Raw genomic sequence first — 56,097 nt, 5'->3', positions numbered from 1 at the left:
CGAAGGTTTTGGAACACTTAAAGGCGTGTCTGATGAAGATGGTAAAGTTGTATTTAAAAATGCAGATGGAAAAGTTGTAAACTTAGGAATAGGTTATTATAAGATAACTGAAACGAATGCTCCATTGGGTTATAAAGAAGAAAAAACACCATGGTTAGTTGAAGTTTATGAAGAAAAAGGTCAATTAAAAGCTAGATACAAAGGACCAGATGAAACGCCTACAACCTATGTAAATTCAGATAAATCAAAGGATACAACTAGCACAAATCTTGCAACAAAAGATGGAATAAAATATAAGTCTAGAATAACTTATATAAATAAAGAAGCTAAATCATTTATCCAAAGAATTTATATAGACACAACAGCTATTAGGGACACACTAAATGTTCAGATAATACCACAGATAAAGAGAGAAGAAAAAGATACTCCAAATAAATCTCCAGAAACACTAAAAGAAGGAGTTAAGACAGCTTACAGGTCAACTTATAAGCTTGCTAAAGGCACAGCAGATGAACATGAACTTGATGAAATATTGAGATACCATGATTTGTCTAAACCTGATGTATCCACAGTGAACACTGCAAGATGGAGACCATTTAATTGGGGCTTCGACGAAGACCAATTGAATTTACCTCCTGGAGTTTACTTTATAGACATAGAAGGTTTCTATGATAACAAAATAACTAAAGATGATATTGGAAAGATAGAATTAAACTTTGAATTCTATAGAGGCGAAAGAAAATTCCAACAAGCAAAAGGATGGAATAATGCAGGAGAAATTATCTGGGAAGATGTCAAAAATGGAACTTACCAACAAGGTAATTTAAACTTAGGTTACACTGCCTTTAATCAAAGTTCGACAGGACAGCTAGGAAGAACTGGTGGACGAATTTATCCGTCACTAGACCAAGGTAAATACACTACGATTAAGACAAGTGTAGATATCAAACCTCTTTACTCAGCCGGTAAGATTACAGAAATCGACCAAGGCGGATTGACAGTAATAAATGATGAAGAAACATACAATGTTACTTTCTCAAAGCATGGGCGAGATGATCCTAATGAACCGATAGGCGGAGAAGCAGTTACTAAGAGAAGACTTGAAGGAGCAATCTTCAAACTTCAAAAAAGAGTTGGTAATGATTATGAAGATGTAAAAGGCTCATATATAGGTTCTGCTTTCAATGGTTACTTCGGATTTAGAGGTCTAAAGCCTGGTCGTTATAGACTAATGGAAGTAAAACCACCTGAAGGATATAAACCGATAAAAGAACCAGTCCTATTCTTCACAATAGAAACAGTTAGTTTAATATCAGGTCAAATAGTCCATCCTATTACTGGAGAGCGTATCAGTATAGATAAAGTTGATTTCCTATTCCCTCAAGAAGGAGACCCTGGATACCAATCACCTGGATATAAGTTTGGGGAGTTAAAAACTCGTGATGTGAATGGTAAAGAAATTTTATTAAAAGATGCTAGGAACGCAAATTTGGATACAACAAAAATAATTAATCCAAAGGGCGGAGAAGTTCTTTTAAATAAAATGAAAATTCAATTCCCTAAGACTAAAGTAACAAAGCCAGGGGAACCAGAACCAGAAGAAAAGACTATCTTTAATATAACTGAAATTCAAATTACTCCTACATCTAATGGATATATTTCACTAGAGTATGACAAGGGAAATGGAATTTACCAATATGTACCAGAAAAATCAAGCTCTGAAAAAGATGGGAAATTAATCGACTATGTAACATCTGCCACAGCTAAAAACATGGGTAAAATCATAAATGAAAAACCAGGTAAAGGTAGTTTAACATTAAACAAAGTTGATGAAACTGGAACTAACATCACAAGAACAGGACTTGAACCGGGAGCAAGATTCAAATTAACAAACACATCAAGTGGCTCTATTACATTTGGAACAGTTGGAGAAGATGGAACTCTAAAATTCGAAGGACTTAATCTTGGAACTTATAAGCTTCAAGAAGAAACACCTCCAAATGGTCATATAAACACAGGTCAAGTTTGGCATTTCACAGTAGGTGGTAAGGATTTAGACCCTTATCAAGGAGAAATCAAACCTACAGGAAGTGATTTATCAGATAAGATAACCCTAGAATCATCAGAAATGCACATTGAAAGACCAGATCCTGACGATAAGACAGGAAAAACAGAAAAGGACAGTGTTGTAAGACCACATTCAGGACATAGCTTAGTATTTAAAAATAAATTTAAGCTAGGTAAAGATATAAAGATAAATCCAGGGGATTATTTTGTACTAAAACTATCAGATAGTCTAAGTGTAAATGGAATATTTCCAACTGGATTAGATAATCTTGATATTTTTGCAGATGGCGTAGGTACAATAGCAAAAGCAAATTATGACAAAGAAAAGGGAACTATAACCTATACCTTCACAGAATATGCAAATGCCTATAACTTAGTTAATTTTTCAAATGAAATTTCAACCTTTATAGACTTATATAAAGTTAGAAATTCAACTAGAAATGTGGATGTAGGATTTGGAATTAATAATGATACAACTAAACATACAACAGTCGATGTAGTATATGATTTAGGTAAAGCAGAAGCTGGGACGGCTGGTCAGAATATGTTAAATCTAGCGTCGAAGATAGTTTACTACAATCCAGAAACTGGAGAATTTGTTCACTATTTCTATGTTAATAGGAAACGACAACCAGCAAGTAAATTTAATTTCGTGTACTCTTCAGATCAAAACTTAGAAAATGTAAAAGTTGATTACTTTTTATTAAAAGATAATTCACAAGTTAATTTACCTGATGATATGCCAGAATCTTTTGGAGTAAATGAAGAGAGTGTGAATTATAATAAACCTGTAACAATTAGAGCATATTCACAATTAAGAAATTGGGAACAAATAAGCACACGTCATTATGAGGGAATAGCTACTTCCGACTCTTATATATACAAAGTTACAGGAAGAGTTTCAGATCAAAATAAATCTAAGTATATAGGACAAGGAAGACTTCAAGCGACACAGGATTATTATGTTAATAGATATGATTCAGTATATGGATTTGAAAATCAAGCAGTCGCAAAAGCAGAACTTACAATCCAAGCAGTGAACCCATCTAATAAAATTACTTTTAAGAAAGTAGATCCAAAGGGAAATCCACTTGAAGGTGCATCATTTACCCTTAATCTTAAAGATGAGAATGGAAACTTCAACGATTATCAAGGTGGAGTTCAAAGGTCAGGAAAAGATGGTTCCTTTGAATTTGGAAAACTAAAGTCTGGCGAATACCAATTAATAGAAGTAACTGCACCAGAAGGATACCATAAACAAACAGGCTCACTTCTTAATTTTAGAGTAAGTGAATCAGGTAAAATATTCAAAAAAGTAACCATAACAAAAGAAGACGGCAAAGAAGAAATAGTAGAAGTTGAAGTAACAGGAAATATACCAATAGTTATAGAAAACACAAAAGAGCAAGAAATTGAGTTTAAGAAAATAGACGCAACTACAAAAGAAGCTCTTGCAGGAGCGGAATTTGAAGTCTGGTACAAGAAAAATGCAGGCGATGAATACTCAAAAGAACTTGTAAAAATGTACCAAGATAATAATGGCAACAAATTAGTCTTAAATAAAGATGAAAAAGCTCCAAGTGGTTATACAGAAGTTACAAAATTCACATCTGGAGCAGATGGAATTGTAAAATTCAAGTTCTATGACCAAGGCTACTATGCAATAAAAGAAATTAAAGCACCTAAGGGATATATTAAACAAAGAGATTTCCTAAAAGAATTTAGAGTATTAAATGGCAAGGCTCAAACATTAGAAAAATCGTCAAAACAAGGCTCAGTACAAACAGACAATAATATAATCTCAAGTCAAACAATAGAGATCAATGAAAAAGACAAAACTTTCAAACAAAGAATTATCTTAAATCCAAATCAAAATGAATGGCGTTTTGATGGAGGAGATACTCAGCTTAGATTATATGAAAATCAATGGACTGTAAATACAGAGGGCAAAAAGATTAGATATGCTGTTCTTGACGAAAATAAGTCTATAAGTGACTTGAAAGAAGGAGACTTTAAAGACTTTAATCCAAGAAACAGTTCCGCTAACCCACTTATGTACGCAGTTGCAAGAATGTATGGAGAAAGTAATTATACAAAACCATCATCAACTAATAGTGAAATCTATACAAATAAATCTCTTGTTGTAGAATTCACAGGAAATATAGGAAACAGTGCAACAAGTCCTATAAGTATAAAAATGGACGTGAATTCAGACCAATGGAAATACAGTGAATTAACTTATTCACTTGACTATGATAAGATTGGCAAAGAAGATAAGATTTATGTAGATTATCAAAGTACAGATCCAATCCAAGTAGAAAACCACAAAGCGGAATATCCTTGGACTGGTGGTATGGGTACTTTAGTATTTACTGTCACTGGTTTGGTTCTCATGACTGCTGCAGTTTATGTGTACAGCAGAAAGAGGAGGGCTTCTTATGATGAATAGTTATAAGGTCAAAAGAGCTCCTCAAATGCTGATTAGTCACAAGGACAAAAGTAATCCTAAAACTCTGAGTAGTTATAGAGACAAAAAAAATTCTCTTATGACAAATGCTTATAAAGACAAGATAAGTTCTCTTATAACAAAAGCTTACAGGGACAAGGTAAATTTTCTTATCTTAAATGATTTTAAAATCTATGAGGGCAAGGCTCTTATGATAAATTGCCAAAAGGCAAGTGAGAGAAGGTGTTGCTCTTATGATTAATTCCATTAAAGACAAGAAGAGGCACCCTCCTTAGTTGGAGCAAAATTTAATGAATGAGAGAGTGGTTGATGGCAAAGCCAATAGACCAGCCGCTCTCGGCTTCATAATTTCACAAAATATTAGTATGATTTATGTAATTTATAGGTAATTCTAATTTATATTTGATAAAATATTTTTAGAGATACTTAGAAAAATTAAAAAGCCATTTATGGCGAGAGTCGAAAGACTAAAGTTCATGGTAATAATTTGCATAGGCAAATAATTATAAAAAATTTATAAAAGAAGGAGTTATATTATGAACAAGAAAAAAATTCTATCACTAATTATGGCATTAGTGATGCTAGTTGGAGTATTCTCTCCACTAACAGCGTTCGCTGATCAAACAGTTCCAACAACTAATCTTAACATTCACAAGATTGAGTTAAAAGATTTTGACGGAGTAACAGCTAAAGACCACAAAGGTCAAGAATTATCACTTGATGACCTTAAGGGCGCAAACTATTTCCAAGGTAAAGACCCAAAATGGTTAAATGGAGTTAAATTTACTTATTACAAAGTAACTACTGAACAATTAGCTAAGATTGAAGAAACTAATCCTCAAACAAAGGAACAAGTACAAGCTATAATTGATCAAAATGCTCAATTATTTAATGGAGTTCAAGGAGTAGAAACAGAAGCTACAAGTGGTAATGGTTTAGTTACAATTCCAAACTTAGCTGAAGGAACTTATTACTTTGTAGAATCTGAAACACCAGCAAACCATACTGGTGCCTTAGCAGTACCTTTTAAAATCACATTGCCAATTTATAATGAAAAAGATGGAAGCGTAATGAAAGATGTACACATTTATCCAAAGAACAAATTGACAAATAAAACTACAACTAAGGATATAGACACAGAAGCAAATAAAGCAAATAAGCAAACAGAAACTCACAATGTAACAGTTAAAGATGATAATGGAAATAGAATTCTTACATTAGATAAGGGTGCAAAAGTTCCTTATGTTGTAACTACTCCAATTCCAGCTGGTTCAAAAGAAATTATACTAGCTTGGACAGATAGAATGAGCCCAGGTTTAACTTATAACAATGATTTAGTTGTAAGTGCAACTTATGGCGACCCAGGAACTGATTTAGCTTTAGAAGCAGGAGATTATAATATTACAAATTCAGATAATGGTTTTGTATTAAAATTCACTGATGCAGGTATCAAGAAAGTATTAGAAAAAACTCTTAATAAAGGCGACGGCGTAAAACTTATTGATGGAACAATATACAACAAACAAGCTGATGAAGCTGCTCAAAAAGTTGTAATAACACTAAAATATTCAGCAACTCTTAACGGACTTACTGGTCCAGTAGACCCAGAAACAAATACAGTTTCTTTCTTCTATGGAAATAAACCAGGATACACTCCACAACCAGGAGATAAAAACCCAATTCCAGAAACAAATAAAACTGAAATCCCTGTAAACAAATCCTTCGTTGCTGGAGATGGCGCTACAGCAAAAGATTGGCCAACAGATATGAAAGTTACTGTTAAGTTACAAAAATGGAACCCAGCAACAAATAAATGGGAAGATGAAGCAGGCAAAACTTTAACTTTAACTGCTGATCAAACTTCTGGTAAATTTGAAGGTCTTGATAAAACAGCAAAATATAGAGTAGTGGAAGATGAAATCAGTGGTTGGGTAGCTAATTATTCTCACAATGATAATGGCGATGTTGTAATCAAGAATAAGGAAAATCCTAACCCTAATCCAATTACACCTCCAGAAGTAACTGTAACATCTGGCGGTATCAGATTTGTAAAAACTGATGACAATAATGCAAATCCACTTCGTCTAATGGGTGGTAAGTTTATAATTTCTAACCAAGAAGGTAAATATTTATACTACAAAACAGTTGCACAAGCAGAACAAGATCTAGCTGTTCTTAAAAAAGCAGAAGGAGAATTAAAAGCTCTTGTAGATGAATATAATGCCATGACAGCAGAACAACAAAATGGAACTGACGGAACAGCTAAGAAAACAGCAATTGATGAAAAAGCAACTGAAATCGCAGGACTAAAGAAAGCAGCGTCTATTCAATATACTTGGGGAGATGGATTTGGAACAAAAGATAATTTAAAAGAAAATCTAGTAGTTTTAACTCCAAATAGCCAAGGTTATATGGAAATAACAGGACTTGATTTTGGAGTTTATGACTTAGTCGAAATTGAAGCACCAAAAGGATATGCTATTCCAGCTGATGGTCAAAGATTTACGTTTACTGTTGATAAGGATTCTTATAGCAACTTAAATCTAGGTGCAGAAGGTATGATTGATTCATCAGCAACTGATACAACTAAAGCTCAAAGATTAGTCAACAAGAAAGTAACTATTCCACAAACTGGTGGTATTGGTACTGTTCTATTCACTGTTGTCGGTGTTGCTTTAATGGGTGGCGCTGTAATGGCAATGAAGAAAAATAGAGAAGAAGCTTAATTATTAGTAATTTAAATTTAATTTGACAATTTGTTAAGTTTAAGGAGATTATTATTAGTTAAATCTAATTATTAAATTGGAAGAGGCTTTGTCCTCTTCCCTACATATTATGATAGTGAGGTAGAGATGAAGAAGAAAATATACAGTTTAATAATTTTATTTGCGATGGTAACTATGGTCTTCCTACCTCTTACTGTCTTAGGGGCATCATCTGTTACCATCGACATAAAGACAAGGGAAAGTTTAAGTAAAGGCGATTTGGAAGGCAGAACTCTTGGTATATGGAAGATAAATGATAAGTTTATTGACACTTCTATGGACAAGACTAGACTTGTTGCCATCCTAGATAGGTTGAGTGAGGCTGACTTAGATAGGCAGCTTGAAAATAAGGCTGATAAATGGATTGTCAGTCCTAAAGAGTCTGATGATTACAAGGTTACCCTTAGTCTTGAGCCTGGCACTTATTATATAAGGGAGCTTGGAAACAGCAAGGAAAGGTTTATTGAGTCTGCTGTTTTTAGTCCTGGAGAGACTAATATTATTAAGTTAAAATGGGGACTAAAGATTACTCCAACACCTCCGCCACCACCTCCAGGGGATACACCACCTCCTCCAGAAGAAACGCCACCACCTCCAGAAACTGTTGTCCTTATCAAGACTGATGGCGAGGGCAATTATCTTTCTGGTGCCAAGTTTACTCTTCACTACGCCAATGGGAATCCTGTTTTGACAAAAAATGGAGCCTTTGACGATAAGGGTTCGGCTGAAGTTTTTGTCACTGATGAAAATGGCAGGATTACTATTAAGAATGTGAAGGCTGGTGCCTACTTCTTCAAGGAAGTTGAAGCTCCGGCTGGCTATGATATAGTGAAAAGTGAAAGTGATTTTGTTATCTTTGAAGGTAAGGGTGCTAATGTAAGTGTCATCAACAAGAAGAAGTTAGGCTCTTATAATTTCTTTAAGACTGATGAGTCTAAGAAGCTTGGTCTTAGTGGTGCTGAGTTTGTTATAACTCGCAACAAGAATGGTATGGACGAAAGGGTTAAGCGTGATGGAAAGGACCTTGTTCTATCTTCTGGCACTGATGGAAAGTTTTCTGTTTATGATCTTCCTTATGGCACTTATTATATTTGGGAGACTAAGGCTCCCGATGGCTACACTCTCTTGCAGGGTTCTTTAAAGTTTGAAATTGACGATAATTCTTTTGAGAAAGTCCTAATTATTGGAAATAGGAAAGAACCTCCAATTCCTCTTCCAAAGACTGGGGACATCACACTCATTGTGCTTGTTATTGCTGGTGCTGTGATGGTGGGATTAGGTAAGTATTTAATCAAGGACAAGAAATAAGTTGAGGCTCCTTGGAGCCTCTTTTTTTATGGAGTAATATGAGCAAGAAAAAGAAAAAATCTAACAAGTTATTTATTTTTATTTTTATTTTGGGTCTTGGTATTTTGTCTTATCCCATGATTTCAAACTGGTATTATAGGATTGAGTCCAACAATCAGGTTGCTGACTACAAGGAAGCGAGAGATCTTTTGAGTGATGAAGAAATCCAGAGGAGGATGAGGCTTGCTAAGATTTATAATGACAATTTAGGAAATGTTACGCCAAAGGATCCTTACAGTGAAGAGGAAAAGCATAAGGCAATAGAAAATTATGCTCAGATGTTAGAGTTAAGGACTAAGATTGGCGTCATTGTGATTCCGTCTATTGATGTGGATCTTCCTATTTATGCTGGGACTAATGAGGAGATTTTGCAAAAGGGTGCTGGGCACTTGGAGGGGACAAGTCTTCCTATTGGTGGGGAGTCATCGCACACTGTTATCACTGCTCACTCTGGTCTTCCTTCTGCTAGACTTTTTACAGATCTTCAAAAGGTAAAGATGGGCGAGAAGTTTTATATTGAAAATATTGGTGGTACTTTGGCTTATGAAGTTGACCACATTGATATCATTGAGCCTTCTGATTTTCAACAACTTCTCGTTGTGCCGGAAAAGGATTATGCAACTCTTCTCACTTGCACTCCTATTATGATTAACACTCACAGGCTCATTGTCCGTGGTCATAGAGTTCCTTATGTGCCAGAGGTTGACGATAAGATTATGGAAGACAAGGGAGGAAATCTTGGTATTGATAAAAGGCTTATCATTCTCTTAATTTTTGCTATAATTATCTTAGTTAGATATTTGTTGTCAAAGCGAAAGAAAAAGTTAGCAAGAAAGAGAGAACTTGAGAGGGCAAAAAATATTGAGTTGGCTAAGATGGGCATGAGCAAGGTCAATGAAAATGATCTTCATGATGTCAATGATAATAGCAAGACTAATGATGGAAATAATGATATGAGTAAGGATGATGGAAATGGTGGCAAAGTTTAAAAAAAATTGGAAGATTATATTAATTTTTGTCCTTGGACTTCTCATTGCCATGTATCCTATTATTTCCAATTATTATTACACTGTGGAAAATAACAATGAGATAAAGGACTTCAATGAAGCTGTTTCTGAAATGCCAAGTAAGGAAGTTTTGGAGAGAATTGAACTTGCCAAGGCTTATAATGATACACTTGATCCTTCAAGGCTTGCTGATCCTTATACTGAAAGGGAAAAAAAGGGTGTGGAAAACTACGCTCGTATGCTTGAAGTAAGAGAAAAAATTGGTTTTATTGATGTTCCTAAGATAAATCAACAAATTCCAGTTTATGCTGGTACTTCTGAAGATGTTTTGCAACACGCTTGTGGCCACTTGGAGGGAACTTCTCTTCCTGTTGGTGGCAAGGACACTCACTCTGTTATAACTGCACACAGGGGTCTTCCTCAAGTAAAACTTTTTAGAGACTTGGACAAGATGGAAGTTGGAGATATTTTCTTCTTTACAAATGTTAAGGAAACTCTAGCTTATAAGGTGGACCAAATTCTCGTTGTTGAACCTTGGGACTTCGAGCCAGTCCTTGTTGTGGAAGGCAAGGATCTTATGACCCTACTTACTTGTACACCCTATATGATTAATTCTCACAGACTTCTTGTGCGTGGGCACAGAGTTCCTTATGTACCTGAAGTTAAGGAAGAGATAGAAAGAGCTAAGTTCAATTATAAGTCTCTAATTGTGCCAGGGCTTGTTCTTGCTGTTGTTATGCTCATTATATTCTTATATATTAGACATAGGAGGAGAAGACGCTATGAAGGTTAAGACTAGGGTTTTAATAGGATATTTATTTATCTTGTTTGGAATTTTTATGCCCCTTATGGCTTTTTCTTCCATGTCTTACAGGGAAATTATTGCAGACAAGAGGTATGCGGCTTTTAGGGAGAAGGATGAAAGTGTAACTGATGACCTTAAAAAGTATAATGAAGATGTGACAAAGGGCGATACCAATATTATTGACCCCTTTGACAATGAGGATTACGATGGCTATTATGATATCAAGGGCATCGACAAAAATGAAGTCTTTGCCTATCTCATCATCCCAAAGCTTGACATGAAAAAACCAATTTATCTTGATGCGACTTACAAGCATTTGGATCTTGGTCTGGCACAAGTTGAGGGAACAAGTCTTCCTCTTGGTGGCAAGTCCATGAGATCTGTTATTGCTGGCCACAGAGGCTGGTGGGGAGACCTCATGTTTTACAATGTAGAGAAGCTTGAAGCTGGCGATGATATTTTTATTGACGGTCGCTCTGGACTTTTGAAGTACAAGGTCACTGGGCAGGAGATAATAGACCCAAGCGATTGGGAAAAAGTTCTGCCAATAGAGAATAAAGACATAGTCACACTTTTAACTTGTCATCCAAAGAGACCTCCGAGACCAAAGAGACTACTCATTAACGCAGAGAGGGTTGTTGAGAAAAAAGATGCTCCAGCACCAGTAGTTCAAGAAAGACAAGTTTCTTATTTGAAGTACGCAATCTTTGGTGTGACACTTGTAGGTTGGTTAGCATTTATGGTGGTCTTCTTTAAAATGATAGGCTATGTTAGAGGAAGTATGAGAAGAAGATAGTTTGAGTTATAATTTTGGATAATTTAAGTGAATTGTTTTCTATAATTTAAGTTATAGTTTGAGTAATAGAAAATAAAAATTTTTTAGTTGAGAGTCTGGTGTCAGGCTCTCTTTTTGTTTTGTGCTTGAAATAATTGTCATAAAAATTTGGAAAAGACAAGTTTACTTTATGACAAAATTATTATATACTTTAGAAAAGGAGAGAGGAGGATTTTCATGGCAGATGTAAGAAAAATTGGGAGAAATATAAAAATTTTGAGAGAAAACTCTGGTTTAAATCAAAAGCAAGTTGCGGAGTTTTTAGACTTGGATCAAAGTATGATCTCAAAGATTGAAAAAGGAGAAAGAAATATTTCGGCAAGTTTAATTGAAAAGTTGGCAAATTTGTTTTGCTGTCCTGTTTCTTCCATTGTCTATGGAGATGAGGACTTATCTTGTAGAGTAGCTTTTAGGTCTAATGCAATTACAAAAGAAGATTTGAATGGCTTGTCAATAATAAATAAAATTGCTTTAAATCAATTTGAAATGGATAAAATTGCAAGGAGAAATGAATATGCTAGATAAGATGGCTTTAAGCAACAAGGCAAGGGATCTAAGAGAAAGATTGGGAGAAGATGCCGATTCTCCTCTTGATATTTTTGCCATAGTTCAAAATATAGAAGATTTGACTCTTGTTTTTTATCCATTAAGTAAAAACATCTCGGGAGCTTGTTATAAAGGAGAGGACTCCAAGTTGATTTTAATAAACTCTAATATGTCAGTGGGTAGACAAAAATTTTCCTTGGCTCATGAATTGTTCCACATTTATTATGATGATGAAATGGCTACTAGGGTTAGTCTCAGTGAAATAGGAAGTGGAGATAGAAAAGAAAGAGAAGCAGATCAGTTTGCATCTTACTTTTTAATACCACAGTATGCTCTTAAAAAAATTATAAGCAATAAAATGAATAAAAAGCTTAGCCTAGATGAGGTGATTAAACTTGAGCAATACTATGGCGTAAGTCATCAGGCAATGCTTTACAGGCTTTTAGATGAAAATTTTATATCAAAGGATGAAAGGGACAGTATGCAATCAGGCATAATTAGTAAGGCGGCAAGGCTTGGCTATGATACAAGTCTTTATTATCCATCTAGCGAAGAGAAAAAAATTCATTGCTATGGATATTATATTAATAGAGCAGAGAATTTGCTGGAAGAAGATTTAATTTCTATAGGAAAATATGAAGAGCTGCTCTTAGATGCTTTTAGAGATGATATTGTCTATGGAGAAGATGGCGATGAATATGTCCTTGACTAATATTATTTTTTTCGATACTGATTGTATAAGTGCATTTTTGTGGGTTAAAAATGAAAGTATTTTGGAAAAACTTTACTATGGTAGAATAATTATTCCTAGAATGGTCTATGATGAGATGAGTAAGCCCAGAGTTTCTTGGATGAAAGATAGAATTGATTTACTTATAAAGTCTGGTGTAGCTAGGATTTGTGATATGGATTTAGAGTCTTATGAGTACGATTTATATTTGAAACTCACGGCTTTAGGAGATAATAGGAAAGTTATAGGAAAGGGCGAGGCTAGTTGCATTAGTCTTGCTAAAAAGTATAATGCCATAATCGCCAGCAATAATTTAAAAGATGTTAGCTATTATATAGAAAAGTTTTCTCTTAGACATATTACAACAGGAGATATTCTTCTTGAGGCTTATAATGAGGAAATTATAACAGAGGATGAAGGCAATGCTATATGGGCAAAAATGATTGCTAAAAGAAGAAAACTAGGGGCGAATACTTTTAGTGATTATATGAAGGAGAAAGATCCTTTTTATAGTAAGGAAAATACTCTTTATCTTGAAAAGAAGTATAAGGATTATAAGAATGGAAAACTAAAACTTATTGATGAAGATATTATTGATGAGTGATGAAACTTATTTATTTTTAAGAATTTGTGATAAATAAAAAGTCCTTGCTCGAATATCTCATTCCAAAAATTGTAGCTTTCTAAATCTCGAACTTCTAAAATCGCAAACTCGCTTCGCTGGAACAGTGCGATTTTAGGCGAAGCTCTTCGATTTGAAAGCAAAGCAATTTTTTACATAGGATATTCTTAGCAAGGGCTTTTTTATAAACTGAACAATAGAAAAGGATGCGAGGCTTTTGTGCCTGCATCCTTTTTTTGTGTGTTTGTTTTCTAAATTTTTTCAAAAGCCATGAGAACTTAAAATTTTAAATATTTTCAAAAGTTCCAAGGACTTCTACTTTTTTATCCCTTATCATGACCTTACCCATGGCAAGGACTGTGTTGATGTCGAGAGTTTTTTCGTCTAGCAAATTTATATCTGCATCGTAGCCAACTTTTATAGACCCTTTAGTCTTTAAGGACAATATTTTTGCTGGGTTTGTAGTGAGACCTCTTAGGGCGATTTCAAGTGGGATGTCTTCTTTAAAGACACATTCCTTTATGGCTTCAAGTAGGCAAGATGATTTGCCAATGCCTAGTCCAAGGTACTCATTTTTTTCGTTAAACATTGGGAAGCTTCCCTGTCCGTCTGATGTGAAAGTAAAGTTATCTAGACATATTTTTTCGTCAATTATGCGCCTTAGGGCTTTGGAAATTCTCACTTCGCCATATTCTTTTTCCCAAAGGTCAGGGTCATCGGCACCAGTGAAGTCACAATAACCGCCACGCTTTAAATATTTAATGCTTTCTTCGAAAAGTTCTGGATTTCTGCCGCAGTGAGTTGGCAAAAATTGTGAAATAGGAATTTCTGTCTCGTCTACTGCACGATTTAGATAATCTAAATTAGACTTTCCATCGCCCATGTGGATGTTAATTATGCCAGCCTTGCCAGAGAGCATACCAGCAACTCTTACATTTGCAGCAAGGCGAAGGAATTCTTCAAAGGTTGGCTGAGATGATCTGTGGTCAGATAGGGCGATTTCCCCTGCGCCAATTATTTTATCAATGGACATTATATCCTTCATGACATCGCCTGTTAAGGTAGGAGTTGGTATTTGATAGGCTCCTGTGTAGATGTAAGATGTGATTCCTTCTTCCTCAAGACCTCTTGCCTTGGCAAGTAGGGCAGATATATCTCTTGCGACTCCATCTGTTCCCAGCGTTCCAACAACTGTTGTTACACCAGCTTTTGTTAATGTGGATAGTGTTATTTCTGGAGTTCTAGTTTTAAAGCCGCCTTCGCCGCCACCGCCAAGTATGTGAACATGTGAGTCTATAAAGCCAGGTGTCAAAATTTTTCCTCTCCCGTCGATTTCTTCTACATCCAAACAAGACACATCTATTTTAATTTCATCTTCAATGGCTGCAATTTTATCGCCGAGAATTAATAGGTCTTTTGTTCCTAAAAATTCTGGGCTATAAACTTTTGCATTTCTAATAACTTTAATCATCTTATTCAAATTTATCACTTCCTATTGGAAATTAATAAGAACTGCAATAATTAATATTATTGAGCCAAGTAGGAAGAAGAATGCTTGCATCTTGATTTGGAATTTTGCCCACTTAGACCAATCTATACCAGCAACGCCAAGAACACCAATTAAACTTGCAGAAACAGGTGTAAAGGCATCCATAAAGCCTGCGCCCATTTGGTAAGCAAGGACTGCAATTTGTCTTGAAAGACCAACTAAGTCAGCAAGTGGTGCCATGATTGGCATAGTCAAGGCTGCTTGTCCTGAGTTTGATGTTACAACTAGGTTAAATAGTGATTGGAATAGATACATACCAATTGCTGCGATTGCCTTTGGCACGCCAGCGAAGGCATTGCCCATGGAGTAAAGGATAGTGTTTAGAGCAGAGAAAGAATTTGCATCACTGCCACCAAGGACAATTAAAATACCCTTAGCCATACCAACAACAACTGCAGTGCCAGCAAGATCTGCTGCACCATGTTGGAAACAAGAAGCCATATCGTTAATTGTCATATTATTTAATTTAAAGATTACAGCAGTAAGACCTGAAGCTAGACCCATAACAAAGAATTGAGATGCTATTTCTGGAATGTAGTAACCTTTTTCCATAACGCCCCAAACAATCCAAATTAAAACTGCCAACATTTCAAGTAAAATAATTTTATGTCCAAGTTTAAATTCTTGTGCAGAGTTGTCTTCTGCTAATTTTTCTCTAAACTTATTGTCTGTATCATAGACAACTGAAAGAGTTGGAGTCTTTCTAATTCTTTCTGCATAAACCATAGTGTAAGCTGCACCAAGACCTGTAACTACAACCCAACATACAAGTCTAAAGCCTGCACCAGATAAAACTGGAATGCCAGCTATACCTTGAGCTATGGCAACAGAGAAGGGACTCATCCAAGAAACGGCATTGCCAAGTTGTGATGCAACGAAAGTTACAGTGACGGCGACTATGGAGTCATAGCCAAGGGCAATGACAAAGGGAACCATTACCATGGAAAAAGGTATAACTTCTTCACTCATGCCAAAGGTAGCTCCACCTAAGGAGAATAGGTAAAATAAAATTGGAATTGCAAATTTTTCGAGGCCCTTTGTCTTGTTGATTACAGCATAAATACCAGCATCAATGGCTCCAGTAGACATGATGATACCAAAGGCTCCACCTACAACTAAAAGTAGGGCAACAATACCAACAGCAGAACCGTATTTATCGCCAGACACTAGACCTTCAAATAAGTAGTTTAGAAAACCAAAGCCATTGAAGTCATCAGTACCCCAAATTTTTGCTGTCTTATTTAGATTGACAGATTTATCGTAAAAATTATCCCCATAAAGTCCGTATAAAGTATCGTCTGTCAAGCCAACTTTGTCGAGAGCTCCTTGGTCCCAAGAATCAGCTGGAGTTTTTAGAAGTTCAGCAAGGGCCTCTTCATCAATTTCATTTTCTTCTATAGCATCTTTATCTTGGTATAATTTGTCAAGATTTTGAGCTAGAAAGTCCTTGTTAAGAGGGTGCATATATCTAAAAGTTTCGGTCTGCAAAACAGTTCTTGTGTCAGTTTCTCCAGAAGCGTTTACGTATTCAACATCGTGAGTTGAGAATTTACCAGCTGGAATTAAAAATGTTAAGCACCAACAAATAAGAACTACAACAAAAATAATTGCATAAGTATGCGGTGTTTTAAATTTTGTTAAATCTTTTTTTCTCATAATTTTCTCCTTTCGAGTTTTATATTTTATCCATATTGTTAAATAGGCTAGTAAATTTTATAGATTTAAGATGATTACAATAAGAAGAAAATAAACTCAAAGCCATCTTAAAGGCATCTAAAAAATTTAAAATTTTATAAGTTTGGGGTCTTGGACTAACTTTTAAATTTATTATAAGTTAGATGCTATATGGATATTTTTAAAGACATATATTATCAGAGCTTATTTTTAAATAAAATCTTAATAAAAGTTCAAGCTTAGAATAATATATCTTTGTAAATAGTATATATCAAAAGGCTTTCACTTTGTAGGAACAAAGTTATAATAATTGAAAAATTTTAATTAAAAGATGTTTTTATAATTTTAATAATGAAAAAGGATGCCAGCTTTTTGTAGCAGCATCCTTTTTGCAAAGTTTTCTTATTTTATAAAATTTTATTCTTGGTGGGAGATTTTTTTAAATACTTCAGCGTATTTTGCGAAGAGCTTTTCTAATTCCTCTACATCATATTTTTTACTGTAGGAGCTATTCATTATGTCTTTTAAGACTTGTTGAATTTTGTTGTGAATTTTTGTGTCTGTGACTATAGATGCCTTTGTATGGAGGCTGTCTCTGCCGATTTTTTTGAAAAACATATTATTTTCGTTGATGAAGAAGTTAAACTTGTCCAGTCCCATAGACTTTAGATACCTGTTGTCATTTATGATGTAAAAGTTTATATTCTCGTTATTTTCCATGATTTGGATTATGTTTTTTATGTGGTCTTCAATTTCTTTTGGACTTAGTTTTGCCTTTGTGGAGCAGTAGAGGATATTTCCTGTCTCAAAATAGTTTAAGAGGCTAGTCCTTGTGGTCAAGAAATTTATCTTGGAGTCTACAAAAAGTTCTTCCCACAAAAGTTTTATGCCAGCAATTTCTTTTTTATTTAATTCTCTTTCGTCGTCAATAGAATCTACTATTCTGTCTATGATGTAATTCGGAAGTAAGAATTCAAAGCCGTAATTGGATAAAAATAAAAATTCGTTGTCGGAATAAAAATACTTTCTGTAATTTGTCTCAGCCATCTCTTGAGGAGGGGATGTGACAATTATTTTGTTTAGCCCGTCAAAGAAATAGTCCATAAAGGAGGAGATTTCAAAAAGGGTGTCAAGTTCTCTGCCTGAAGTTAGGGTTGAATAATCTTCTCTTTCGGCAATGATTATATACATTTCGCCCTTTACAAGTATAAAGTCGCAGTGAGTGTAGCTGCGCTCATAGAGTTCTATGTTTATGCTGGAATTATCTGTAATTATTTTTAATATATCTAATTTTTCTATATCATCTTTTTTGCAAAGTAAGTGGAGACTCACTTCTACATCCTTTGCAATTTTTTTTAGACTTTGAATTAGTATTTCTGCGTAAGGGCTTGTTATGTCAAAGGTTGCCCAGATGTCAAGGTCTCTATTTTCTAAAATTAATTTATCTAGGATTTCTTTTAAATCACTTTCCACGCTAGATGTCTTGAAGATGAAATTTGTCAGCGATGGTATTTCTTCTTTTACATCTGTATTTGTGTAGGCATAGGACTCGTTTAGGAGCTTGTATATTAATATTTCGAGACCTTTTTCTTCATTTTTCTTTAGGATTTCTGAATTTTTTATATCAAAGCTAAGGAAAAAGTCCCTTGTCATATCTTCTTCTATGAGTGCCTTTGCAAATAGTGGCGCAAGCTTTCTATTTATTGTGTAAATATTTTTTGATGATGGCAACTTTTTGCCAGAGTTCCATTTGCTTATGTAGGATATGTCATAGTCCAAGGCATAGGCAATGGTGGATAGTTTTGTGTTTGTCATGTCAGTTAATATTTTAAAAACTTGTCTGTATTGCCACATACTTTTTCTCCCTTCTTAAAATAATATGTATAAATTATATTAATTACTTGAATAAAAGTCAAATATTGTAAATTTTATTCAAGATATTGCAACTACTAACAAAGCGTTTTTCTATAATAAGGATATATAATTAAATCTATAAGAATATTTTTAAAAATCAATGGAGGGAAATAATGGTAAATTATAATTCTGTAACAGATAAAGTTATTGAAGACATTAAAGCTGCTGTTAGCGGCAAGGTATATGTTGGCGAAGAAATCAATATTGACTTCTTCCACGATGAAATGCCTATTTATGGCGAAGGACAACCTGACCTAGTTGTTGATGCAGTTAATGCAAAGGAAATTTCTGAAGTAGTTAAAATTTGTAACGAAAATAAAATTCCTGTATTGGCAAGAGGTGCTGGTACTGGTCTTACTGGTGCTGGTGTTTGTAGATTTGGCGGCGTAATGATCAATATGCAATCAATGAACAAAATCCTTGCTTATGATGAAGAAAACATGGTTGTAAAAGTTGAACCAGGTGTTTTATTAAATGATCTTGCTGAAGATTGTTTGTCAAGAGGTTATATGTACCCACCTGATCCAGGCGAAAAGTTTGCAACACTTGGCGGAAATGTTTCTACTAATGCTGGTGGTATGAGAGCTGTTAAGTATGGCACTACAAGAAATTATGTGCGCTCAATGGAAGTTGTTCTTCCTACTGGCGAAATCACTCAATTTGGTGCCACTGTATCTAAAACTTCAACTGGTTACTCTCTAAAGGATCTTATCATTGGATCTGAAGGTACTCTTGGAATTATTACTGAACTTACTTTAAAAATTATTCCAGCTCCAAAGGAAACTATTTCTCTAATTGTTCCTTACGAAGATCTTGACACTTGTATTTCAACTGTTCCACAACTTTTCAAGGCTCACTTAAATCCACAAGCTATTGAATTTATGGAAAAAGAAATTGTAAATATGTCTGAAATTTATATTGGCAAGGCAACTTTCCCTAAGGAATTAGAAGGAATTGACATTGGTGCTTATCTTCTTATAACTTTTGATGGCAACGATGAAGATGAACTTAATGACATTACAGAAAAGGCTGCTGAAGTTTTAATGGAAGCTGGAGCAATTGATATTCTTGTTGCTGATACTCCTAATAAAATTAAAGAAGCTTGGGCTGCTAGATCTTCTTTCCTTGAAGCTATTGAATCACAAACTAAACTTCTTGATGAATGTGATGTTGTTGTGCCTATTAACATGATTGCTAAGTATGTTTCTTATGTAAATCAAAGAGGCAAGGACTTCTCATTTGAAGTTAAGAGCTTTGGTCACGCAGGCGATGGTAACTTACACATTTACGCTTGTTCAAATGACATGGAAAAAGAAGAATTCTTGAAAGAAGTTGATGTTTTCATGAAGGATATTTATGGAAAAGCTTATGAAATGGGCGGACAAATTTCTGGTGAACACGGAATTGGTTACGGTAAAAAAGAATTCTTAAAGATGTTTGAAGGGGATGTTAATACTGAACTTATGAGAGGTATTAAAAAGGTATTTGACCCTAACATGATTTTAAATCCAAACAAAGTTATTTAATTAAGAGAAAAAGGGGATAAAGATGTCATATTTAATTTCTGAAGAAGCAAAGGACTTGCTTTTAGATGTTAGAAACTTCTGTGAGAAAGAAGTTGTTGAAGTTTGTAAAGAGGCTGACAAGACTGGAGAATGGCCAGAAGAATTATATGAAAAGGCAAAGGAACAAGGTTACTTTGCCCTTGAAGTGCCTGAAGAATTAGGTGGTCCTGGTCTTTCAAGAGTTGATGTTGCTGCTCTATTTGAAGAAATGGCAAAGGCTGATGCTGGTTTTGCAACTACTATTTCTGCATCTGGACTTGGAATGAAACCAGTTCTAATTGCAGGAAGCGAAGAGCAAAAAAATTATGTAGCCGACATCGCTATGGAAGGCGGACTTGGTGCTTTCTGTCTTACTGAACCAGGTGCTGGTTCTGATGCAAGCTCAGGAACTACTACTGCTGTAAAAGATGGCGACGAATATGTTTTAAATGGTAGAAAGTGCTTTATCACTAATGGTGCTGTTGCATCTTATTATTGTATTACTGCCTCAACTGATAAATCTAAGGGCGTAAAGGGACTTTCTATGTTCTTAGTGCCAGCTGGAACTCCTGGTCTAAGCTCAGGCAAGGAAGAAGACAAGATGGGAATTAGAACTTCTAATACAACTGATGTTGTTCTTGAAGATTGCAGAATTCCTGCATCAAATCTTATTGGCGAAGAAGGCAAGGGATTTTCTATTGCAATGAAAACTCTTGACCAAGCTAGAGCGTGGATGGGCTGTATTGCTGTTGGTATCGCTCAAAGAGGAATTGATGAAGCTAAAAAATATACAGATGAAAGAATCCAATTTGGCAAAGCTATTAATGCAAACCAAGCTATTCAATTTAAGCTTGCTGATATGGACATTCAAACAGAAGTTGCAAGACAAATGGTTGCCAATGCACTTACAAGAATGGATATGGGCCTAAGCTACAATAGAGAGTCTGCAATTGCAAAATGCTTTGCATCTGATATTGCTATGAGAGTGGCTGAAGATGCTATTCAATTATTTGGTGGTTATGGATACAGCAGAGAATATCCAGTTGAAAAACTTTTAAGAGATGCAAAAATCTTCCAAATTTTTGAAGGTACTAACGAAATTTTAAGAATTGTTGTTGCTAATAATTTATTGAGAGGTTAATAATGAATATTTTAGTATGTATAAAAGAAGTGCCTGATGATTCAGTTGCAGTTTCTGTCATTGATGACAGAGCTGCCATTGATTCTATCACACCTGTTGTAAATGCCTTTGACACTTATTCCCTTGAAATGGCTGTAAGATTAAAGGAAAAAGTTGAAGGACAAGTAACTGTTCTTTCTATTGGAAGTGAAGAGGTTAAAAATTCTCTTAAAAACTGTCTAGCAGTTGGAGCTGACAAAGCCTACTTAGTAAAGCGTGATGATTATAGAAATCTTGACGCAAAAATGATTACAGAAATTCTTATGGGAGCAAAGGAAAAATTAGAAGGAGAATTTGGAAAATTTGACCTTATATGCTTTGGAAAAGAAACTACTGATGCTGAAGGCTCACAAGTTGGAGTTTATTATGCAAATAAATCTGATCTTGGTGTTGTTACATCTGTTATCGAAATGAAATTAGATGGCGACAAACTTATAACTAAGCAAGAAATCGACGGTGGCTATAGAGAAATTGAAACAAAAACTCCTTGTGTTGTTACTATTGCTAAGCCAGACTATGAACCAAGATACCCTACTATAAAATCAAAGATGGCTGCAAGAAGACAAACAATTGAAGACTTTGATGTTAGCACTGATTCTACTTTAACTCTTGAAGAAATTAAAGATTTCGAGCCTAAGAAGAGAGAAGCTGGAGTTAAGATTCAAGAAGAAGAGCCAGCTGACAGCGTAGCAAAGGCTATTGCAATTTTGATGGAACAAAAGGTTTTATAGGAGGAAAAGATGAAAAATATATTAACTTATATAGAAATTAAAGAGGTTGCTCCTATTAAACTTTCTTTAGAATCTCTTTCTAAAGCAAGTGAAATTGCAGCTGAAAAGGGAACTAAGTCTATTGCTCTAATCACTTGTGAACTAGCTGATGGAGAACTTGCTAAAGTTAAGGCAGCTGGAGCAGAAGAAATTGTACTTGTAAAAAGAGATGCTTACAATATGGAAGACTTCACAAATATTATTGTTGAAGTTTCTAAAAAATATGAATGTGAAGATATTTTCTTACCAGGAAGTCTTGACGGAAAAGATTTAGCTGCAAATGTAGCTGCAAGTCTTGATACTGTTTCTGTTACTAATGTAATGGAAATAAAATTTGACGGAGAAGAACTTATCTATGTAACTCCTTCTTATGGGGCAACAGTTTTAACTGAATCAAAGGTAAATAAAGCGCCAAGGGTTATTGCAGTGAGAGCTGGTTCTTTCGACAAGAGAGATGACCTAAATGGTGCAGGAAATCTTGTGGAAGAAAATATTGATGAAGTGAAGGACATAAAGTCAATCATAAGAGAAGTTGTAATGGCAGCAGGTGCTGAAATAAATCTTGAAGATGCACCTATCATTGTAACTTGTGGTAGAGGGGCATCATCTGACGAAATCTTCCCACTTGTAAAGGAACTTGCTGATGCCTTCAGCGCTCCAATTTCTGGAACAAGACCTGTAATTGATGATGGAGTTCTTCCTAAGGCTTCACAAATTGGTCAATCAGGTAAAATTGTTTCGCCTGCTTTATACATTGGCTGTGGAGTTTCTGGTGCAGTGCAACATATCTCTGGAATGGAAAATTCTGGATTTATCCTAGCAATAAATAAGGACGAAGACGCTCCTATATTTAACATAGCTGATGTGGGAATAGTTGGAGACTGCAAGGTTATCCTTCCTCTATTAATTGAAGAAGTGAAAAAGTTAAAAGCTAACGCATAGGTGACTTATGAATTATTTAAAGGAATTTGTAATATTATGTGTATGTCTTATGCTTGGTGTTGTAACTAGGCATCTTATAAATTTCCCAATACCAGAAGCAGTTTATGGTATGATTTATCTCTTCATAGCCTTTTCTGTTGGACTAATTAAGCCTGACGATGTTAAAAAGACTTCCAATGGAATTTTACAAAATTTGGCAATTTTATTTGTGCCAGCAGGCGTTGGCATTATAAATTCCTATGATGAGATAAGGGGAAAGGCTGCACTACTTGTTGGTCTAGTAGTCCTTGGCACAGCTATAACAATGGGACTTACTGGAAAGATTATTGAACTTTTACAAAGGAGGAAAGATGTTTAGTAACAAATACTTTGGTATCATCTTGACTTTTGCAACTTTTGAAATAGGAAAGATGATAAACAAAAAATTAAAAACTCCTTTGGCTAATCCTCTATTAATATCCATTGCGCTATGTATATTATTTTTAAAGTTGACGGGAATATCTTACGAAGATTATAAGCAAGGTGGAGACTTTATAATGTTTTTCATCGCTCCTGCCACAGTAGCAATGGTTGTTGATTTGTACGAAAATTTGCCTGAACTAAAGAAAAATTTAATCCCAATTCTTTCAGGAACGGTACTTGGCTCTGTAATTGCAATGTTATTTGTGGTCTTTGTCTTCCACATGGCTGGCTTTGACAAAAACATAGTTGTATCTGCAACTCCGCAATCAATTACGACTGCAATTGCAATTTCTCTTTCTGAAGAGTATGGTGGCGCCTCTGCTATTACTGCAGTCCTTGTAGTAATAAGAGGGGTAACTGGTGCAGTTATTGCGCCAATGATCATAAAGCTCTTTAGGATAAAGGACCCAACGGCACAAGGTGTTGCAATTGGTACATCTTCTCACGCAGTTGGAACGTCTGAAGCAAGAAAGCTTGGAGAGATCCAAGGTGCAATGAGTGGACTTTCTATTGCAGTGGCAGGTCTTGTGACTGTAATCCTAATGCCAGTGGCAATGAAAGTTATAGAAACTTTGTTTTAAGGCGAATGTTGTTTTGAACTAAATAAATTTATTAGGCCTATTGTCTCCCTCAATAGGTCTTTTTTAATGATAAGAAAAACAGAGACTCGTCTCTGTTTTTCTTATCATTAAATTATTTTATTTTCTATTTTTTATTTCTTCTATTAAGTCTGGAACTATATTAAATAAATCGTCAACTATTCCGTAGGATGCTGTGTTAAATATTGCTGCATCTGGGTCATTGTTGATGGCAATAATTGTTGCAGAATTTTCCATGCCCTTTGTGTGTTGGATGGCTCCAGAAATTCCGAGGGCAATGTATAGGTCTGGTTTTACTTGGACGCCAGTTACACCAACTTGTAGGTCCTTGTCGCACCAGCCAAGGTCTGTTACGGCTTTAGTTGCTCCAACTGCACCGCCAAGGGCATCTGCAAGTTCTTCTACTAGGTGCCAGTTTTCTGGACCGCCAAGTCCTCTGCCGCCAGATACAACTACCTTTGAATTAAGAAGTTTATCGAGAAGTGGATTGATGTCAGTCTTTTCAAAATTAATGAATTTTGTCTTTAGGTCTTCTTCACTTAGTCCAGCTTCTTCTTTTATTATTTCAACTTCTCTTGCCTCGTCACGAGGAGCTTCTACAAAAGAGCCTCTTCCAATAGTTGCCATCATTGTTTCAGATAAAATTCTTACATCGCAGAATAATTTTCCGTCAAAGGAAGGTCTTATCCATTTGATGTCAGCCTTATCTTCTGTTAGTTCAACAGCTGAGCAATCGGCAACAAGTCCAACATGTCTTTTTGCTGAAACTCTTCCTGCCAAGTCACGACCATTGTGGCTGGCTGGCAGCATGACAATTGCTGGATCGTACTTATCCATTAGGGCTTCCAAAACTTTTGCATATGCAAGTGTGTTGTAATTTTCTAAAAGTTCGTCATCTACCTCTATTACCTTGTCTGCACCATAGTAGCCTGATTCCTTTGCAAGCTCTTCATTTTTGTAGCCAATTTCTACTGCTACAAGTTCTCTATCTAATTCATCAGAAAGTTCTCTTGCCTTTGACATAGTTTCTTTAGTAATAAGTGAAAGTGAACCTTCTGAAGCTTCGTTTACTACCCAAATATTTCCTTTTTTCATTTTATCACCTACACTAATATTTTCTTATCTTCTAAGATCTTTATGACTTCTTCTATATTTTCTTTTGCAGAGCCTTTGTCAATAAGGTTACCTGCTTCAGATTTTCTTGGAGCAGACAAATCTTTTACAATTGTAAGAGACCCCTTTTGTCCAAGTTTATCAAGGTCAAGTCCAAGGGAAGATGGAGTCATTTCGTGAATTTCTTTTTCTTTTGCAATGTCGCTTCTCTTTAGGGCAAACTTTGAAGGTTTATTTACAGAGCCCTTAAGTGCAGATGCCACAAAAGGAGTGGAAAGTTTTAAAGTTTCAATGCCTGTGCCAATATTTCTTTTAACTTCAAATTCTCCATCAACATAATTAATGTCGCAGACATAAGTTACTTGGTTCATGCCAAGTCTTTCAGCTACTTGTGGACCAACTTGTCCAGTGTCGCCGTCCATAGTTTGGTCGCCAGTAAAGATTATATCGTAATCTCCAATTGATTTTGCTGCTTCAGCTAGGGCGTAGGAAGTTGCTATTGTGTCAGAACCCTTAAACTCAAGTCCTTCCAATAGGTAAGCTTCTTCTGCACCCATTTGGATACATTCACGCAAATATTTTTCTGCAGATGGTGGTCCCATAGTTAGGACATCAATCTCAACATTTTCTTCTACTTGTTCTGATATATTTAATGCAAATTTCAATCCGCATAGGTCTGATGGATTGATTATAGTTTTAATTCCATCTCTAATTAAGTTATTAGTTTCTGGATCGATTCTCGCATTAGTTGTGTCAGGAACAGTTTTCATCAATAATAATATTTTCATAGTTCCTCCTAAGATTATTTATTCAATATAATTATATCATACCCCAAATTAGGTAAAGTATTTACATTAATTTGAGAATAGATTTTTTAAAAATATTACGCTCTTCAAAAAATATTGTCCAAGTTCGGTATAAATTGCTCCAAGTGTATTATAATAATAAATGGATTTATTTTGTTTTTCAAAATAATAAATTTTATAGAAAGAAGGTAAAAGATGAAAAACATAAAATCAAAAAAAGTCCTAAGTCTTGCCTTAGTATTTATTATGCTAGCAGGAGTTTTAGGTGGATGTAATAAGACTCCCGATGAGGCAAGGAAAAATTCAGAAGCAAAAAACCTTTCTAGCGAGGAGAAAGTTGTTTCAACAGATGAAGCTGGAAGTCACATAGTTCTTGACCACGCAGGTCACGAAGTTGAAGTGCCAAATAAAATTGAAAAGATTGTAATTGACCAAGTGCCAATTTTATCTACTTATATGGCATATAATGAAGGAAAGGCTCCTTATATTGTGGGTTACGCTGGATCATTAAAGCAAGTTATTTCTGATACAGTTTTAAAGGACATGGCACCAGAACTTTTAGATGCAACTAACACAGTTCAAGGCCAATCAGACATCAATGTGGAAGAAATTATTAAGTTAAAGCCAGATGTAATTTTCTACAATGCAAAGAACCAAGACAGATATGAAAAGTTATCTAAGACTGGCGTGCCATGTATTGGTTTTGTAACTATGGGAGCAGACACTCCAGCAGATCCAATAAATAGATATGGCGAATGGTTAAAACTTCTTGAAGATGTCTTTGGCGAAAAGGGAAAGATGGATGACTTCTTAAAGGCTGGAGACGATATTGTTAAGGATGCTGAAGAAAGAATTGCAAAAGTTCCTGAAGATAAAAGGCCAAGTGGTATGATTCTTTGGAAGTATCAAGAAGGCACTCCAATTGTTGCTGGCAAGGGTACTTTTGGAGACTTTTGGTTAAAGAGACTAAAGGTAAATAATGTTGCAGGGGAAGCCAAGGGATATGCCAATGTAAATGTTGAGCAAATTTATTCTTGGAACCCAGATATATTTTATCTTGATGGACCAGGACTTTTAAATATTAAGACTGAAGATGTTTACAACAATTCTGTAGAAGGCTTTGATTTTTCTAACTTAAAATCTGTAAAGGACAAGAGAGTTTATAACTCAAAGTTAGGTATGTGGAACTGGCTTACACCAAACCCAGATGCTCCACTTGTTCTTGCATGGCTTGCCAGCGAAACTTACCCAGAAGCCTTTAAGGATTATGACTTAAACAAAGTTATAAAAGATTATTACCAAAAATGGTACAATTATGAACTTACTGATGAACAAATCGAGGACATGTTTAATATATGATAAAAAAATATTGCATAAGAGATGATGGAAAAGTTCATCTCTATGCCTATCTTATTTTGTTCATTCTTCCCATAGTCTGTGCACTCCTTGCACTTTCTATGGGCAGGATGAATATAAATATTTCTGAAATAATAAATTTATTTAAAAATTACATATTAAGAAGAGACTTGGACCCTATGATGGAGTCCTTAATTTTTAAGATAAGGCTGCCAAGAATTCTCACTGCCTTAATAGTGGGCGCAGGATTAACTTGTGCAGGTCTTGCCTTTCAAGCTCTTTTCTCAAATCCACTTGCTACACCAGATATACTTGGAGTTACAAGTGCATCAAGCCTTGGGGCAATTATTGGGATTTTACTTTCTCTTGGCACAATGGGTATTCAAATAATTGCTCTAATAACAGGTTTGATTTCAATTTTTATCACAATAAACCTTGTGAAGCGAGATGAGTCCTCCATTGTTATGCTAGTCTTGGCTGGGATTATTGTATCCTCTCTTGCCAATGCCTTTAGCTCCCTATTAAAATACACAGCTGACCCCATGGATAAGCTGCCGCAAATTACTTATTGGTTAATGGGAAGCTTTGGAAGGACATCTTACAAAAACTTAGCCTTGGCAGGACCTCTCATTATAATTTCTATTTTTGTAATTTATAAAATGAGATGGAGGTTAAACCTCTTGTCTCTTTCAGAGGAAGAGGCAATTTCCCTTGGTATAGACGTAAAGAAGACGAGATTAATTTTTATTCTTGCATCTACAATAATAACTGCATCTAGCGTCTCCATTTGCGGGCAAATTGGGTGGATTGGTTTAATTATTCCGCATCTTGTCCGCATGATAGTTGGTGCAAATAATTTATACACCCTGCCCTTTGGCATAAGTTTTGGAGCAGCCTTTATGGTCTTAATAGAAGCTTTCTCAAGGACTGTTTCAGTAATTGAGCTTCCAATTTCAATTCTTACTGCAATTATTGGAGCACCAATTTTTATAATGCTTATGAGAAAATCTGGAGGAATATTTAGATGAAGTTAGAAGTTACTAAGGGTTTTTTTAAATTTAAAAAGACTGATTATATTTTAGAGGACATAAATTTTTCTCTAGCAGACTCTGATATTCTTTCAATCCTTGGGCCTAATGGAGTGGGAAAGACAACTCTCATAAAGTGCTTGACTGGACTTCTTCCTTGGACTAGAGGCGAGACTTTTATTGATGACAAAAAGATTTTTGCTATGAGAGAAGGAGAGCTGTGGTCAAATATTTCCTACATTCCACAAAAGAGAAATTTTTCCTTTTCCTATACAGGCTTTGAAATGGTCCTCTTTGGGTCAAGGTCTTCTATGAATATTTTTGAAAGGCCTAGTCAAAAGGATATTGCGAGGGCAAGGGAAGTTATGAAGATGATAGGAATAGAGGGTCTTTCTGATAAAAATGCCAATGAAATGAGCGGTGGCGAGCTGCAAATGGTTTTAATAGGCAGGAGTCTTGTGAAAGAGCCAAAAATAATTATTTTAGATGAGCCAGAAAGTGGTCTAGATTACAAAAATCAAATTATTATTTTAGATTTAATAAAAAAACTTTCTGCAAGTGGAGTGATTATTGTCATGAACACCCACTATCCAGAGCACGCCATAAAAATTTCCAACAAATGTCTTCTGTTAAATTACGATAAATCTTATAAGTTTGGAGAGACGAGGGAAGTATTAAATAGAGAAAATTTAAAAAAATCTTTTTCTGTAGATGTGGCAATAAATAGTACAATAATAGGAGAAAAGGAATATAAAAGTATAATTCCAATAAGTATAGTAGGTAAAAATGAGAAACATTGATAAAAATTGATAAAAATAAAAGGTTACTTGAAGGAGAACTAATATATATAAAAGTTGCATACAATTTCTAAGAAAATTAGTGTTGGATATAAAACTTATGATATTAAAGAGGGAGAACAAATTGTATTCCCAAAAAATATTGAGCACGGAGTTAAAAGAAAACTCAATATAAGATGCTTTTAACCTTGTCAATAGATTAAACTTAAAAGGATATGAATATATGGCGATTTAATAGTTCTATTTCACGAGAAATTAAATTAGAAGAACAACGAGATAAAGCGTTGACAAGAATAAAAAAATTAAATAAAATTTAATGGTAACAATAAAAAAATAATAATAAGGAGGAACCTATGAAAGGTTTTGCAATGTTAGGAATTGGTAAGACAGGTTGGATTGAAAAACCGGAACCAGAAATGGGACCGCTAGATGCACTTGTTAAGCCTATAGCTTTAGCTCCATGTAGTTCTGATATTCACACAGTTTGGGAAGGAGCTATTGGAGATAGACATGACATGATTTTAGGTCATGAAGCCGCTGGAGAAATTGTAAAAGTTGGAGAATTGGTTAAAGATTTTAAACCAGGCGATAGAGTTTTAGTTCCAGCTATTACTCCAGATTGGTCATCACTTGAAAGTCAAGCAGGTTTTCCTATGCATTCAGGCGGAATGCTTGCTGGATGGAAATTTTCAAATTTTAAAGATGGAGTTTTTGGAGAATTATTCCATGTAAATGATGCTGATGCAAATCTTGCTTTAATTCCAGAGGGTGTAGATCCAGTTTTGGCACCAATGTTATCTGATATGGTTACTACAGGTTTTCACGGAGTTGAGCAAGCTGATGTTCAATTTGGAGATGAAGTTTTAGTAATTGGAATTGGACCTGTTGGTCTAATGTCAGTTGCAGGAGCTAATCTAAGAGGAGCAAGTAGAATTTATGCAGTTGGAACTCGTCCAAATTGCGTTGAAGCTGCTAAATTTTATGGAGCAACAGATATAATTTCTTATAAAGACGGCTCAATTTCTGAACAAGTTTTAAAACTTACAAATAATAAGGGAGTTGACAGAGTAATTATTGCAGGTGGAACAGTTGATACTTTTGAAGAAGCAATCAAAGCTATGAAACCAGGCGCAAAAATAGGAAATGTAAACTACCTTGATGGTGGAGAATATATCAAGATCCCTAGAGTTGAATGGGGAGTTGGAATGGGACACAAGGCAATTAATGGAGGACTTACTCCTGGCGGAAGACTTAGAATGGAAAAGTTAGCTAAACTTGTTTCTTGTGGAAAGTTAGACCTTTCAAGGCTTGTTACTCACAAGTTAAAGGGATTTGATAAAGTTGAAGAAGCTTTATATCTAATGAAAGACAAACCAAGGGATTTAATTAAGCCAGTTGTAATTGTGGCAGAAGACTTAATGGAAGATTAGATGAAAGTAATAATAGTATCGGGATTTTTGGGAAGCGGTAAGACGACCTTTATAGAAAAGTTGTCAAAAAAATTGGATAATGTAGCTATTCTTGAAAATGATTATGCCAAGGCAAATGTTGATTCTGATATTTTGAAAAGTACAGGAAAAGAAATTTTGTCATTAGAGGAAGGTTGTATTTGTTGTTCAAAGCAAAAAGATTTTGCGACGACGGTTATTAGTATAGAAAATACAATTAATCCAGATTATTTGATAATAGAGCCAACGGGCTTAGGTTATCTTTCTAAGATAATTGATAACATAAGTTCAATTCAATATGAGAAGATAGAAATTTTAAGCCCAATAGCTATAGTTGATTATTACAGCCTTGATAAGATTATGGGAGAATATAAAGAACTTTTCCTTGATCAAATCAAAAACTCTTCCTATATACTATTATCGAAAACTGAAAATATCAGTGCAGAAAAGATTGATGCTGAAGTAAAAAAACTTGAGCAATTAACAAAGGCAAAAGTTTTTGCCACTCATTATAATGATTTTGACAAAGAGGGCTGGGATTCTCTTATAGGTAAGTTTAATAAAGATTTATTAATAAGAGGGGAATATAAGCACCTTCATCTTGACAATTTTGTATATGAAAATGTAAATTTTAAAGACTTTAATGAACTTGGAACAAATTTTAATGCAGTTTGCCAAAATAGATTTGGTAAATTAATTAGAGCCAAGGGTCTTGTAAAGGTAGAAGATAAAAAAGTCAGAGTCGATGTTGTAGATAATAAATTTTCTGTAGAAAAATATGAAGGAGAATCCTTTACAAATTCTCTAATATTTATAGGAAAGAATTTAGAAAAGAAATCCTTTGATATACTTTTTGAAAATAAAAATTAGAAAAGAGCCATTTGGCTCTTTTTTGTTTGTAAAATTAAAATAATAAAAGCTATAAAGACAGTAATATATTTAAAGAACTGATGAATATTTTTAAAGTAAATCTAATTTCAGAGGGTATAAATCTTCAACAAGTTGTTAAACTTGGAATATTAAATTAAAGGAGGACAATATGTCACAAATAGGAAAGAAAATACCTGAATTTAAAACAAATGGATACAATCCAAAGAGAGAAGAATTTGTAGAAATTTCAAATAAAGATTTTGAAGGGAAATGGACAGTGTTGATGTTTTATCCTGCTGATTTTACTTTTGTATGTCCAACAGAGTTAGAGGATATGCAGGAGCAATATAAAAAGCTTATGGAACTTGGTGCAGAAGTTTACTCTATGTCAACTGACACTCACTTCGTTCATAAGGCATGGCATGACCACTCTGAAGCTATTAGTAAGCTTGAGTTCACAATGTTAGCTGACCCACATAAGTCAATTGCAAGAGATTTTGATGTACTTGATGAAGAGGCTGGTCTTGCACAAAGAGCAACTTTTGTTATAGATCCAGATGGAATTATTCAAACTGTGGAAGTAAATGCTGATGGAATAGGCCGTGATGCAAGTCAAGTTTATGACAAAATTCGTGCTGGACAATTTGTAAGAAATAATCCTGGACAAGTATGCCCTGCAAAATGGAAAGAATCAGGAGAAACTCTAACTCCAGGGTTAGACTTAGTTGGTAAAATTTAATGTTAGATTCAAATTTAAAAAATCAAGTAAAAGATTATTTGCAACTTCTTGAAAAAGAAGTTGTAATTTCTATTAGCCTTGATGATTCTGAAGATTCAAAAAGCTTGAAGGAATTTATAGACGAGCTTTTAAAACTATCAGACAAATTAAAACTAGAAAATAAAAAATTAAAATTTACTCCAAGCTTTAGCCTTTCCTCAGAAGATGTAGAGGGAATAACTTTTGCTGGAATACCTTTATGGCATGAATTTGAATCTTTTATTTTGGCAGTGCTACAAGTTGGCGGAAGGGCACCTAAGCTTGATGAAGTGACAAAAAATAGAATTAAGTCAATTGAAGAAGACTTGAACTTTGAAACTATTATAAGTCTTAGTTGTCATAATTGTCCTGAAGTTGTACAAGGACTCAATATTATGTCTGTATTAAATCCAAAAATTAAGCACAGTATGATTGATGGTGCTGTTTTTAGAGAATATGTTGATGAACTTGGAATACTAGCTGTACCGACAACTTATCTAAATGGGGAAGTATTTAATAGTGGAAAAATTTCTATTGATGAAATTTTAGACAAGATAAGCGATGAAAAAATTGATTTGGAATTAGAAAAGAAACCCCTATATGATATGTTGGTAATTGGAGGAGGCCCAGCAGGAGCAACGGCGGCAATTTATGGGGCAAGAAAGGGAATAAAGACAGCTATAGTTGCCAAAGAATTTGGTGGACAAGTAAAAGAAACTCTTGGAATAGAAAATATAACTGGGTTAGCATATACTGAAGGTCCAAAATTTATGGAAGAAGTAAAGAAACATTTGGATAAGTACAATGTTGAAGTTATGGATAAAATTTTGGTCACAGATATAGTTGAAGGTAGTCCTATAAAACTTATAACAGACAGAGGAGAACTTTCTGCAAAGACTGTTATAATAGCAACTGGTGCAAAGTGGAGATTAATTGGAGTGCCTGGAGAAATAGAATTTAGAAACAAGGGAGTAGCATACTGCACACATTGCGATGGACCTTTATTTAAAAATAAAAAAGTTACTGTAATTGGAGGAGGCAACTCAGGAATTGAAGCTGCCATTGATATGGCAAGTATTGCAAGTGAAGTTTTAGTTTTAGAATTTTTACCAGAATTGAAAGCAGACTTAGTCTTGCAAGAAAAATTAAAAGAATTTAAAAATGTAAAAGTTGTAACTAATGCAGAGACACAGGGATTATATGGAGAAAAAGTTTTAGAAAAGATTTCTTACAAGGATAGAGTTTCTGGAGAGATAATAGAAGAAAAAACTGATGGGTGTTTTATTCAAGTTGGGCTTGTGCCTATGACAGAATGGATAAACAACATCGAAAAGAATCCACGTGGAGAAATTATTGTTGATAATATAGGAGCAACAAATATTGAAGGAATTTATGGGGCAGGAGACTGCACTAACTCAACCTTCAAACAAATTGTAATTGCAGAGGGATCAGGTGCAACAGCTGCCCTTGGCGCATACAATTACCTAATGACAAAATAATTAAAATAGATTTGATAAAGTATGGTTTGGTTACCATACTTTTTATACATTTATAAAGTTTATAAAAATATTGATAAGTATGTAAGAAAAATTAAAATTTTTTTGTAAATTAATTTATAATTTTTTGAAAGTGAAATATTAATTGTAAGCTCAAATAAAATAAAAAAAATTAAAAAAATGTGTAAATTTCCTTTACAAGTGACTTTTTTTGTTATATAATATCTGAGCGTTTAAAAAAGAATGTTGCGATGAAGTCATAAGTTGCTTGAAACTTTGCCGAAAAAAAGGAGTTTCAAGGTAATTATGGCAGAGAAGTCCAGGCTGGACTTGGGCGCGGGTTATTTTTTTCAGACGGACCTGTTAACACACCAGGGTGCGTTTATCGATAACCCCATTCGCAAGTAAGGCTTTAGCGAATAGGAGGTAAATATGTCTAACAAAGGCAAACAAAAAATTAGAATTAAACTTAAAGCTTATGATCACGAATTACTTGATAATTCAGCGCTAAGAATTGTTGATGCTGCAAAGAAGAGTGGTGCAGAAGTTTCTGGTCCAATTCCTCTTCCAACACAAAAGGAAATCATCACAATTATAAGAGCTGTACACAAGTATAAGGATTCAAGAGAACAATTTGAGCAAAGAACTCACAAAAGACTAATTGATATTCTTAATCCTACACAAAAAACTGTAGATTCACTTATGAAGTTAAATCTACCAGCTGGTGTAGATATAGAAATTAAACTTTAAAACTTTGCTTTATATGACTTCTAATTAGAAGTCCGCTGTAAATATTAGGAGGTGCAACATGAAATATTTAGTAGGTAAAAAAATTGGCATGACCCAAATTTTTGACGAAGAGGGTACTGTCACTCCTGTCTCAGTTATTGAAGTAGAACCAAATGTTGTTGTGCAAAAGAAAACTATTGAAAGTGATGGATACAATGCTATCCAAGTTGCAACACATGAAGTTAAAGAAAAGAAATTAAACAAACCTGAGAAGGGACATTTCGACAAGGCAGGCGTAGGATATAGAAAACATCTTTCAGAATTTAGAACTGACGATGTAGAATCTTACAATCTTGGAGATGAAATAAAGGTAGATTTATTTGAAGTTGGAGAACACATTGATGTTGTTGGAACTTCAAAGGGTAAAGGAACTGCTGGTATCATTAAACGTCACAACTTTGGACGTGGTAGAGAAACTCACGGTTCTAAATTCCACAGAATGCCAGGTGGTATGGGTGCTGCTTCTTATCCAGGAAAAGTATTCAAAAACCACAGAATGGCTGGGAAAATGGGTAACGAAAGAGTTACTGTTCAAAATCTTGAAATTGTTAGAATAGATACAGATAAAAATTTAATTTTAGTTAAGGGTGCTATTCCAGGACCTAAGAAGGGAACTGTTAGAATTAAAAGCACTACTAAAATGACTAAATAAGATAGGGAGGTAAAGAAATGCCTAAAATTCAAATGATTGACATTAAGGGAAATCCTGTTGAAGAAGTCGAACTAAATGAAGGGCTATTTGATGCTCCTGTTAGCACTCATGCTGTTTATTTAGTTGTTAAAAATATTTTGGCTAATAAAAGACAAGGTACTCACTCTGCTAAGACTCGTGCTGAAGTGCGTGGAGGCGGAAGAAAACCTTGGAGACAAAAGGGAACAGGTCGTGCAAGACAAGGTTCCATTAGATCACCTCAATGGAGAGGCGGCGGAGTTGTTTTCGCAAAGAAACCAAGAGATTATTCTTACACAACTCCTAAGAAAGCTAGAAGAGTTGCTCTTAAATCAGTTCTTACTAGTAAATTCCAAGATGGCGAAATGATTCTTGTTGACAAGTTCACAATGGAAGAAGCTAAGACAAAGATTTTCGCAAACATCTTAAAAGATATTAAGGCAGGCAAGAAAGCTCTTGTAGTTATTAATGACGACGAAAAAGATGTTCAAAGAGCTGCAAGAAATATCGCTGGTGTAAAAACATCAAGAGCTACTGATATTAACGTTTATGAGTTATTAAAATATGACAAGCTAATTATCTCAAAGGCTGCACTTGATGTTGTTGAGGAGGTTTTTAACTGATGAATAATTTTGACATTATTAAAAGACCTTTAGTTACTGAACAAAGTATGGATATGATGGCTGAAAATAAATACACTTTTGAAGTGCCAAAGGAAGTCACTAAACCAGAAATCAGAGCAGCTGTTGAAGAAATCTTCGGCGTTAAGGTTGAAAAAGTATATACAATGAATATGCGTGGAAAATTAAAAAGACAAGGAGTTCATCAAGGAAGACGTCCTTCATGGAAAAAGGCTATAGTAAAACTTACTGATGACTCAGAACCGATAGAATTTTTTGATTCTATCTGATAAGTAGGAGGTATTAAAATGGCGATTAGAGGATTTAAACCTACAACTCCTTCCCGTAGAAAAATGACTGTTGCTACATTTGAAGAGATTACTAAGACAACACCTGAAAAATCTCTTTTAGTGAGCATCAAAAAAACTGCCGGTAGAAATTCTCAAGGAAGAATTACAAGTAGACACAGAGGCGGCGGAGTTAAAAGAAAATATAGAATTATAGATTTAAAAAGAGATAAAGACAATATTCCTGCAAGAGTACAAGCTATTGAATATGATCCATATAGAACTGCTTACATTGCACTTTTATCTTATGCTGATGGTGAAAAAAGATACATTATTCAACCAAATGGACTTAAAGTTGGCGATGTAATTGAATCAGGTTCAGATGCAGATATCAAAGTTGGTAACGCACTAATGCTTGCTGACATTCCTGTTGGTACTACTGTTCACAACATTGAAATGACTCCTGGCAAGGGCGGTCAAATTGCAAGATCTGCTGGTTCATCAGCTCAACTTATGGCAAAAGAAGGAAAATATGCTCAACTTAGACTTCCTTCAGGAGAATTTAGATTAATCAATCAAAGATGTAAGGCTACTATTGGACAAGTTGGAAATATTTCTCACGAACTTATCACACTAGGTAAGGCAGGTAAGAGCAGATATCTTGGAAATAGACCTCATGTTAGAGGATCTGCAATGAACCCTGTTGATCACCCTCATGGTGGTGGGGAAGGTAGAACTCCAGTTGGTAGACCTTCACCAATGACTCCTTGGGGCAAGAAAGCTCTAGGACTTAAGACTAGAAAGAAATCTAAAAAATCTGATATGTATATAGTAAGAAGAAGAACTAAGTAATCGGAGGGTATAATGAGTAGATCAATAAAAAAAGGACCATTTGCTGATGAACACCTTCTAAAGAAGGTTGACGAGCTTAATGAAAAAAACGAAAAGAAAGTAATTAAAACTTGGTCTCGTCGCTCAACTATTTTCCCTGAATTTGTTTCACACACAATTGCTGTTCATGACGGCAGAAAACATGTGCCAGTTTATATTACTGAAGACATGGTAGGACATAAATTAGGTGAATTTGTTCCAACAAGAACATATAGAGGCCACGGCGGCAAGAGCGAAAAGAGCACAACAGTTAAATAAGGAGGGTTATTATGCAAGCACAAGCAATTGCAAAATATGTAAGAATATCACCTCTAAAGGTGAACTATATTTGCGCTGAAATACGCGGCAAAAGCGTTGATGAGGCCCTCTCTATTTTAAAGTTTACTAATAAGAGAGGAGCTCATGAACTCTATAAGGTACTAAAATCAGCTGTAGCTAATGCTGAAAACAACCTTAATTTAGACAGAGACGATCTTTATGTGAAAAAGGCATACGCTAATGACGGACCTACTATGAAGAGATTTCGTCCTAAGGCTAAGGGTATGGCTTATCCAATCCTTAAAAGATCAAGTCATATTGGCGTTGTAGTAGCAGAAAGAGAGTGAGGAGGTAGAGAATGGGCCAAAAAGTAAACCCACATGGACTTCGTGTTGGAGTAATAAAAGATTGGGATTCAAAATGGTATGCAGATAAGAAAAATTTTGCCGATCTTTTAGTTGAAGACAACAATATTAGAAAATATGTTAAGAAAAAACTTTACACAGCAGGAATTTCTAAGATTGAAATTGAAAGAGCTGCTAACAGAGTTAAAGTTTCAATATATACAGCTAAACCTGGCATGGTAATTGGTCGTGGTGGCGCTGGAGTTGAAGAACTTAGAGCTGAAATTGAAAAGCTTACAGATAAATCTGTTGTTATAAATGTTGAAGAAATTAAAAATCAAGATTTAGATGCACAAATCGTAGCTGAAACTATTGCTGAATCTCTTGAAAGAAGAGTTGCATTTAGACGTGCTATGAAACAAGCTATTCAAAGAACAATGCGTCAAGGAGCTCTTGGTATTAAAACTTCTGTATCAGGTCGTCTAGGCGGAGCTGATATGGCAAGAACTGAAGGTTATTCTGAAGGAACTATTCCTCTTCAAACATTAAGAGCTGATATCGACTATGGTTTTGCTGAAGCTGATACTACTTATGGTAAAATCGGTGTTAAAGTTTGGCTTTATAAGGGCGAAGTTCTTCCTGAATTAAGAGAAGATTCTAGAAGAAGACCTAGAGATAACAGAGATAATAGAGACAACAAAAATCGCAAGAGACGCGACAATAGAAACAATAATTTTAGAAATAATAGAAGAGACAATAAAAATAAAGAGTCTTAAAGAAGGGAGGAATAGTCATGTTGATGCCTAAGAGAGTAAAATATCGTAAGGTTCACAGAGGCAGAATGAAGGGCAAGGCTATGCGTGGTAATGAGCTTGCATACGGCGAATATGGTATAAAAGCTTTAGAACCTTGTTGGATAACTTCAAATCAAATAGAAGCAGCACGTCGTGCTATGACAAGATATATTCGTAGAGGTGGAAATATCTGGATTAAGATTTTCCCAGATAAACCTGTTACTGAAAAACCTGCTGAAACTCGTATGGGTTCCGGTAAAGGTGCTCCAGAGTATTGGGTTGCAGTAGTTAAGCCAGGAAGAATTTTATTTGAAATGGGCGGTGTTTCTGAAGAAGTTGCAAGAGAAGCAATGAGACTTGCATCTATGAAACTCCCTATTAGAACTAAATTCGTTATGAGAGATAAGGATGGTGACTCAAATGAAGGCTAATGAAATTCGCAAGATGTCAAGCGAAGAATTAAATAATAAAGTTAATGAACTTAAAAATGAACTTTTTAATTTGAGATTCAGATTGGCCACTGGTCAACTTGACAATCCATCAAGTATTAAAAGTGTTAAAAGAGATATAGCAAGAGTAAAAACGATCATTAGAGAACGTGAACTTGAAGTTGGAAAGGAGGCTTAATCTCATGGAAAGAAATTCAAGAAAAACTATAACAGGAATTGTAGTAAGCGACAAAATGGATAAGACTATTGTAGTTCAAACTGAAACTTTAAAGACTCATCCAGTTTACAAAAAGAGATTTAAGAAGACTACTAAATTCAAGGCTCATGATGAAAATAATGAATGTGGTATTGGTGATCGCGTAAAACTTATGGAAACTAGACCACTAAGTAAAGATAAAAGATGGAGACTTGTAGAAATTATTGAAAAAGCTCAATAATTTTAACTTGAAAGGAGAATAACATGATTCAACAAGAAACAAGATTGCGTGTTGCTGACAATTCAGGTGCAAGAGAACTATCTGTAATTAAAGTCCTTGGTGGAACTAATAGAAAAACAGCTAGTATCGGAGACATCGTAGTGTGTGCTGTTAAAAATGCAACACCCGGTGGCGTTGTCAAAAAAGGCGCTGTTGTAAAAGCAGTTATTGTTAGAACAAATAAAGGTATAAGCAGAAAAGATGGCTCTTATATTAGTTTTGATGACAATGCTGCAGTTGTAATTAAAGATGATAGAAGCCCTGTTGGCACTCGTATTTTTGGACCTGTAACTAGAGAATTAAGAGCTGGAAACTTTATGAAGATTATTTCTCTAGCTCCGGAAGTACTATAATTTGGAGGTGTAATATGAAAATTAAAAAAGATGACATCGTAAAAGTTATAGCCGGAAAAGATAAAGGCAAAACTGGTAAAGTCCTAAGAACAATTCCTAAAAAAGATTTAGTTGTTGTTGAAAAGGTAAATATTGTTACTAAACACATTAAACCTAGAGGACCTCAAAATCCAGGTGGAATAGAAAAAATGGAAGCTCCAATTCACGTATCTAACGTAATGTACTTTGACAGTGCATCAGGAAAAGCTACAAGAATTGGTTATAAATTTGAAGATGGAAAAAAAGTTAGATATGCAAAATCTAGCGGAAAAAACATTAAGTAGGGGGTAGAATAATGACTTCAAGATTACAAGAAAAATATAAGACAGAAGTTGTGGGCCACCTAATGGAACGTTTCAATTATAGTAACGTTATGGAAGTACCGAAACTTGAAAAAATCACTATTAACATTGGTCTTGGTGAAGCTAAAGATAACCACAAGGCTCTTGAATCAGCTGTTGAAGAATTAACTACTATTGCTGGTCAAAAGGCTGTTGTTACTAAAGCAAGAAAATCAATTGCCAACTTCAAACTTCGTGCAGGACAAAATGTTGGTGTTAAGGTTACTCTAAGAGGACAAAGAATGTATGAATTCTTAGATAAATTAATGAATGTTGCTCTTCCAAGAGTAAGAGACTTTAGAGGTGTTAAACCTACTGCTTTTGATGGTAGAGGAAACTATGCCCTTGGTCTTAAAGAACAACTTATCTTCCCTGAAATTGAATATGATAAAGTTGACTCTATTAGAGGAATGGACATCATTATTGTAACTACTGCTAATACTGATGAAGAAGCTAAAGAATTCCTAGACAAAATGGGAATGCCTTTTGCTAAGGCTTAAGGAGGTACATTGTGGCAAAAAAATCAATGATTGCAAAACAAAAGAGGAAACAAAAGTATTCTTCTCGTGAATATACTAGATGTAAAATTTGTGGAAGACCACATGCTGTTTTACAAAAATATGGAATATGTAGAATATGCTTTAGAGAACTTGCGTACAAGGGACAAATTCCTGGCGTAAGAAAAGCTAGCTGGTAAAAGCCTTAGATGAAAGGAGGCAAACTGATATGATGACAGACCCAATTGCAGATATGCTATCAAGAATTAGAAATGCAAATAGTGCAAGACACAAATCTGTTGATATTCCTTGCTCAAACATCAAAAAAGAAATTGCTCAAATTCTTCTTGATGAGGGTTATATAAAAGGATTTGATGTTGTTGAAGATGACAAACAAGGAATGATCAAAGTTGATCTTAAATATTCCGAAGACGGAGAAAAAGTTATCTCTGGCTTAAAGAGAATATCTAAACCGGGACTTAGAGTTTATGTTAAGTGCGAAGATGTTCCTAAAGTTCTTGGAGGACTAGGAATTGCAATTATCTCAACATCTAAGGGAATAATTACAGATAAAAAAGCAAGACAAGAAAAAGTTGGCGGAGAGGTAATCTGCTACGTTTGGTAATTTGGAGGTGAAAAATGTCAAGAATTGGCAAAAAACCTATTGAAATCCCAAAGGGCGTTGATGTTAAAATTGACGGTCAAACAGTTACTGTTAAGGGACCAAAGGGTGAACTAACACAATCTTTTAATAAGGATTTAAAGATAGAAATAAATGACGGAGTTCTCACTGTAGAAAGACCAAATGAAATTAAAAAAATTAAGGCACTTCACGGTTTAACTAGAACTCTAATCTATAATATGATAATTGGCGTTACAGAAGGTTATTCAAAATCTCTTGAAATAATCGGAACTGGATACAGAGCTGCTAAGAAGGGAAAAACTCTTTCTCTTAACTTAGGATTTTCACATCCTCTAGATCTTGAAGATCCAGAAGGTATTGAAGTAGAAGTTCCTTCTGCTAACTCAATTATTGTAAAGGGTAATGACAAACAACAAGTTGGCGCTTATGCTGCTTACATTAGAAGTTTCAGAGAACCTGAACCTTATAAAGGTAAAGGTATTAGATACACTGATGAACATGTAAGACGTAAAGTTGGTAAGACTGGTAAGTAAGAGAGGAGAATTTAAGTGTTAAAAAAGATTGATAAAAATACAAATAGAATAAAAAGACACAAAAGACTTAGAAATCATATCTCCGGTACTGCTATGAGACCAAGACTTTCTGTTTTCAGATCATCAAAGCACATCTATGCTCAACTTATTGATGATGAAGCTGGTAACACTTTATTAAGTGCATCAACTCTAGATAAGTCATTGAATTTAGAAAACACTGGAAATATTGATGCGGCAAAAGCTGTTGGCGAATCTATTGCTAATAAGGCAAAAGAAAAAGGCATCGAAGAAGTTGTATTTGATAGAAGTGGTTATGTATATCACGGAAAAATCAAAGCACTTGCTGACGCAGCTAGAGAAGCCGGACTAAAATTCTAAGAAGGAGGAAGTAATGGAGCGTTCATTAATAAATGCGGCAGAACTTGATCTTGAAGAAAGAGTTGTATCTATAAATAGAGTTGCCAAAGTAGTTAAGGGTGGTAGAAATTTCAGATTCTCAGCTCTTGTAGTAGTTGGCGATAGAAACGGTCACGTTGGTGTAGGTACAGGTAAAGCTCTTGAAGTTCCTGAAGCTATAAGAAAAGCAACACAAGATGCTAGAAAGCATGTTATAAAAGTAAACCTACTAAATACTTCTATTCCTCATCAAGTAACTGGAATTTATGGTGCAGGTAGAGTTTTCTTAAAACCAGCAAGAGAAGGTACAGGAGTTATCGCAGGTGGTGCTGTTCGTGCCGTATGTGAACTTGCAGGTATAAGTGATATTCGTACAAAAAATATTGGTACAAATAATCCAAGAAACACAGTTAATGCAACTATGGAAGCCTTAAAACAACTTAAGACTGCTGAATCTGTTGCAAGACTTAGAAATAAATCAGTGGATGAAATTTTAGGATAGGAGGAAAATCATGTCTACAATAAAAATTAAACTTGTAAAAAGTCCTATCGGCAAAGTACCTAAACACAGAAAGACAATTAAAGCACTTGGTCTTAGAAAATTACACCAAGTTGTTGAAAAAAATGATACACCTCAAATCAGAGGTATGTTAAAGCAAGTCGATTATATGATCGAAGTAGAAGAATAAGGAGGTGTACCTAATGAAGTTACATGACTTAAGACCTAACGAAGGCGGCGGAGTTAAAGCTAGAAAAAGAGTAGGTCGTGGAATTGGTTCCGGTACTGGCAAAACTTCTGGCAAGGGTCACAAAGGACAAAATGCTAGAAGTGGCGGAGGAGTAAGACCTGGATTTGAAGGTGGACAAATGCCACTATTTAGACGTCTTCCAAAGAGAGGATTTACTAACATCTTCAAGAAAGAATATGCGGTTATTAACGTAGCAGATCTTAATGTATTTGAAGAAGGAACTGAAATCACTCCTGAATTCTTAATAGAAAACAAATTTATCAAAGCTGGAAAGGCTAAAGACGGAATTAGAATTTTGGGAGATGGTGAATTAAATGTAAAACTTACTGTAAAAGCTCAGCATTTCTCAAAATCTGCTAAAGAAAAAATTGAGGCTTGCGGAGGAAAGGCCGAGGTGATTTAATGTTATCCACTTTTAAGAGTGCGTGGAGAATTGAATCTCTTCGTAAGAAGATGCTATTCACTTTATTCATGCTTCTACTATATAGACTTGGATCACACATCGCCGTTCCTTACATGAACTCACAAGTTATTTCACAAATTTTTAGTGGAACAGGCGGATCAATTTTCTCCTTCCTTGATTTAATGGCAGGAGGTAACTTTAGAAGATTTACAATTTTTGCAGCTAACATTTATCCTTATGTTACTGCATCAATCATTCTTCAACTTTTGACAATTGCAATTCCTTCCTTGGAATCTCTTGCAAAAGAAGGAGAAACTGGTAGAAAGGCTATCGCTAAATATACTAGATACCTTTCTATTGTTATAGCACTTGTTCAAGCTGTTGGATATACTTTTGGTCTATTCAGACAAGCTATCAACGCAACAAGTCCTATTGAATATGCAACAATTATCCTATCAATCGTAGCAGGTACTGCTGTTCTAGTATGGATAGGTGAACAAATAACTGAACATGGAATTGGAAATGGTATTTCAATTTTAATTTTTGCAGGTATCGTTTCAAGATTCCCACTTGATATAGTTCAATCTGTTGCTCTTGTAAAAGCAGGAAAGGCAAGCCCAATCTTCTTAGTTCTATTTTTAATAATTGCAATTGCAATTGTTGTATTTGTAGTAACACTTACTGAAGGTGAAAGAAGAATCCCTGTACAATATGCAAAGAGAGTTGTAGGAAGAAAGATGTATGGCGGACAAGCTACTCACATTCCTATTAAAGTTTTGATGACTGGTGTTATGCCAATTATCTTTGCAAACTCACTTCTTGCTATTCCAGCAACTATTGCTATGTTTACAAGTGAATCAACTAGAAATTGGATTCAAAAATGGTTAACTCCTGCTGGAGGACCTGGAGCTGTGATTTATATAATATTTACAATTATCCTTATTGTATTCTTCACATTCTTCTACACTACAATTCAATTTAACACTGTTGAGTACTCTAAGAACCTTCAAGCTAATGGTGGTTTCATTAGTGGTATTAGACCAGGTAAGCCAACAAGTGATTATTTAGGTAGAACTTTAAATAGATTAGTTATGCCGGGAGCAATTGCACTTTCTATACTTGCAGTTCTTCCAACTATATTAACACTTATTTCAGGATTGCAATTTAATTATGGTGGTACATCAATTATCATCGTAGTTGGTGTTGTACTTGAAATTCACAGAGTGTTAGAACAACAATTAATCATGAGAAATTATCGTGGTTTCTTAAAGAATAAATAGGAGGCATTTATGAAATTAGTTATATTGGGACCTCCAGGGGCCGGAAAGGGCACACAAGCTGAATATATTGTTGAAAGATACAATATTCCACATATTTCAACTGGAGATATCTTTAGAGAAAATATTAAGAACAATACAGAACTTGGTAAAAAGGCTAAGTCTTATATGGATAAGGGTCTTTTAGTTCCTGATGAACTTGTTATTGAACTTGTTGAGGATAGACTTAACAAGGATGATGCTAAAGAAGGATTTCTACTAGATGGTTTTCCAAGAACTGTAGCTCAAGCTGTTAGTCTTGACTCTATTCTTGATAAGAATGATGACAAGCTTACTAAGGTTATTAATATTTCAGTTGACCCTGAAATTTTAATAGAAAGAGCTGTTGGAAGACGTGTTTGTAAAACTTGTGGAATGACTTATCATGTTAAATTCAATCCTCCTAAGGAAGAAGGAATTTGTGATAAGGACGGCACTAAGCTTATTCAAAGAGATGACGATACTGAAGAAACTGTAAAAACTAGAATTTCAGTTTACTTTGATCAAACTGCACCTCTTATAGATTACTACAGAGCTCAAAATCTTCTTGTAGATATTGATGGTGCTAAGGATATTGACAAAGTATTTGAAGATATAGTTAATGGTCTCGAATAGTTCATGGATAATACATTAAGTCTTGTAAAGGGACAAGTTGTAAGATCCAAAAAAGGTAGAGATGAGGGAAAAGTTTTTGTAATCACTGAGATTATAGATAAAGACTTTCTCTGTCTCGTAGATGGAAAACTTAGAAAGCTAGATCGACCAAAGAAAAAAAGGTAAAACATCTTTATATATATAAAGACGTCATTGATCTTGAAGTTAAAGATCTAAATGACAGTTATATTAGGAAGAAACTATTACCTTATAGCTAAAGGAGGATCCTTAATAATATGGCTAAAGAAGATGTAATTGAAGTCGAAGGCGTTGTTGTAGACGCACTTCCAAACACTCATTTCAAGGTTGAACTTGAAAACGGACATATCATACTTGCTCATATTTCAGGTAAATTGAGAATGAATTATATTAGAATTCTTCCTGGTGATAAGGTGACAGTTGAGCTTTCACCTTATGATCTTACAAGAGGAAGAATAACTTGGAGAAAGAAATAATCCTAAGGTTAGGAGGCATTTATATGAAAGTAAGACCATCTGTAAAAAAGATGTGCGAAAAGTGCAAAATAATTAAGAGAAACGGAAAAGTAATGGTAATTTGCGAAAATCCGAAACATAAACAAAGACAGGGATAAGGGAGGTAATTATGGCTAGAATTTCCGGTGTAGATTTACCTAGAGAAAAGAGAGTTGAAATCGGACTCACTTATATTTATGGTATTGGAAAACCTAGATCTCAAGCAATTTTAACTGCTGCAGGTGTTGACTTTGATACTAGAGTTAAAGATTTGACAGAAGCTGAACTTGCTAAAATAAGAGAAGAAATAGATAAATACCACGTAGAAGGTGATTTGCGTCGTGATGTTGCAATGAGCATCAAGAGACTTCGTGAAATCAACTGTTATCGTGGAAGAAGGCATAAAATGGGTCTTCCTGTAAGAGGACAAAAAACTAAGACTAATGCTAGGACAAGAAAAGGTCCTAAGAAACTTGTTAGTAAAAGTAAATAAGTAAGGGGGGACTTTAATGGCTAAAAAACAAAAAGTTTCACGTTCAAGAAGACGTGTACGTAAAAATATTGAAAAGGGCGAAGCACATATAGCTTCTACATTTAATAACACTATGGTTACTCTTACTGATGTTAACGGTAATGTTATTTCTTGGGCTAGTGCTGGACAACTTGGATTTAGAGGTTCAAGAAAGTCAACTCCTTTTGCAGCACAAGAAGCAGCACAAGAAGCAGCTGAAAAAGCTAAGGAACATGGATTAAAGAGCGTTGATGTTTATGTTAAGGGTCCAGGTTCAGGAAGAGAAGCTGCTATTAGATCTCTTCAAGCATCAGGTCTTGAAGTAACTATGATTAAAGATGTTACTCCAATTCCTCACAATGGATGTAGACCACCAAAACGTAGAAGAGTCTAAACTATTTATCGAAAAGGAGGGTACCCATGATTGAAATTGAAAAACCTAGAATTAGTATTGAAGAATTAGATGAGTCTGGTTTATATGGCAAGTTTGTCGTTGAACCTCTAGAAGCTGGATTTGGTATCACTATTGGAAATTCCTTAAGAAGAGTGTTACTTTCCTCTCTACCAGGCGCTGCTGTATCTTTTATAAATATACGTGGTGTTGAACATGAATTTGATACAATTCCAGGGGTATTGGAAGATGTACCTGAAATAGTTTTAAATATTAAATCTATAGTTTTAAAGATGACTGAAGATGAACCTGTAAAACTTATTATAGAAAAAAAGGGCAAGGGAGAAATTAAGGCCTCTGACATTGAACTTCAACCTCATGTTTCTATTATTAATCCAGATCAACATATAGCTACGCTAAATGAAGATGCTGATTTTTATCTTGAAATGATGGTTGAAAGAGGAAGAGGCTATGAACCTTCTGAACTTAAAAAGGATGAAATAAGCGAAATTGGAATTATTCCAATGGACTCTAACTTCACTCCTGTGGAAAAAGTAAACTGGAAAGTTGAAAACACAAGAGTTGGACAAAGAACTGATTATGATAGATTAATCCTAGAAGTTACAACAGATGGTTCTATGAAAGCTGATGAAGCTACATCTCTTGCAGCAAAAATCTTAACAGAACATCTTGAACTCTTCATTGGCCTTAAGGAACATGTCAGTGAAATAAATTTGATGGTTGAAAAAGAAGAGGATCAAAAAGAAAAAGTTCTTGAAATGACAGTTGAAGAATTAGATTTATCTGTTAGGTCTTTTAACTGTTTGAAGAGAGCTGGAATAAATAGCGTTGAGGAACTTACTAATAAAACTGAAAGTGAAATGATGAAGGTTAGAAATCTTGGTAGAAAATCTCTACTAGAAGTAACTGAAAAACTTGAAGAATTGGGATTAGGTCTCAAGGCTGACGAAGAATAAGGAGGACATTATGGCAAAAAACAGAAAACTTGGCCGTAATTCAAGTCATAGAAAAGCAATGCTTAGAAACCTTGTTACTTCTCTTTTGCGTGAAGGCAGAATTAAAACTACTCACACAAGAGCTAAGGAAGTTCAAAGAATTGCTGATCGTATGATTACACTTGGAAAAAGAGGAGATCTTCACGCAAGAAGACAAGCTTTAGCATATATTTATTCAGAAGATGTTGTTACAAAATTATTTAGTGAATATGCTGAAAAGTATGCTGATAGAAATGGTGGTTACACTAGAGTATTGAAGATGGGTCCAAGACGTGGAGACGGCGCAGAAATTTCAATTATAGAATTAGTATAAGGAAATCCAATGGGGTTTCCTTTTTTTATATATTTTGGAGAGCTTATGATTTATAAAAAACTTTATAATTCACCACTAGGAGAGATTTTAATTTTAGGAGATCTTGAAGGTATTCTTGGAATTTATTTTGAGTGTCAAAGGGAATTTTATGATTTCTTAAATAATGAAGAGATAAAAAATTTTGAGGATGCGAAAAATTTTGAGTTAAAAGATAAAAATTTTAAAAGTAAGAGTCTTTTTCATGAAAAAAATAAAGTCTCAGGCGAAGATATTTGTGAAAATAAAATTTTTGACGAGACTAAAAAATGGCTCGATATTTATTTTTCTCGGAAAGAGCCAAAATTCACACCTAAGTTAAACATAAGAGGAAGTGAATTTAGAAAAGATGTATGGAAAATTTTATTAGAAATCCCCTATGGAAAAACTCTTACATATAAGGCTGTTGCAGAAAAACTTGTAGAGAGTAAAAAGTATGTGAGAATGTCAGCTCAAGCAGTGGGTGGTGCAGTTGGAGCTAATCCCATTTCAATTATAATTCCTTGCCACAGAGTTGTGGGGGCAAGTGGATCTCTTACTGGATATGCCGGAGGGCTTGATAGAAAAGTCAAGTTATTGGAACTTGAAGGCGTGGATATGAGTAAATTTTTCATGCCAAAAAAATATAAATAATTTTTGAAAATCTTGAAAATATTTATTTTAAAGAAATTTTTTATAATTCCCGCCACAAATTATCTCAAGAAAAATTTACAATATTTTGTTACTTTTTATCCTTGAAAAAATTTTTCTAATGTATTATCATATATGTATTAGCAGAAGAGTTTGGTGAGTGCTAATTATAAGGAGGTTAATATAGATGAAACTTAGACCACTTGACGATAAAATCGTCATAAAGAAAATTGAAAAAGAAGAAACAACTGCTTCAGGTATAGTTCTTCCATCATCAGCAAAGGAAGAATCAAATATAGCAGAAGTTGTTGCAACAGGAAATAAACTAGACACAGATGAAGAAATGAAGGGACTTGTTAAAGTTGGCGACAAGGTTATTTTCTCAAAGTATGCAGGAAATGACATCGAACTTGACAAGGAAAAATATACAATTATAAAATTCCAAGACATCTTGGCAGTTATTGAATAAGGAGTGATAACATGGCAAAGGAAATTAAATTTTCAGAAGATGCTAGAAAAGGCTTAATAAAAGGAATAAATACTCTTGCTGATACAGTTAAGGTTACACTTGGACCTAAGGGCAGAAATGTAATCTTAGACAAGGAATATGGCACACCACTTATTACAAATGATGGCGTAACTATTGCAAGAGAAATTGAATGTGAAGATAAATTTGAAAATATGGGAGCACAACTTTTAAAGGAAGTTGCTACAAAGACTAATGATGTTGCAGGAGATGGCACAACAACAGCTACTCTTCTTGCTCAAGCAATCATTAGAGAAGGAATGAGAAACCTTGCAGCAGGTGCAAACCCAATGATTTTACAAAAGGGAATATCTAAGGCAGTAGAAAGAGCTGTTGAAGAGATTAAAAACTTCTCTACAGAAGTTTCTTCAAAGGAAGCAATTGAACAAGTTGCATCAATTTCAGCTGCAAATGAACAAGTTGGCAAACTTATTTCCGAAGCAATGGAAAAAGTTGGAAACGATGGAGTAATCACTGTTGAAGAATCAAAATCCATGGGTACTAGCCTTGATGTAGTTGAAGGTATGCAATTTGATAGAGGATACCTTTCTCCATACATGGTAACAGATTCTGACAAAATGGTTGCAGAATTAGAAGACCCATACATTTTAATTACAGATAAAAAGATTTCAAATATACAAGAAATTTTGCCACTACTTGAACAAGTTCTTCAAGCATCAAAACCACTTCTTATCATAGCAGATGACATTGATGGCGAAGCCCTTGCAACTTTAGTTGTAAACTCTCTAAGAGGTACACTTAATGTAGTTGGAGTAAAGGCTCCAGGCTATGGAGACAGAAGAAAAGATATGCTACAAGATATTGCAATCTTAACTGGCGGACAAGTTGTATCATCAGACTTAGGTCAAGACCTAAAGGACGCAACAATTGAGATGCTTGGCTCTGCAGCAAAGGTTAGGGTAGAAAAAGACCTTACAGTAATAGTAAATGGTGCAGGCGAAAAATCTGAACTTGAAAACAGAATTAGCCACATTAAAAACCAAATAGAAGAATCAGATTCAGAATTTGATAAGGAAAAATTACAAGAAAGACTTGCAAAACTTTCTGGCGGAGTTGCAGTAATCCAAGTTGGAGCAGCAACAGAAGTTGAACTTAAAGAAAGAAAGCTAAGAATCGAAGATGCCCTTGCAGCAACAAGAGCAGCAGTAGAAGAAGGAATTGTAGCTGGTGGTGGAACTGTGCTAATTGACTCAATAGGAGCAGTAGCAAAAGTAGTTGACGAATTAGAAGGCGATGAAAAAACTGGCGCAAATATAATTCTAAAGGCACTAGAAGAACCACTAAGACAAATAGCAGAAAACGCAGGACTAGAAGGATCAGTAATAGTAGAACAAGTAAAGACAAAAGAAGCTGGAATTGGCTTTGACGCATACAAATCAGAATATGTAGACATGAAAAAAGCTGGAATAGTTGACCCAACAAAGGTAACAAGATCAGCCCTACAAAACGCAGCAAGCGTAGCATCAATGATCTTGACAACAGAAGCAGCAGTAGCAAACATAAAAGAAGAAGCACCAGCAATGCCTCCAATGAATCCAGGCATGGGAATGATGTAATTAATGGTAGTCTCAATCGTGACGAGTCACGATTGAGACGGTCTTCAAGCTGAAGGCGACTGAAAGGAGCCTGAAGCTATGAAGAACCTTATCCAGCGAACGAAAAAATGTGACCGAATAGGGAACATTTTTGAGTGAGTCGGAGTTGGATATATAGAAAAAAACCTCAAAAGACAGTCAAAAAAGCTGCTGTCTTTTTTGTTTTCACAGCGAATGCGAGCGTTAGCGACGCATGAGCTGATGAAAAATCTTATCCAGCGAACGATGACGATGCGACCGAAAAGGGAGCATTGTCGAGAGATCCGGATATCAAGAAACCAACAAAATAGAAAATAAAAAGTAGTCTTAAAATCATCAGACTGCTTTTATTTTTGTATTCCTTTAGAAAATTATTAAGGTAAAAATATAGATCCACTTTCTTCTACATGGTCAAAAAATTTAGCCTTGTAAAAAGAAGAATAGGATGCATCAATTATTCTCCCCATATCTATAATATCAATAGCCGTTCTTTCCAAATGCTCATTATTTAAGTCACCTAAAATATCGTAAACCACACTCTTTCCATTAGCTACGATTTCTACATGGATAGTACCTTGGAAGCCTTTACCTTCAGTTTCTATGGAGACATCTTTTAAAGGACCTATTTTCTGGTTTTCTATATCAAAAATTAGGCACAAATCAAATTCATTAGACTTACTCTTAGAATTCATTCTTTTTTCAATAAGTAGTAACCATCTTGGTAATTTTTTTTCTTGTATATTTTAAAGTCGCCCTTGTCATCACTTTTATATATTTTCGTGTCGGCACTTAGTTTTCTCGAACTTGTTGAATTTTCTTTTAAATTGTTATTTTGTGAAAAATATATTAGCCCGCCAATTAAAAATATTGTGACAAAAACTATTAAAAATTTTTTCATATTGACCTCCTAATATTTTATTAATTTTATTATAGCAGGCAAATAAATCTTTAGCAAAATTTCTTTATCAGCATATCATTGTTTAAATCACACCAATAAGAGTATGTATATTAAGAGGTGTTTTATGTTTATTAATTATATTAAAGCTTTTAATGACAATTATATTTGGACAATAGAAAATGATGGCAAGACTCTTGTGGTGGATCCTGGCGATGCAAGTCCCGTCATAGATTATTTAAAAAATAGAAAACTTGATTACATTCTTTTAACTCACAAGCACATGGACCATGTGGGTGGTGTTGAGGAACTTAAAAATAAATATGGTGCGAAGGTTTATGGGCCTATTGAAACAAAAGAATACAATGATATAACTTTAAAAGATTGTGACGAGTTTGAAATCTTTGGCGAAAATTTTAAGGTTATTTTAACAGGAGGTCATACAGAAGACCACATTTCTTATTTAATGGGAGATAAATTATTTTGTGGAGATGCCCTTTTCCTTGCAGGATGCGGCAGAGTTTTTACTAAGGACTACAAAAAAGCCTTTGAAGGTCTAAATAAATTAAAAAATTTAGATGATGAGATCAAGATTTACCCAGCTCACGAATATTCTCTTGGAAATTTAAAATTTGCTAAGTCTGTGATTTCTAATGAAGACTTAGACAGAGAATACGAGAGAGTAAAAAAACTTAGAGAAGAAGATAAAATCACACTTCCTTCAACAATTGGAAAAGAGAAAAAAATAAATCCCTTCTTCTTGGCAAGGGATTTAGATGAGTTTACCCAATTTAGGAATAAAAAGGATAAATTTTAAAACAAAGAAAAAGTGTTGGCTTATACATTTGCCAACACTTATTTTTTATAAAATTTTATTAACCAATACCGCCAAATTTTGCTCCAGCTATTAGGGCAATTATTGCTGCTATTACATATACATATTTTGCAAGTGGATAATACCATCCGCCAATTTCTTTTCCGTTACCTTGATTAACTGCAGAAAGGGCATACTCTTTTCCTGCAACCCAAAGGAACATTATGCCTGCAAGGGCTGCGCCAAGTGGGCAGATGTAAATGGAAACTACATCCATCCAACCGCTTACTATTGCTTGGATAAATATTGCAACGATACAACCAATTACATGAATAGTTGTAGTTGCGATAGGTCTTGAAAAATTAAATTTTTCTTGCAAGTAAGCAACTGGTGTTTCATATAGATTTATTATTGAAGATACACCTGCGAAGAGTACGCAAATATAGAAAATTATTCCAATAATTTTTCCTACTGCCATGCCGTTAAATACATTTACTAGGAAGATGAACATTAGTCCAGGGCCGCCAGTGTCAAGAGGGGCATTTGCTGTTGCCATTGCTGGGATAATTACAAAGGCTGCAAGTAGGGCTGCAAGAGTGTCAAAGACTGCTACATTTCTTGCAGAGGACGGAATGCTTTCGTTCTTAGGTAAATAAGAGCCGTAAATTACTGTTCCATTTCCTGCAACTGATAGGGAGAAGAAAGCTTGTCCAAAGGCAAAAATCCAAACTTTTGGGTCTTTTAATCCTTCTGGGTTTACTGTGAAGATATATTTATATCCATTAGCTGCACCAGGAAGTGTGAAGATGTAAATTGCAAGTCCTACAAATAAAATAAAGAGGACAGGCATCATAACTTTATTTGCCTTTTCAATTCCACCAGATACGCCCATTACCATAATGGCAAAGCTTGCAAGGACAGCTACTACTATCCAAATGTTTGCGCCAAAGGCAGAGGCTGTTTGTCCGAAAGTTCCACCAATTACATCCATGTCTTGACCCATAGCATAAAGTCCACCTGATAAGGAAAGGAAAGTGTATTTAAAAATCCAACCCATTACACAAGTGTAACCTATTGCTAAGGCAAGGGAGCCTACTACTGGTATAAGTCCAATTATTTCTCCAAGTTTTCTATTATTACATCTTAGTTCTGTACATTTTCCGAAAGCACCAACGGGACCAGCTTCTGCAGACCTACCTAGTGCCATTTCAGAAATTACTCCAGTTGAGCCTATTAGTGCTACAAATATTATGTAAGGGATTAAAAAAGTCATTCCACCATAAGTAGACACCATTATAGGAAATCTCCAAATATTACCCATACCAACTGCAGAGCCAATACATGCAAGTATAAAACCCCATTTACTTTTAAAACCATCGCGAGCTTTTAAGTTATTATCCATAATTATTCTCCTTATAGGGTAATTTGCCCCTGTATTTCAAGGGGCTTTTTTAATATTAAATTAAAAAATTAAAACTTATTTTTCATCTTCAGAAGGTTCATAAGTTTCAAGGAAAGCGTGGAAGTGACGCATTGGAAGGTTTTTACCCTTTACTATTCTAATATTAGGAATAGTAGCACGATCTTCGTAAAGAGCCTTTACAGCTGCAATTACATAATCCATGTGTTCCTTTGAAAGTTGACTTCTGTTTACTGCGAAACGAACTACATTGGCTACTTCAGCTTGTTGTTCCGGAGTCTTTAGGTCATATTCCATTGAATAGTTGCCAAGTTCTGCAGTTCTAATTCCGTATCTTCTAATTAATTCAACAGAGAAACCTTGACCAGCAAAAGTTTCAGGTGCTCTCTTGTTGTCGAAAAATTCGTCCATGTTGATGTAAACACCGTGACCACCAGCAGGAAGAACAACGCCCTTTACGCCAGCCTTGTAGAAGCCTTGAGCAAGGTATTCGCATTGTTTAACACGAGCGTCAAGATAATCAAACTTGGCTGCTTCATAAAGACCAGCAGCAAGTGCCAGAATATCTCTACCACTCATTCCACCATAAGAGTCATTTCCGTAGCAAGAAATTTGTTTAACCTTTAATAAGATACCAACATCAGTTTTTACTGAGCCATCTTCATTAAAGTCAGAGAACTTCTTCCAGAATAAGCCCTTGTCTCTAAAGGCAAGAACGCCACCCATGTTTGCGTGTCCGTCTTTTTTAAGAGATGCAGTAAAGCCATCGCAATAAGAGAACATTTCCTTTGCGATTTCTGGAATTGATTTGTCAGCATAGCCTTCTTCATTGACTTTGATGAAGTAAGCATTTTCTGCCCATCTTGCAGCATCAAACATATAAGGAATTTCATATTTGTGAGCAATTCTTGAACATTCTCTCATGTTAGCCATGGAAACTGGTTGACCACAAACTGTGTTGTTAGTAATAGTTGTATAAATTAGAGGAACATTTTCTGGTCCCAATTTTTCAATTAATTCTTCCAACTTTTCTGTGTCCATGTTGCCCTTAAATGGATTCTTTTCATAGTGACCATTTTCAGGAACTTCCCACAAAAGTTCTTTATTGTATAAATTTCTTGGGATAGAGCCCATTTGCTTGATGTTACCTTCAGTAGTGTCAAAGTGTCCATTAGAAGGAATAGTGTAAGTCTTTCCAGGTTCTCTTCCATTTAAAATATTTCTAACAAGTTCAAATAAAACTGATTCAGCTGCACGACCTTGTTGAATGATAAAAGTATTAGGTCTTTCCATTTGCGCAGATCCACCGTTAAATAGACCACCTTCATATTCGCAAAGATAAACTTCATTCATCATTTTTTCAACATCGTCGCAGTCAGTTCTAACTAGGTCGATAATTCTCTTTTGCTTATCGCCTCTTTCGAAGACATCTCTAAAGGTATCTAGTAGGACATAGTAGCCCTTGTTTCTACCATAGGATTCATCGCCTAAAAACATTGCAGACCATTGAACATCTGTCATGGCAGTAGTTCCTGAATCTGATAACATATCGATAGTTAACATTCCTGCAGGGAAGGCAAATTCATTGTAGTGAGTAGCCTTAAGAGCTCTTTCTCTTTGTTCCACAGTTACATTAGGAATATTTTTTGTAACATAAGTATAGGAATGTGGTGTAGGTACATCTAATTGATACTTTTTCATAAAAAACCTCCATATAATAAAAAAAAGTATAGAGGAACCCCGGTCATCGACAAAAGTCGACTAGCGGACAGTATCCCATAGAGAACCCCGGTTATCAAAATTTTAAGTTTTCTTTCTTGATGAGCGGACAGAACTCCAAGATAATATGTATTATCTATGAAATAGTTTACATTACTAACATGAAGAAGTCAATAATCTTGTAAATTGAAGAAGTAAAACAAAATAAAAATGAAATAGTTTTATCGGTGTGTTAAATTACTATTTTTAATAGGATATAAAAAAATAAATTTGAATATATCTGATAAAAAAACACTATTTGACAAATTAAATTAAATAGATTACTTTATTTAAGAAAACAATTTCAGAATATTAAAAAGAAGGATTGATGACAAGTGAAAAAATTTTTTCAATTACTTTTTTGGCAGTCTACGGATAAATCAAACATAATATATAGGATTTTAATTCACTCTTTTATAATATTTTTAACATTAGGTTGGGGATATATTATTTTAGATATTGATTTATATAATACTTTCATAAAGGGGATACTTTTTTTATATACCTATATTAGTTTTTTATGCTTTCTTCCAACACTTTTGACTATACAAAAGTTTGGTGATAATAAGGGAAGAGTTTTATTTATTCTATATATTTTATTTAGTTATGTTGTGGCATTTATCAGTGTGTTTATATTAACTTATTTTATAAAAAAGGACTTAGTTTGATGATTTAAAATCAATTATTTTAATAATATAAGAAAGTAAAAAACCTCTGAATT

General features: G+C 34.7%; 66 protein-coding genes (1 of these 66 only partly in view). 57 read left to right on the top strand and 9 right to left on the bottom strand.

All coding sequences use genetic code 11. The annotated features are described in order from the left end of the window. The 10 genes from PTSHG_RS09265 to PTSHG_RS09965 form a co-directional block, all read left to right on the top strand. Positions 1-4,516, top strand: partial view of a SpaA isopeptide-forming pilin-related protein gene (locus PTSHG_RS09265; protein ID WP_019107953.1) — the 3' end only. 9,134 nt of this gene lie to the left of the window's left edge; the window shows 4,516 of its 13,650 coding nt (coding positions 9,135-13,650); its start codon lies off the left edge, out of view; its stop codon occupies positions 4,514-4,516. After that, complete coding sequence (locus tag PTSHG_RS05830; protein WP_019107952.1) at positions 4,506-4,775, top strand: hypothetical protein; 270 nt, start codon at positions 4,506-4,508, stop codon at positions 4,773-4,775. Before PTSHG_RS09265 ends, PTSHG_RS05830 begins: the two co-directional genes overlap by 11 nt. A gap of 295 nt (positions 4,776-5,070) precedes the next feature. Continuing rightward, positions 5,071-7,260 carry a SpaH/EbpB family LPXTG-anchored major pilin gene (locus PTSHG_RS05825; RefSeq protein ID WP_019107951.1) on the top strand — a complete coding sequence of 730 codons (2,190 nt, stop codon included), beginning with the start codon at positions 5,071-5,073 and terminating at the stop codon, positions 7,258-7,260. Between the two features lie 126 nt (positions 7,261-7,386). Further along, complete coding sequence (locus PTSHG_RS05820; protein WP_019107950.1) at positions 7,387-8,607, top strand: LPXTG cell wall anchor domain-containing protein; 1,221 nt, start codon at positions 7,387-7,389, stop codon at positions 8,605-8,607. A gap of 38 nt (positions 8,608-8,645) precedes the next feature. Then, a complete protein-coding gene (locus PTSHG_RS05815; RefSeq protein ID WP_019107949.1) occupies positions 8,646-9,635 on the top strand; it encodes a class C sortase in 990 nt (329 codons plus the stop codon). After that, positions 9,619-10,446, top strand: a complete 828-nt coding sequence (locus PTSHG_RS05810; RefSeq protein ID WP_019107948.1) for a class C sortase — start codon at positions 9,619-9,621, stop codon at positions 10,444-10,446. The genes PTSHG_RS05815 and PTSHG_RS05810 overlap by 17 nt, the downstream gene beginning before the upstream one ends. Then, the gene (locus tag PTSHG_RS05805) at positions 10,436-11,254 is read left to right on the top strand and encodes a class C sortase (RefSeq protein ID WP_019107947.1); all 819 of its coding nucleotides are present in this window, start codon (positions 10,436-10,438) and stop codon (positions 11,252-11,254) included. The genes PTSHG_RS05810 and PTSHG_RS05805 overlap by 11 nt, the downstream gene beginning before the upstream one ends. 216 nt (positions 11,255-11,470) lie before the next feature. Then, positions 11,471-11,818 (top strand): type II toxin-antitoxin system RelB family anti-toxin, encoded by a 348-nt coding sequence (locus PTSHG_RS05800; RefSeq protein ID WP_019107946.1) that lies wholly within the window; start codon positions 11,471-11,473, stop codon positions 11,816-11,818. Continuing rightward, entirely contained in the window at positions 11,808-12,551 is a 744-nt protein-coding gene (locus tag PTSHG_RS05795; RefSeq protein ID WP_019107945.1) for an ImmA/IrrE family metallo-endopeptidase, read from the top strand. Before PTSHG_RS05800 ends, PTSHG_RS05795 begins: the two co-directional genes overlap by 11 nt. Continuing rightward, on the top strand, positions 12,532-13,173 hold the full coding sequence (locus PTSHG_RS09965) for a PIN domain-containing protein (RefSeq protein ID WP_019107944.1): 642 nt from the start codon (positions 12,532-12,534) through the stop codon (positions 13,171-13,173). Before PTSHG_RS05795 ends, PTSHG_RS09965 begins: the two co-directional genes overlap by 20 nt. A gap of 304 nt (positions 13,174-13,477) precedes the next feature. Here PTSHG_RS09965 and iadA read toward each other — a convergent pair whose 3' ends face one another. From iadA to PTSHG_RS05775, 3 genes are all read right to left on the bottom strand, one after another. Further along, on the bottom strand, positions 13,478-14,662 hold the full coding sequence (iadA, locus tag PTSHG_RS05785; protein WP_042231101.1) for a beta-aspartyl-peptidase: 1,185 nt from the start codon (positions 14,660-14,662) through the stop codon (positions 13,478-13,480). 21 nt (positions 14,663-14,683) lie between these two features. Next, positions 14,684-16,396 carry a putative basic amino acid antiporter YfcC gene (gene yfcC / locus PTSHG_RS05780; RefSeq protein ID WP_019107942.1) on the bottom strand — a complete coding sequence of 571 codons (1,713 nt, stop codon included), beginning with the start codon at positions 16,394-16,396 and terminating at the stop codon, positions 14,684-14,686. A 435-nt stretch (positions 16,397-16,831) separates the two neighbouring features. Then, positions 16,832-18,268 (bottom strand): hypothetical protein, encoded by a 1,437-nt coding sequence (locus PTSHG_RS05775; protein ID WP_019107941.1) that lies wholly within the window; start codon positions 18,266-18,268, stop codon positions 16,832-16,834. 173 nt (positions 18,269-18,441) lie between these two features. Here PTSHG_RS05775 and PTSHG_RS05770 point away from each other — a divergent pair, with 173 nt between their 5' ends. From PTSHG_RS05770 to PTSHG_RS05745, 6 genes are read left to right on the top strand one after another with little or no spacing between them, the layout of a single operon-like run. Continuing rightward, positions 18,442-19,854: a D-lactate dehydrogenase gene (locus PTSHG_RS05770; protein ID WP_019107940.1), complete on the top strand. Its 1,413-nt coding sequence runs from the start codon at positions 18,442-18,444 to the stop codon at positions 19,852-19,854. Between the two features lie 22 nt (positions 19,855-19,876). After that, on the top strand, positions 19,877-21,013 hold the full coding sequence (locus tag PTSHG_RS05765; protein WP_019107939.1) for an acyl-CoA dehydrogenase family protein: 1,137 nt from the start codon (positions 19,877-19,879) through the stop codon (positions 21,011-21,013). Between the two features lie 2 nt (positions 21,014-21,015). Beyond that, the gene (locus PTSHG_RS05760; RefSeq protein ID WP_019107938.1) at positions 21,016-21,783 is read left to right on the top strand and encodes an electron transfer flavoprotein subunit beta/FixA family protein; all 768 of its coding nucleotides are present in this window, start codon (positions 21,016-21,018) and stop codon (positions 21,781-21,783) included. Positions 21,784-21,792: 9 nt separating this feature from the next. Beyond that, positions 21,793-22,764, top strand: coding sequence for an electron transfer flavoprotein subunit alpha/FixB family protein (locus PTSHG_RS05755; RefSeq protein ID WP_019107937.1), 972 nt, complete (start codon positions 21,793-21,795; stop codon positions 22,762-22,764). 7 nt (positions 22,765-22,771) lie between these two features. Further along, positions 22,772-23,122: a CidA/LrgA family protein gene (locus tag PTSHG_RS05750; protein WP_019107936.1), complete on the top strand. Its 351-nt coding sequence runs from the start codon at positions 22,772-22,774 to the stop codon at positions 23,120-23,122. Then, on the top strand, positions 23,115-23,807 hold the full coding sequence (locus PTSHG_RS05745) for an LrgB family protein (RefSeq protein ID WP_019107935.1): 693 nt from the start codon (positions 23,115-23,117) through the stop codon (positions 23,805-23,807). The genes PTSHG_RS05750 and PTSHG_RS05745 overlap by 8 nt, the downstream gene beginning before the upstream one ends. 117 nt (positions 23,808-23,924) lie before the next feature. Here the strand turns inward: PTSHG_RS05745 and PTSHG_RS05740 are convergent, their stop codons facing one another. Together PTSHG_RS05740 and PTSHG_RS05735 are read right to left on the bottom strand one after the other, a co-directional pair. After that, entirely contained in the window at positions 23,925-24,920 is a 996-nt protein-coding gene (locus PTSHG_RS05740; protein ID WP_019107934.1) for an electron transfer flavoprotein subunit alpha/FixB family protein, read from the bottom strand. Between the two features lie 8 nt (positions 24,921-24,928). Further along, entirely contained in the window at positions 24,929-25,726 is a 798-nt protein-coding gene (locus tag PTSHG_RS05735; RefSeq protein ID WP_019107933.1) for an electron transfer flavoprotein subunit beta/FixA family protein, read from the bottom strand. A gap of 213 nt (positions 25,727-25,939) precedes the next feature. On the opposite strand from PTSHG_RS05735, the gene PTSHG_RS05730 reads away from it, so the two are divergent. From PTSHG_RS05730 to groL, 40 genes are all read left to right on the top strand, one after another. Continuing rightward, positions 25,940-27,103, top strand: a complete 1,164-nt coding sequence (locus tag PTSHG_RS05730) for an ABC transporter substrate-binding protein (protein WP_019107932.1) — start codon at positions 25,940-25,942, stop codon at positions 27,101-27,103. After that, positions 27,100-28,128 (top strand): FecCD family ABC transporter permease, encoded by a 1,029-nt coding sequence (locus PTSHG_RS05725; RefSeq protein ID WP_019107931.1) that lies wholly within the window; start codon positions 27,100-27,102, stop codon positions 28,126-28,128. The genes PTSHG_RS05730 and PTSHG_RS05725 overlap by 4 nt, the downstream gene beginning before the upstream one ends. After that, positions 28,125-28,928: an ABC transporter ATP-binding protein gene (locus PTSHG_RS05720; protein WP_019107930.1), complete on the top strand. Its 804-nt coding sequence runs from the start codon at positions 28,125-28,127 to the stop codon at positions 28,926-28,928. The genes PTSHG_RS05725 and PTSHG_RS05720 overlap by 4 nt, the downstream gene beginning before the upstream one ends. 350 nt (positions 28,929-29,278) lie before the next feature. Further along, on the top strand, positions 29,279-30,355 hold the full coding sequence (locus PTSHG_RS05710) for an NAD(P)-dependent alcohol dehydrogenase (protein WP_019107928.1): 1,077 nt from the start codon (positions 29,279-29,281) through the stop codon (positions 30,353-30,355). Further along, positions 30,356-31,243 carry a CobW family GTP-binding protein gene (locus tag PTSHG_RS05705; RefSeq protein WP_019107927.1) on the top strand — a complete coding sequence of 296 codons (888 nt, stop codon included), beginning with the start codon at positions 30,356-30,358 and terminating at the stop codon, positions 31,241-31,243. It abuts the gene before it with no gap. 169 nt (positions 31,244-31,412) lie between these two features. Next, the gene (gene ahpC / locus PTSHG_RS05700; protein WP_019107926.1) at positions 31,413-31,982 is read left to right on the top strand and encodes an alkyl hydroperoxide reductase subunit C; all 570 of its coding nucleotides are present in this window, start codon (positions 31,413-31,415) and stop codon (positions 31,980-31,982) included. Then, complete coding sequence (ahpF, locus tag PTSHG_RS05695; protein WP_019107925.1) at positions 31,982-33,499, top strand: alkyl hydroperoxide reductase subunit F; 1,518 nt, start codon at positions 31,982-31,984, stop codon at positions 33,497-33,499. The genes ahpC and ahpF overlap by 1 nt, the downstream gene beginning before the upstream one ends. 429 nt (positions 33,500-33,928) lie before the next feature. Further along, positions 33,929-34,246 (top strand): 30S ribosomal protein S10, encoded by a 318-nt coding sequence (gene rpsJ / locus PTSHG_RS05690; RefSeq protein ID WP_019107924.1) that lies wholly within the window; start codon positions 33,929-33,931, stop codon positions 34,244-34,246. 58 nt (positions 34,247-34,304) lie between these two features. Further along, positions 34,305-34,937 carry a 50S ribosomal protein L3 gene (gene rplC / locus PTSHG_RS05685; protein WP_019107923.1) on the top strand — a complete coding sequence of 211 codons (633 nt, stop codon included), beginning with the start codon at positions 34,305-34,307 and terminating at the stop codon, positions 34,935-34,937. A 17-nt stretch (positions 34,938-34,954) separates the two neighbouring features. Continuing rightward, the gene (gene rplD / locus PTSHG_RS05680) at positions 34,955-35,578 is read left to right on the top strand and encodes a 50S ribosomal protein L4 (RefSeq protein ID WP_019107922.1); all 624 of its coding nucleotides are present in this window, start codon (positions 34,955-34,957) and stop codon (positions 35,576-35,578) included. Next, a complete protein-coding gene (gene rplW / locus PTSHG_RS05675; RefSeq protein ID WP_019107921.1) occupies positions 35,578-35,865 on the top strand; it encodes a 50S ribosomal protein L23 in 288 nt (95 codons plus the stop codon). Before rplD ends, rplW begins: the two co-directional genes overlap by 1 nt. Before the next feature lie 18 nt (positions 35,866-35,883). Then, the gene (gene rplB / locus PTSHG_RS05670) at positions 35,884-36,714 is read left to right on the top strand and encodes a 50S ribosomal protein L2 (RefSeq protein WP_019107920.1); all 831 of its coding nucleotides are present in this window, start codon (positions 35,884-35,886) and stop codon (positions 36,712-36,714) included. Positions 36,715-36,726: 12 nt separating this feature from the next. Then, the gene (gene rpsS / locus PTSHG_RS05665) at positions 36,727-37,011 is read left to right on the top strand and encodes a 30S ribosomal protein S19 (RefSeq protein ID WP_019107919.1); all 285 of its coding nucleotides are present in this window, start codon (positions 36,727-36,729) and stop codon (positions 37,009-37,011) included. An 11-nt stretch (positions 37,012-37,022) separates the two neighbouring features. Next, the gene (rplV, locus tag PTSHG_RS05660) at positions 37,023-37,358 is read left to right on the top strand and encodes a 50S ribosomal protein L22 (protein ID WP_019107918.1); all 336 of its coding nucleotides are present in this window, start codon (positions 37,023-37,025) and stop codon (positions 37,356-37,358) included. Positions 37,359-37,369: 11 nt separating this feature from the next. Continuing rightward, entirely contained in the window at positions 37,370-38,131 is a 762-nt protein-coding gene (gene rpsC, locus PTSHG_RS05655; RefSeq protein WP_019107917.1) for a 30S ribosomal protein S3, read from the top strand. A 17-nt stretch (positions 38,132-38,148) separates the two neighbouring features. Then, complete coding sequence (rplP, locus tag PTSHG_RS05650) at positions 38,149-38,580, top strand: 50S ribosomal protein L16 (RefSeq protein WP_019107916.1); 432 nt, start codon at positions 38,149-38,151, stop codon at positions 38,578-38,580. Next, a complete protein-coding gene (rpmC, locus tag PTSHG_RS05645) occupies positions 38,570-38,776 on the top strand; it encodes a 50S ribosomal protein L29 (RefSeq protein ID WP_019107915.1) in 207 nt (68 codons plus the stop codon). The genes rplP and rpmC overlap by 11 nt, the downstream gene beginning before the upstream one ends. Positions 38,777-38,780: 4 nt before the next feature. Next, complete coding sequence (gene rpsQ / locus PTSHG_RS05640) at positions 38,781-39,035, top strand: 30S ribosomal protein S17 (protein ID WP_019107914.1); 255 nt, start codon at positions 38,781-38,783, stop codon at positions 39,033-39,035. Positions 39,036-39,058: 23 nt separating this feature from the next. Beyond that, positions 39,059-39,427 (top strand): 50S ribosomal protein L14, encoded by a 369-nt coding sequence (rplN, locus tag PTSHG_RS05635; RefSeq protein WP_019107913.1) that lies wholly within the window; start codon positions 39,059-39,061, stop codon positions 39,425-39,427. A gap of 14 nt (positions 39,428-39,441) precedes the next feature. After that, positions 39,442-39,750, top strand: coding sequence for a 50S ribosomal protein L24 (rplX, locus tag PTSHG_RS05630; RefSeq protein ID WP_019107912.1), 309 nt, complete (start codon positions 39,442-39,444; stop codon positions 39,748-39,750). A gap of 11 nt (positions 39,751-39,761) precedes the next feature. Beyond that, complete coding sequence (rplE, locus tag PTSHG_RS05625; protein WP_019107911.1) at positions 39,762-40,307, top strand: 50S ribosomal protein L5; 546 nt, start codon at positions 39,762-39,764, stop codon at positions 40,305-40,307. 11 nt (positions 40,308-40,318) lie between these two features. After that, entirely contained in the window at positions 40,319-40,504 is a 186-nt protein-coding gene (locus tag PTSHG_RS05620; RefSeq protein WP_019107910.1) for a type Z 30S ribosomal protein S14, read from the top strand. A 29-nt stretch (positions 40,505-40,533) separates the two neighbouring features. Next, positions 40,534-40,929: a 30S ribosomal protein S8 gene (gene rpsH, locus PTSHG_RS05615; protein ID WP_019107909.1), complete on the top strand. Its 396-nt coding sequence runs from the start codon at positions 40,534-40,536 to the stop codon at positions 40,927-40,929. A gap of 14 nt (positions 40,930-40,943) precedes the next feature. Beyond that, positions 40,944-41,480 (top strand): 50S ribosomal protein L6, encoded by a 537-nt coding sequence (gene rplF / locus PTSHG_RS05610; RefSeq protein ID WP_019107908.1) that lies wholly within the window; start codon positions 40,944-40,946, stop codon positions 41,478-41,480. A 15-nt stretch (positions 41,481-41,495) separates the two neighbouring features. Further along, positions 41,496-41,858: a 50S ribosomal protein L18 gene (gene rplR / locus PTSHG_RS05605; RefSeq protein ID WP_019107907.1), complete on the top strand. Its 363-nt coding sequence runs from the start codon at positions 41,496-41,498 to the stop codon at positions 41,856-41,858. A 13-nt stretch (positions 41,859-41,871) separates the two neighbouring features. Next, entirely contained in the window at positions 41,872-42,378 is a 507-nt protein-coding gene (gene rpsE, locus PTSHG_RS05600; RefSeq protein WP_019107906.1) for a 30S ribosomal protein S5, read from the top strand. A gap of 10 nt (positions 42,379-42,388) precedes the next feature. Beyond that, positions 42,389-42,565 (top strand): 50S ribosomal protein L30, encoded by a 177-nt coding sequence (gene rpmD / locus PTSHG_RS05595; protein ID WP_019107905.1) that lies wholly within the window; start codon positions 42,389-42,391, stop codon positions 42,563-42,565. A 13-nt stretch (positions 42,566-42,578) separates the two neighbouring features. Continuing rightward, positions 42,579-43,028, top strand: a complete 450-nt coding sequence (rplO, locus tag PTSHG_RS05590; protein ID WP_019107904.1) for a 50S ribosomal protein L15 — start codon at positions 42,579-42,581, stop codon at positions 43,026-43,028. Next, positions 43,028-44,308 carry a preprotein translocase subunit SecY gene (secY, locus tag PTSHG_RS05585; protein WP_019107903.1) on the top strand — a complete coding sequence of 427 codons (1,281 nt, stop codon included), beginning with the start codon at positions 43,028-43,030 and terminating at the stop codon, positions 44,306-44,308. Before rplO ends, secY begins: the two co-directional genes overlap by 1 nt. Before the next feature lie 9 nt (positions 44,309-44,317). After that, positions 44,318-44,959 carry an adenylate kinase gene (locus PTSHG_RS05580; protein ID WP_019107902.1) on the top strand — a complete coding sequence of 214 codons (642 nt, stop codon included), beginning with the start codon at positions 44,318-44,320 and terminating at the stop codon, positions 44,957-44,959. Positions 44,960-44,962: 3 nt separating this feature from the next. Further along, positions 44,963-45,124 carry a KOW domain-containing RNA-binding protein gene (locus tag PTSHG_RS10085; RefSeq protein ID WP_019107901.1) on the top strand — a complete coding sequence of 54 codons (162 nt, stop codon included), beginning with the start codon at positions 44,963-44,965 and terminating at the stop codon, positions 45,122-45,124. A gap of 110 nt (positions 45,125-45,234) precedes the next feature. After that, complete coding sequence (gene infA / locus PTSHG_RS05570) at positions 45,235-45,453, top strand: translation initiation factor IF-1 (RefSeq protein WP_005957367.1); 219 nt, start codon at positions 45,235-45,237, stop codon at positions 45,451-45,453. Positions 45,454-45,476: 23 nt separating this feature from the next. Further along, positions 45,477-45,590 carry a 50S ribosomal protein L36 gene (gene rpmJ / locus PTSHG_RS05565; RefSeq protein WP_010244353.1) on the top strand — a complete coding sequence of 38 codons (114 nt, stop codon included), beginning with the start codon at positions 45,477-45,479 and terminating at the stop codon, positions 45,588-45,590. Between the two features lie 11 nt (positions 45,591-45,601). Further along, the gene (gene rpsM, locus PTSHG_RS05560; RefSeq protein WP_019107900.1) at positions 45,602-45,964 is read left to right on the top strand and encodes a 30S ribosomal protein S13; all 363 of its coding nucleotides are present in this window, start codon (positions 45,602-45,604) and stop codon (positions 45,962-45,964) included. 16 nt (positions 45,965-45,980) lie between these two features. Then, positions 45,981-46,376 carry a 30S ribosomal protein S11 gene (rpsK, locus tag PTSHG_RS05555; RefSeq protein ID WP_019107899.1) on the top strand — a complete coding sequence of 132 codons (396 nt, stop codon included), beginning with the start codon at positions 45,981-45,983 and terminating at the stop codon, positions 46,374-46,376. A 26-nt stretch (positions 46,377-46,402) separates the two neighbouring features. Continuing rightward, positions 46,403-47,350 (top strand): DNA-directed RNA polymerase subunit alpha, encoded by a 948-nt coding sequence (locus PTSHG_RS05550; protein WP_019107898.1) that lies wholly within the window; start codon positions 46,403-46,405, stop codon positions 47,348-47,350. A gap of 10 nt (positions 47,351-47,360) precedes the next feature. Then, positions 47,361-47,702 carry a 50S ribosomal protein L17 gene (rplQ, locus tag PTSHG_RS05545; protein ID WP_019107897.1) on the top strand — a complete coding sequence of 114 codons (342 nt, stop codon included), beginning with the start codon at positions 47,361-47,363 and terminating at the stop codon, positions 47,700-47,702. 45 nt (positions 47,703-47,747) lie between these two features. Continuing rightward, entirely contained in the window at positions 47,748-48,371 is a 624-nt protein-coding gene (locus PTSHG_RS05540; protein ID WP_019107896.1) for a methylated-DNA--[protein]-cysteine S-methyltransferase, read from the top strand. 184 nt (positions 48,372-48,555) lie between these two features. Then, entirely contained in the window at positions 48,556-48,837 is a 282-nt protein-coding gene (locus PTSHG_RS05535) for a co-chaperone GroES (protein WP_019107895.1), read from the top strand. 11 nt (positions 48,838-48,848) lie between these two features. Next, complete coding sequence (gene groL / locus PTSHG_RS05530; protein ID WP_019107894.1) at positions 48,849-50,471, top strand: chaperonin GroEL; 1,623 nt, start codon at positions 48,849-48,851, stop codon at positions 50,469-50,471. A gap of 392 nt (positions 50,472-50,863) precedes the next feature. Here groL and PTSHG_RS05525 read toward each other — a convergent pair whose 3' ends face one another. Both PTSHG_RS05525 and PTSHG_RS05520 read right to left on the bottom strand, forming a co-directional pair. Further along, positions 50,864-51,181: a hypothetical protein gene (locus PTSHG_RS05525; protein WP_019107893.1), complete on the bottom strand. Its 318-nt coding sequence runs from the start codon at positions 51,179-51,181 to the stop codon at positions 50,864-50,866. Continuing rightward, entirely contained in the window at positions 51,178-51,387 is a 210-nt protein-coding gene (locus tag PTSHG_RS05520) for a hypothetical protein (protein ID WP_019107892.1), read from the bottom strand. Before PTSHG_RS05520 ends, PTSHG_RS05525 begins: the two co-directional genes overlap by 4 nt. 124 nt (positions 51,388-51,511) lie before the next feature. Between PTSHG_RS05520 and gloB the strand changes: the two genes are divergently transcribed. Further along, entirely contained in the window at positions 51,512-52,201 is a 690-nt protein-coding gene (gene gloB / locus PTSHG_RS05515) for a hydroxyacylglutathione hydrolase (RefSeq protein WP_019107891.1), read from the top strand. Between the two features lie 58 nt (positions 52,202-52,259). On the opposite strand, the gene PTSHG_RS05510 is transcribed toward gloB, so the two are convergent. Together PTSHG_RS05510 and PTSHG_RS05505 are read right to left on the bottom strand one after the other, a co-directional pair. After that, positions 52,260-53,600: a sodium-dependent transporter gene (locus tag PTSHG_RS05510; protein ID WP_019107890.1), complete on the bottom strand. Its 1,341-nt coding sequence runs from the start codon at positions 53,598-53,600 to the stop codon at positions 52,260-52,262. Positions 53,601-53,675: 75 nt separating this feature from the next. Further along, on the bottom strand, positions 53,676-55,319 hold the full coding sequence (locus PTSHG_RS05505; protein ID WP_019107889.1) for a tryptophanase: 1,644 nt from the start codon (positions 55,317-55,319) through the stop codon (positions 53,676-53,678). Positions 55,320-56,097: the final 778 nt, after the last annotated feature.

The sequence above is a fragment of the Peptoniphilus senegalensis JC140 genome, assembly GCF_000321025.1.
In the GTDB taxonomy this organism is placed as follows: Bacteria; Bacillota; Clostridia; order Tissierellales; family Peptoniphilaceae; genus Peptoniphilus_A; species Peptoniphilus_A senegalensis.
Note: the sequence above shows the minus strand (reverse complement) of the source record. Positions and strands in the feature narration are given on the sequence as shown.

Excerpts from the sequence above, each read along its gene's own strand:
- PTSHG_RS05830 (WP_019107952.1), top strand. The coding sequence starts at position 4,506 with ATGATGAATAGTTATAAGGTCAAAAGAGCTCCTCAAATGCTGATTAGT.
- PTSHG_RS05825 (WP_019107951.1), top strand. The coding sequence starts at position 5,071 with ATGAACAAGAAAAAAATTCTATCACTAATTATGGCATTAGTGATGCTA.
- PTSHG_RS05820 (WP_019107950.1), top strand. The coding sequence starts at position 7,387 with ATGAAGAAGAAAATATACAGTTTAATAATTTTATTTGCGATGGTAACT.
- PTSHG_RS05815 (WP_019107949.1), top strand. The coding sequence starts at position 8,646 with ATGAGCAAGAAAAAGAAAAAATCTAACAAGTTATTTATTTTTATTTTT.
- PTSHG_RS05810 (WP_019107948.1), top strand. The coding sequence starts at position 9,619 with ATGGTGGCAAAGTTTAAAAAAAATTGGAAGATTATATTAATTTTTGTC.
- PTSHG_RS05805 (WP_019107947.1), top strand. The coding sequence starts at position 10,436 with ATGAAGGTTAAGACTAGGGTTTTAATAGGATATTTATTTATCTTGTTT.
- PTSHG_RS05800 (WP_019107946.1), top strand. The coding sequence starts at position 11,471 with ATGGCAGATGTAAGAAAAATTGGGAGAAATATAAAAATTTTGAGAGAA.
- PTSHG_RS05795 (WP_019107945.1), top strand. The coding sequence starts at position 11,808 with ATGCTAGATAAGATGGCTTTAAGCAACAAGGCAAGGGATCTAAGAGAA.
- PTSHG_RS09965 (WP_019107944.1), top strand. The coding sequence starts at position 12,532 with ATGAATATGTCCTTGACTAATATTATTTTTTTCGATACTGATTGTATA.
- iadA (WP_042231101.1), bottom strand. The coding sequence starts at position 14,662 with ATGATTAAAGTTATTAGAAATGCAAAAGTTTATAGCCCAGAATTTTTA.
- yfcC (WP_019107942.1), bottom strand. The coding sequence starts at position 16,396 with ATGAGAAAAAAAGATTTAACAAAATTTAAAACACCGCATACTTATGCA.
- PTSHG_RS05775 (WP_019107941.1), bottom strand. The coding sequence starts at position 18,268 with ATGTGGCAATACAGACAAGTTTTTAAAATATTAACTGACATGACAAAC.
- PTSHG_RS05770 (WP_019107940.1), top strand. The coding sequence starts at position 18,442 with ATGGTAAATTATAATTCTGTAACAGATAAAGTTATTGAAGACATTAAA.
- PTSHG_RS05765 (WP_019107939.1), top strand. The coding sequence starts at position 19,877 with ATGTCATATTTAATTTCTGAAGAAGCAAAGGACTTGCTTTTAGATGTT.
- PTSHG_RS05760 (WP_019107938.1), top strand. The coding sequence starts at position 21,016 with ATGAATATTTTAGTATGTATAAAAGAAGTGCCTGATGATTCAGTTGCA.
- PTSHG_RS05755 (WP_019107937.1), top strand. The coding sequence starts at position 21,793 with ATGAAAAATATATTAACTTATATAGAAATTAAAGAGGTTGCTCCTATT.
- PTSHG_RS05750 (WP_019107936.1), top strand. The coding sequence starts at position 22,772 with ATGAATTATTTAAAGGAATTTGTAATATTATGTGTATGTCTTATGCTT.
- PTSHG_RS05745 (WP_019107935.1), top strand. The coding sequence starts at position 23,115 with ATGTTTAGTAACAAATACTTTGGTATCATCTTGACTTTTGCAACTTTT.
- PTSHG_RS05740 (WP_019107934.1), bottom strand. The coding sequence starts at position 24,920 with ATGAAAAAAGGAAATATTTGGGTAGTAAACGAAGCTTCAGAAGGTTCA.
- PTSHG_RS05735 (WP_019107933.1), bottom strand. The coding sequence starts at position 25,726 with ATGAAAATATTATTATTGATGAAAACTGTTCCTGACACAACTAATGCG.
- PTSHG_RS05730 (WP_019107932.1), top strand. The coding sequence starts at position 25,940 with ATGAAAAACATAAAATCAAAAAAAGTCCTAAGTCTTGCCTTAGTATTT.
- PTSHG_RS05725 (WP_019107931.1), top strand. The coding sequence starts at position 27,100 with ATGATAAAAAAATATTGCATAAGAGATGATGGAAAAGTTCATCTCTAT.
- PTSHG_RS05720 (WP_019107930.1), top strand. The coding sequence starts at position 28,125 with ATGAAGTTAGAAGTTACTAAGGGTTTTTTTAAATTTAAAAAGACTGAT.
- PTSHG_RS05710 (WP_019107928.1), top strand. The coding sequence starts at position 29,279 with ATGAAAGGTTTTGCAATGTTAGGAATTGGTAAGACAGGTTGGATTGAA.
- PTSHG_RS05705 (WP_019107927.1), top strand. The coding sequence starts at position 30,356 with ATGAAAGTAATAATAGTATCGGGATTTTTGGGAAGCGGTAAGACGACC.
- ahpC (WP_019107926.1), top strand. The coding sequence starts at position 31,413 with ATGTCACAAATAGGAAAGAAAATACCTGAATTTAAAACAAATGGATAC.
- ahpF (WP_019107925.1), top strand. The coding sequence starts at position 31,982 with ATGTTAGATTCAAATTTAAAAAATCAAGTAAAAGATTATTTGCAACTT.
- rpsJ (WP_019107924.1), top strand. The coding sequence starts at position 33,929 with ATGTCTAACAAAGGCAAACAAAAAATTAGAATTAAACTTAAAGCTTAT.
- rplC (WP_019107923.1), top strand. The coding sequence starts at position 34,305 with ATGAAATATTTAGTAGGTAAAAAAATTGGCATGACCCAAATTTTTGAC.
- rplD (WP_019107922.1), top strand. The coding sequence starts at position 34,955 with ATGCCTAAAATTCAAATGATTGACATTAAGGGAAATCCTGTTGAAGAA.
- rplW (WP_019107921.1), top strand. The coding sequence starts at position 35,578 with ATGAATAATTTTGACATTATTAAAAGACCTTTAGTTACTGAACAAAGT.
- rplB (WP_019107920.1), top strand. The coding sequence starts at position 35,884 with ATGGCGATTAGAGGATTTAAACCTACAACTCCTTCCCGTAGAAAAATG.
- rpsS (WP_019107919.1), top strand. The coding sequence starts at position 36,727 with ATGAGTAGATCAATAAAAAAAGGACCATTTGCTGATGAACACCTTCTA.
- rplV (WP_019107918.1), top strand. The coding sequence starts at position 37,023 with ATGCAAGCACAAGCAATTGCAAAATATGTAAGAATATCACCTCTAAAG.
- rpsC (WP_019107917.1), top strand. The coding sequence starts at position 37,370 with ATGGGCCAAAAAGTAAACCCACATGGACTTCGTGTTGGAGTAATAAAA.
- rplP (WP_019107916.1), top strand. The coding sequence starts at position 38,149 with ATGTTGATGCCTAAGAGAGTAAAATATCGTAAGGTTCACAGAGGCAGA.
- rpmC (WP_019107915.1), top strand. The coding sequence starts at position 38,570 with ATGAAGGCTAATGAAATTCGCAAGATGTCAAGCGAAGAATTAAATAAT.
- rpsQ (WP_019107914.1), top strand. The coding sequence starts at position 38,781 with ATGGAAAGAAATTCAAGAAAAACTATAACAGGAATTGTAGTAAGCGAC.
- rplN (WP_019107913.1), top strand. The coding sequence starts at position 39,059 with ATGATTCAACAAGAAACAAGATTGCGTGTTGCTGACAATTCAGGTGCA.
- rplX (WP_019107912.1), top strand. The coding sequence starts at position 39,442 with ATGAAAATTAAAAAAGATGACATCGTAAAAGTTATAGCCGGAAAAGAT.
- rplE (WP_019107911.1), top strand. The coding sequence starts at position 39,762 with ATGACTTCAAGATTACAAGAAAAATATAAGACAGAAGTTGTGGGCCAC.
- rpsH (WP_019107909.1), top strand. The coding sequence starts at position 40,534 with ATGATGACAGACCCAATTGCAGATATGCTATCAAGAATTAGAAATGCA.
- rplF (WP_019107908.1), top strand. The coding sequence starts at position 40,944 with ATGTCAAGAATTGGCAAAAAACCTATTGAAATCCCAAAGGGCGTTGAT.
- rpsE (WP_019107906.1), top strand. The coding sequence starts at position 41,872 with ATGGAGCGTTCATTAATAAATGCGGCAGAACTTGATCTTGAAGAAAGA.
- rpmD (WP_019107905.1), top strand. The coding sequence starts at position 42,389 with ATGTCTACAATAAAAATTAAACTTGTAAAAAGTCCTATCGGCAAAGTA.
- rplO (WP_019107904.1), top strand. The coding sequence starts at position 42,579 with ATGAAGTTACATGACTTAAGACCTAACGAAGGCGGCGGAGTTAAAGCT.
- secY (WP_019107903.1), top strand. The coding sequence starts at position 43,028 with ATGTTATCCACTTTTAAGAGTGCGTGGAGAATTGAATCTCTTCGTAAG.
- PTSHG_RS05580 (WP_019107902.1), top strand. The coding sequence starts at position 44,318 with ATGAAATTAGTTATATTGGGACCTCCAGGGGCCGGAAAGGGCACACAA.
- PTSHG_RS10085 (WP_019107901.1), top strand. The coding sequence starts at position 44,963 with ATGGATAATACATTAAGTCTTGTAAAGGGACAAGTTGTAAGATCCAAA.
- infA (WP_005957367.1), top strand. The coding sequence starts at position 45,235 with ATGGCTAAAGAAGATGTAATTGAAGTCGAAGGCGTTGTTGTAGACGCA.
- rpmJ (WP_010244353.1), top strand. The coding sequence starts at position 45,477 with ATGAAAGTAAGACCATCTGTAAAAAAGATGTGCGAAAAGTGCAAAATA.
- rpsM (WP_019107900.1), top strand. The coding sequence starts at position 45,602 with ATGGCTAGAATTTCCGGTGTAGATTTACCTAGAGAAAAGAGAGTTGAA.
- rpsK (WP_019107899.1), top strand. The coding sequence starts at position 45,981 with ATGGCTAAAAAACAAAAAGTTTCACGTTCAAGAAGACGTGTACGTAAA.
- PTSHG_RS05550 (WP_019107898.1), top strand. The coding sequence starts at position 46,403 with ATGATTGAAATTGAAAAACCTAGAATTAGTATTGAAGAATTAGATGAG.
- rplQ (WP_019107897.1), top strand. The coding sequence starts at position 47,361 with ATGGCAAAAAACAGAAAACTTGGCCGTAATTCAAGTCATAGAAAAGCA.
- PTSHG_RS05540 (WP_019107896.1), top strand. The coding sequence starts at position 47,748 with ATGATTTATAAAAAACTTTATAATTCACCACTAGGAGAGATTTTAATT.
- PTSHG_RS05535 (WP_019107895.1), top strand. The coding sequence starts at position 48,556 with ATGAAACTTAGACCACTTGACGATAAAATCGTCATAAAGAAAATTGAA.
- groL (WP_019107894.1), top strand. The coding sequence starts at position 48,849 with ATGGCAAAGGAAATTAAATTTTCAGAAGATGCTAGAAAAGGCTTAATA.
- PTSHG_RS05525 (WP_019107893.1), bottom strand. The coding sequence starts at position 51,181 with ATGAATTCTAAGAGTAAGTCTAATGAATTTGATTTGTGCCTAATTTTT.
- PTSHG_RS05520 (WP_019107892.1), bottom strand. The coding sequence starts at position 51,387 with ATGAAAAAATTTTTAATAGTTTTTGTCACAATATTTTTAATTGGCGGG.
- gloB (WP_019107891.1), top strand. The coding sequence starts at position 51,512 with ATGTTTATTAATTATATTAAAGCTTTTAATGACAATTATATTTGGACA.
- PTSHG_RS05510 (WP_019107890.1), bottom strand. The coding sequence starts at position 53,600 with ATGGATAATAACTTAAAAGCTCGCGATGGTTTTAAAAGTAAATGGGGT.
- PTSHG_RS05505 (WP_019107889.1), bottom strand. The coding sequence starts at position 55,319 with ATGAAAAAGTATCAATTAGATGTACCTACACCACATTCCTATACTTAT.